The 55208-nt window shown below is 71.6% G+C and carries 55 protein-coding genes and 2 pseudogenes (1 of these 57 cut by a window edge); 28 read left to right on the forward strand and 29 right to left on the reverse strand.

The genetic code is table 11. The features are described from left to right. Positions 1 to 5: the 5' end (the start) of a hypothetical protein gene (locus IG05_RS0122550; RefSeq protein WP_030345220.1), read on the reverse strand. 442 nt of this gene lie to the left of the window's left edge; 5 of the gene's 447 nt are visible here — the first part of the coding sequence; its start codon is at positions 3 to 5; its stop codon lies off the left edge, out of view. A gap of 806 nt (positions 6 to 811) precedes the next feature. Between IG05_RS0122550 and IG05_RS0122560 the strand changes: the two genes are divergently transcribed. The 4 genes from IG05_RS0122560 (at position 812) to IG05_RS0122575 (ending at position 3299) form a co-directional block, all read left to right on the forward strand. After that, positions 812 to 1270, forward strand: coding sequence for a hypothetical protein (locus IG05_RS0122560; protein WP_030345224.1), 459 nt, complete (start codon positions 812 to 814; stop codon positions 1268 to 1270). A gap of 8 nt (positions 1271 to 1278) precedes the next feature. Continuing rightward, a complete protein-coding gene (locus IG05_RS0122565; protein ID WP_030345226.1) occupies positions 1279 to 1500 on the forward strand; it encodes a hypothetical protein in 222 nt (73 codons plus the stop codon). Between the two features lie 73 nt (positions 1501 to 1573). Next, positions 1574 to 2533: a D-2-hydroxyacid dehydrogenase family protein gene (locus tag IG05_RS0122570; protein ID WP_030345228.1), complete on the forward strand. Its 960-nt coding sequence runs from the start codon at positions 1574 to 1576 to the stop codon at positions 2531 to 2533. A 478-nt stretch (positions 2534 to 3011) separates the two neighbouring features. Next, positions 3012 to 3299 carry a chaplin gene (locus tag IG05_RS0122575; RefSeq protein ID WP_030345230.1) on the forward strand — a complete coding sequence of 96 codons (288 nt, stop codon included), beginning with the start codon at positions 3012 to 3014 and terminating at the stop codon, positions 3297 to 3299. 92 nt (positions 3300 to 3391) lie between these two features. On the opposite strand, the gene IG05_RS0122580 is transcribed toward IG05_RS0122575, so the two are convergent. The 6 genes from IG05_RS0122580 to IG05_RS0122605 all read right to left on the reverse strand — a co-directional run bounded on the left by IG05_RS0122580 (position 3392) and on the right by IG05_RS0122605 (position 6819). Then, a complete protein-coding gene (locus IG05_RS0122580) occupies positions 3392 to 4258 on the reverse strand; it encodes a tyrosinase family protein (protein WP_030345231.1) in 867 nt (288 codons plus the stop codon). Next, positions 4242 to 4745 (reverse strand): tyrosinase family oxidase copper chaperone, encoded by a 504-nt coding sequence (locus IG05_RS0122585; protein WP_030345233.1) that lies wholly within the window; start codon positions 4743 to 4745, stop codon positions 4242 to 4244. The genes IG05_RS0122580 and IG05_RS0122585 overlap by 17 nt, the downstream gene beginning before the upstream one ends. A 100-nt stretch (positions 4746 to 4845) precedes the next feature. Then, complete coding sequence (locus tag IG05_RS0122590) at positions 4846 to 5358, reverse strand: hypothetical protein (protein ID WP_030345235.1); 513 nt, start codon at positions 5356 to 5358, stop codon at positions 4846 to 4848. 142 nt (positions 5359 to 5500) lie between these two features. Beyond that, positions 5501 to 6004 (reverse strand): DUF5949 family protein, encoded by a 504-nt coding sequence (locus tag IG05_RS0122595; protein WP_030345236.1) that lies wholly within the window; start codon positions 6002 to 6004, stop codon positions 5501 to 5503. Between the two features lie 158 nt (positions 6005 to 6162). Beyond that, entirely contained in the window at positions 6163 to 6450 is a 288-nt protein-coding gene (locus IG05_RS0122600) for a hypothetical protein (RefSeq protein WP_030345238.1), read from the reverse strand. A gap of 150 nt (positions 6451 to 6600) precedes the next feature. Then, positions 6601 to 6819: a hypothetical protein gene (locus tag IG05_RS0122605; protein WP_234335961.1), complete on the reverse strand. Its 219-nt coding sequence runs from the start codon at positions 6817 to 6819 to the stop codon at positions 6601 to 6603. A 28-nt stretch (positions 6820 to 6847) separates the two neighbouring features. On the opposite strand from IG05_RS0122605, the gene IG05_RS0122610 reads away from it, so the two are divergent. After that, entirely contained in the window at positions 6848 to 7294 is a 447-nt protein-coding gene (locus IG05_RS0122610) for a hypothetical protein (protein WP_030345243.1), read from the forward strand. Between the two features lie 511 nt (positions 7295 to 7805). On the opposite strand, the gene IG05_RS0122620 is transcribed toward IG05_RS0122610, so the two are convergent. Further along, positions 7806 to 8045: a chaplin gene (locus IG05_RS0122620; protein ID WP_030345245.1), complete on the reverse strand. Its 240-nt coding sequence runs from the start codon at positions 8043 to 8045 to the stop codon at positions 7806 to 7808. Positions 8046 to 8259: 214 nt separating this feature from the next. On the opposite strand from IG05_RS0122620, the gene IG05_RS0122625 reads away from it, so the two are divergent. The 9 genes from IG05_RS0122625 (at position 8260) to IG05_RS0122665 (ending at position 19214) form a co-directional block, all read left to right on the forward strand. Further along, positions 8260 to 9357 (forward strand): hypothetical protein, encoded by a 1098-nt coding sequence (locus IG05_RS0122625; RefSeq protein WP_030345246.1) that lies wholly within the window; start codon positions 8260 to 8262, stop codon positions 9355 to 9357. Between the two features lie 55 nt (positions 9358 to 9412). Further along, positions 9413 to 10681, forward strand: coding sequence for a glycosyltransferase (locus tag IG05_RS0122630; RefSeq protein WP_030345247.1), 1269 nt, complete (start codon positions 9413 to 9415; stop codon positions 10679 to 10681). Beyond that, entirely contained in the window at positions 10678 to 12093 is a 1416-nt protein-coding gene (locus IG05_RS0122635; RefSeq protein WP_030345248.1) for an exopolysaccharide biosynthesis polyprenyl glycosylphosphotransferase, read from the forward strand. Before IG05_RS0122630 ends, IG05_RS0122635 begins: the two co-directional genes overlap by 4 nt. Positions 12094 to 12096: 3 nt before the next feature. Next, the gene (locus IG05_RS0122640) at positions 12097 to 13458 is read left to right on the forward strand and encodes an O-antigen ligase family protein (protein WP_030345250.1); all 1362 of its coding nucleotides are present in this window, start codon (positions 12097 to 12099) and stop codon (positions 13456 to 13458) included. A gap of 337 nt (positions 13459 to 13795) precedes the next feature. Beyond that, positions 13796 to 15535: a murein biosynthesis integral membrane protein MurJ gene (gene murJ / locus IG05_RS0122645; protein WP_051790129.1), complete on the forward strand. Its 1740-nt coding sequence runs from the start codon at positions 13796 to 13798 to the stop codon at positions 15533 to 15535. Continuing rightward, positions 15519 to 16280 carry a polysaccharide deacetylase family protein gene (locus tag IG05_RS0122650; RefSeq protein WP_030345254.1) on the forward strand — a complete coding sequence of 254 codons (762 nt, stop codon included), beginning with the start codon at positions 15519 to 15521 and terminating at the stop codon, positions 16278 to 16280. The genes murJ and IG05_RS0122650 overlap by 17 nt, the downstream gene beginning before the upstream one ends. Continuing rightward, the gene (locus tag IG05_RS0122655) at positions 16277 to 17434 is read left to right on the forward strand and encodes a glycosyltransferase (protein ID WP_030345256.1); all 1158 of its coding nucleotides are present in this window, start codon (positions 16277 to 16279) and stop codon (positions 17432 to 17434) included. Before IG05_RS0122650 ends, IG05_RS0122655 begins: the two co-directional genes overlap by 4 nt. Further along, positions 17431 to 18078, forward strand: coding sequence for a hypothetical protein (locus IG05_RS0122660; RefSeq protein ID WP_030345257.1), 648 nt, complete (start codon positions 17431 to 17433; stop codon positions 18076 to 18078). Before IG05_RS0122655 ends, IG05_RS0122660 begins: the two co-directional genes overlap by 4 nt. Then, the gene (locus IG05_RS0122665) at positions 18075 to 19214 is read left to right on the forward strand and encodes a GNAT family N-acetyltransferase (RefSeq protein WP_037814446.1); all 1140 of its coding nucleotides are present in this window, start codon (positions 18075 to 18077) and stop codon (positions 19212 to 19214) included. Before IG05_RS0122660 ends, IG05_RS0122665 begins: the two co-directional genes overlap by 4 nt. A gap of 76 nt (positions 19215 to 19290) precedes the next feature. Here IG05_RS0122665 and IG05_RS47035 read toward each other — a convergent pair whose 3' ends face one another. The 3 genes from IG05_RS47035 to IG05_RS0122680 all read right to left on the reverse strand — a co-directional run bounded on the left by IG05_RS47035 (position 19291) and on the right by IG05_RS0122680 (position 21744). Continuing rightward, positions 19291 to 20637 carry a glycoside hydrolase family 26 protein gene (locus IG05_RS47035; protein WP_030345261.1) on the reverse strand — a complete coding sequence of 449 codons (1347 nt, stop codon included), beginning with the start codon at positions 20635 to 20637 and terminating at the stop codon, positions 19291 to 19293. Positions 20638 to 20870: 233 nt separating this feature from the next. Further along, positions 20871 to 21110, reverse strand: a complete 240-nt coding sequence (locus IG05_RS0122675; protein WP_030345262.1) for a chaplin — start codon at positions 21108 to 21110, stop codon at positions 20871 to 20873. Positions 21111 to 21345: 235 nt separating this feature from the next. Further along, a complete protein-coding gene (locus IG05_RS0122680) occupies positions 21346 to 21744 on the reverse strand; it encodes a rodlin (protein WP_030345264.1) in 399 nt (132 codons plus the stop codon). Positions 21745 to 21991: 247 nt separating this feature from the next. Between IG05_RS0122680 and IG05_RS0122685 the strand changes: the two genes are divergently transcribed. Beyond that, positions 21992 to 22390, forward strand: coding sequence for a rodlin (locus IG05_RS0122685; protein ID WP_030345266.1), 399 nt, complete (start codon positions 21992 to 21994; stop codon positions 22388 to 22390). A gap of 51 nt (positions 22391 to 22441) precedes the next feature. Here the strand turns inward: IG05_RS0122685 and IG05_RS0122690 are convergent, their stop codons facing one another. From IG05_RS0122690 to IG05_RS0122700, 3 genes are all read right to left on the reverse strand, one after another. Then, positions 22442 to 23296: an ABC transporter permease gene (locus tag IG05_RS0122690; RefSeq protein ID WP_030345267.1), complete on the reverse strand. Its 855-nt coding sequence runs from the start codon at positions 23294 to 23296 to the stop codon at positions 22442 to 22444. Beyond that, the gene (locus IG05_RS0122695) at positions 23293 to 25941 is read right to left on the reverse strand and encodes an alpha/beta fold hydrolase (protein ID WP_030345269.1); all 2649 of its coding nucleotides are present in this window, start codon (positions 25939 to 25941) and stop codon (positions 23293 to 23295) included. Before IG05_RS0122695 ends, IG05_RS0122690 begins: the two co-directional genes overlap by 4 nt. An 89-nt stretch (positions 25942 to 26030) precedes the next feature. After that, positions 26031 to 27449 carry an APC family permease gene (locus IG05_RS0122700; RefSeq protein WP_030345271.1) on the reverse strand — a complete coding sequence of 473 codons (1419 nt, stop codon included), beginning with the start codon at positions 27447 to 27449 and terminating at the stop codon, positions 26031 to 26033. Between the two features lie 433 nt (positions 27450 to 27882). Between IG05_RS0122700 and IG05_RS0122705 the strand changes: the two genes are divergently transcribed. After that, positions 27883 to 28710: a hypothetical protein gene (locus tag IG05_RS0122705; RefSeq protein ID WP_030345272.1), complete on the forward strand. Its 828-nt coding sequence runs from the start codon at positions 27883 to 27885 to the stop codon at positions 28708 to 28710. 55 nt (positions 28711 to 28765) lie between these two features. Here the strand turns inward: IG05_RS0122705 and mmsA are convergent, their stop codons facing one another. From mmsA to iolC, 5 genes are all read right to left on the reverse strand, one after another. Further along, positions 28766 to 30268 carry a CoA-acylating methylmalonate-semialdehyde dehydrogenase gene (mmsA, locus tag IG05_RS0122710; protein ID WP_030345274.1) on the reverse strand — a complete coding sequence of 501 codons (1503 nt, stop codon included), beginning with the start codon at positions 30266 to 30268 and terminating at the stop codon, positions 28766 to 28768. A gap of 16 nt (positions 30269 to 30284) precedes the next feature. After that, the gene (gene iolD / locus IG05_RS0122715) at positions 30285 to 32162 is read right to left on the reverse strand and encodes a 3D-(3,5/4)-trihydroxycyclohexane-1,2-dione acylhydrolase (decyclizing) (RefSeq protein ID WP_030345276.1); all 1878 of its coding nucleotides are present in this window, start codon (positions 32160 to 32162) and stop codon (positions 30285 to 30287) included. After that, entirely contained in the window at positions 32159 to 32998 is an 840-nt protein-coding gene (gene iolB, locus IG05_RS0122720; RefSeq protein WP_030345278.1) for a 5-deoxy-glucuronate isomerase, read from the reverse strand. Before iolB ends, iolD begins: the two co-directional genes overlap by 4 nt. Positions 32999 to 33005: 7 nt before the next feature. Next, the gene (locus IG05_RS0122725; RefSeq protein WP_030345280.1) at positions 33006 to 33884 is read right to left on the reverse strand and encodes a Cgl0159 family (beta/alpha)8-fold protein; all 879 of its coding nucleotides are present in this window, start codon (positions 33882 to 33884) and stop codon (positions 33006 to 33008) included. Between the two features lie 128 nt (positions 33885 to 34012). Beyond that, positions 34013 to 34963, reverse strand: coding sequence for a 5-dehydro-2-deoxygluconokinase (iolC, locus tag IG05_RS0122730; protein WP_030345282.1), 951 nt, complete (start codon positions 34961 to 34963; stop codon positions 34013 to 34015). Positions 34964 to 35310: 347 nt separating this feature from the next. Here iolC and IG05_RS0122735 point away from each other — a divergent pair, with 347 nt between their 5' ends. Beyond that, on the forward strand, positions 35311 to 35511 hold the full coding sequence (locus IG05_RS0122735; protein ID WP_030345284.1) for a helix-turn-helix transcriptional regulator: 201 nt from the start codon (positions 35311 to 35313) through the stop codon (positions 35509 to 35511). A 46-nt stretch (positions 35512 to 35557) separates the two neighbouring features. Here IG05_RS0122735 and IG05_RS0122740 read toward each other — a convergent pair whose 3' ends face one another. Continuing rightward, on the reverse strand, positions 35558 to 36601 hold the full coding sequence (locus IG05_RS0122740) for a zinc-dependent alcohol dehydrogenase family protein (protein WP_030345286.1): 1044 nt from the start codon (positions 36599 to 36601) through the stop codon (positions 35558 to 35560). Positions 36602 to 36895: 294 nt separating this feature from the next. Between IG05_RS0122740 and IG05_RS0122745 the strand changes: the two genes are divergently transcribed. The 5 genes from IG05_RS0122745 to IG05_RS0122765 all read left to right on the forward strand — a co-directional run bounded on the left by IG05_RS0122745 (position 36896) and on the right by IG05_RS0122765 (position 40228). Continuing rightward, positions 36896 to 38308: a condensation domain-containing protein gene (locus IG05_RS0122745; RefSeq protein ID WP_030345287.1), complete on the forward strand. Its 1413-nt coding sequence runs from the start codon at positions 36896 to 36898 to the stop codon at positions 38306 to 38308. Positions 38309 to 38460: 152 nt separating this feature from the next. Continuing rightward, entirely contained in the window at positions 38461 to 38703 is a 243-nt protein-coding gene (locus IG05_RS0122750; protein WP_030345289.1) for a hypothetical protein, read from the forward strand. Between the two features lie 155 nt (positions 38704 to 38858). Next, on the forward strand, positions 38859 to 39200 hold the full coding sequence (locus IG05_RS0122755; RefSeq protein WP_037814451.1) for a hypothetical protein: 342 nt from the start codon (positions 38859 to 38861) through the stop codon (positions 39198 to 39200). A gap of 208 nt (positions 39201 to 39408) precedes the next feature. After that, the gene (locus IG05_RS0122760; protein ID WP_030345292.1) at positions 39409 to 39627 is read left to right on the forward strand and encodes a hypothetical protein; all 219 of its coding nucleotides are present in this window, start codon (positions 39409 to 39411) and stop codon (positions 39625 to 39627) included. 256 nt (positions 39628 to 39883) lie between these two features. Beyond that, positions 39884 to 40228, forward strand: coding sequence for a hypothetical protein (locus tag IG05_RS0122765; protein ID WP_030345295.1), 345 nt, complete (start codon positions 39884 to 39886; stop codon positions 40226 to 40228). 144 nt (positions 40229 to 40372) lie between these two features. Here IG05_RS0122765 and IG05_RS0122770 read toward each other — a convergent pair whose 3' ends face one another. The 3 genes from IG05_RS0122770 to IG05_RS0122780 all read right to left on the reverse strand — a co-directional run bounded on the left by IG05_RS0122770 (position 40373) and on the right by IG05_RS0122780 (position 41880). Beyond that, positions 40373 to 40663 (reverse strand): hypothetical protein, encoded by a 291-nt coding sequence (locus IG05_RS0122770; RefSeq protein ID WP_030345297.1) that lies wholly within the window; start codon positions 40661 to 40663, stop codon positions 40373 to 40375. Between the two features lie 224 nt (positions 40664 to 40887). After that, complete coding sequence (locus IG05_RS0122775; protein ID WP_030345299.1) at positions 40888 to 41178, reverse strand: hypothetical protein; 291 nt, start codon at positions 41176 to 41178, stop codon at positions 40888 to 40890. Between the two features lie 219 nt (positions 41179 to 41397). After that, positions 41398 to 41880: a hypothetical protein gene (locus IG05_RS0122780; RefSeq protein ID WP_030345300.1), complete on the reverse strand. Its 483-nt coding sequence runs from the start codon at positions 41878 to 41880 to the stop codon at positions 41398 to 41400. A gap of 1102 nt (positions 41881 to 42982) precedes the next feature. Here IG05_RS0122780 and IG05_RS49415 point away from each other — a divergent pair. Beyond that, the gene (locus IG05_RS49415; protein ID WP_078894384.1) at positions 42983 to 43201 is read left to right on the forward strand and encodes a hypothetical protein; all 219 of its coding nucleotides are present in this window, start codon (positions 42983 to 42985) and stop codon (positions 43199 to 43201) included. Between the two features lie 73 nt (positions 43202 to 43274). Beyond that, entirely contained in the window at positions 43275 to 43550 is a 276-nt protein-coding gene (locus IG05_RS0122790) for a hypothetical protein (protein ID WP_030345302.1), read from the forward strand. A gap of 488 nt (positions 43551 to 44038) precedes the next feature. Here IG05_RS0122790 and IG05_RS50300 read toward each other — a convergent pair whose 3' ends face one another. Further along, a complete protein-coding gene (locus IG05_RS50300) occupies positions 44039 to 44767 on the reverse strand; it encodes a chaplin (RefSeq protein WP_030345303.1) in 729 nt (242 codons plus the stop codon). Between the two features lie 259 nt (positions 44768 to 45026). On the opposite strand from IG05_RS50300, the gene IG05_RS0122805 reads away from it, so the two are divergent. Then, positions 45027 to 45266, forward strand: coding sequence for a heavy-metal-associated domain-containing protein (locus tag IG05_RS0122805; RefSeq protein WP_030345304.1), 240 nt, complete (start codon positions 45027 to 45029; stop codon positions 45264 to 45266). An 86-nt stretch (positions 45267 to 45352) separates the two neighbouring features. Beyond that, a complete protein-coding gene (locus IG05_RS0122810) occupies positions 45353 to 47605 on the forward strand; it encodes a heavy metal translocating P-type ATPase (protein WP_030345306.1) in 2253 nt (750 codons plus the stop codon). Positions 47606 to 48296: 691 nt separating this feature from the next. On the opposite strand, the gene IG05_RS0122815 is transcribed toward IG05_RS0122810, so the two are convergent. The 5 genes and pseudogenes from IG05_RS0122815 to IG05_RS42460 all read right to left on the reverse strand — a co-directional run bounded on the left by IG05_RS0122815 (position 48297) and on the right by IG05_RS42460 (position 54105). Next, positions 48297 to 49586, reverse strand: a complete 1290-nt coding sequence (locus tag IG05_RS0122815) for a citrate synthase (protein ID WP_030345307.1) — start codon at positions 49584 to 49586, stop codon at positions 48297 to 48299. A gap of 197 nt (positions 49587 to 49783) precedes the next feature. Then, complete coding sequence (locus IG05_RS0122820; protein WP_030345309.1) at positions 49784 to 52039, reverse strand: ATP-dependent RecD-like DNA helicase; 2256 nt, start codon at positions 52037 to 52039, stop codon at positions 49784 to 49786. Between the two features lie 56 nt (positions 52040 to 52095). Then, positions 52096 to 53040: an RICIN domain-containing protein gene (locus IG05_RS49420; protein ID WP_234335963.1), complete on the reverse strand. Its 945-nt coding sequence runs from the start codon at positions 53038 to 53040 to the stop codon at positions 52096 to 52098. Positions 53041 to 53133: 93 nt separating this feature from the next. Further along, positions 53134 to 53376 carry a DUF397 domain-containing protein gene (locus IG05_RS45560; RefSeq protein ID WP_078894394.1) on the reverse strand — a complete coding sequence of 81 codons (243 nt, stop codon included), beginning with the start codon at positions 53374 to 53376 and terminating at the stop codon, positions 53134 to 53136. 8 nt (positions 53377 to 53384) lie between these two features. Next, positions 53385 to 54105: pseudogene (locus tag IG05_RS42460) on the reverse strand (DUF5753 domain-containing protein). A 1-nt stretch (position 54106) separates the two neighbouring features. On the opposite strand from IG05_RS42460, the pseudogene IG05_RS0122840 reads away from it, so the two are divergent. Both IG05_RS0122840 and IG05_RS0122845 read left to right on the forward strand, forming a co-directional pair. Next, positions 54107 to 54451: pseudogene (locus IG05_RS0122840) on the forward strand (ATP-binding protein); the annotation flags it as partial. A gap of 32 nt (positions 54452 to 54483) precedes the next feature. Then, on the forward strand, positions 54484 to 55208 hold a 725-nt coding region (locus tag IG05_RS0122845), incomplete at its 3' end, for a hypothetical protein (protein WP_030345314.1).

Below are 55208 nucleotides of genomic sequence, written 5' to 3' on the forward strand. Positions count from 1 at the left end.
GCCATGGTGGCTCCTCCCCCGGAGACTGTGATGTCCCGAGATGTTCCCTGTCCGTGAGGTGCCGTGGAAGGCTGCGGTGCGCCCACGGCCGGGAAGTCACACCGGAGCGCTGCGTCCCGTCTAACGAGGGCTCACACAACGGGCTTAGCCGGTCCGACGGGAGGGGGAGCGCGGTGCGGCGCGACGGGGTCGCCGGAGAAAGCGCCGGACTCCCAGGGGGAACCGTGCGCGTTTGTCACACTTTAAGATTGTCTCCATGGTATCCCTGTCCGATCACGGGCGCTTGCCGGCTCGGGACCGGGTGCGTCTCGGGCGGGGCGCCTTTCCGTGCCGGCCGTCTCGGCCATCGTCGTCGGCGGCTTCCTCGCCACGTCGGTGCCCGCTCACGCCGCCACGCCGGCCGGCCGGAGCGCCGTTGCGGCCAAGGCCACCGTCACCTGCAACCAGAAGGAGATGCGCAAGGAGATCGCCCGCCTCAAGACCAAGGCGGCGGAGCTGAAGCGGCTGGGGGAGACCGCGGCGGCCAGGAAGGCGCTGAGCGACGCGGCGGCCCTCCAGAAACGGCTCGACCTGTGCATCAAGACCAGAACGAGCAGACCAAGCCGTTCCCCGGCCCCGCGCCTCCCGCGCCTCCCGCGCCTCCCGCGCCTCCCGCGCCACGATGTCACCCGGAACGTTTCCGCTGGTCAGCGCAGGCGTTGCATGATCCCTCACTTCGGTGAAGCGGACCGGTGTCCCGCAACGGGTGCGGGCGGGACGCGGTTGCTCTGGTGTCCATCCGGCGACCATCAGCAGGGGAACGACCTTGGCCATGCCGTGCCTCAAGCGCCTCGTTGCAGGCGTTGCCGCGACCGCGGCCTTCACTCTCACCGCGCCGACGACTGCACACGCCACCGCCGTCGGCTCGACGCCGGTGCGTACGTTCGAATACAGCGTGGGCGGTATGACGATGAAGGTGCCGACCGGCTGCATGTTCACGCACATCATCCGCGGCACCGGCAGGAAGATCACGTATCAGAACGCCGGTGTCGACTGTGCGTTCGTCGCCGCGCTCAGCAGCGGCTTCTGCAACTGGCGCATCGACTTCGCCTATGCCGACACCGACAACCGGACCTACCGGACTTCACGTGGCAGAACACACAGTGAGTGCAAGATCGACCCCATGCGGAACAACTCTCCCCAGAAGCTGCCTCGTTATGGCAGGGCGTGCGCTCGCCTCTACGTCAACGGAGTCCAGCGCGTGAGTCAGTGTCACCACATCACCAAGTGAGGTCGTCCATGACCGATCAGCAGGACCCGGAGCGCAGTCAGCGGTGGGCATCGCGGCGTCGGATCGGGGCTCTCGCGTTCGTCGGAGGGCTTGTCGGGACGTTGGGGTTCTTCGCCTTCTTTCCGGGGCTCCCCCATGTCATCGACTGGGGAGCGGTGCTCGTGGCGCTCGCCGTCGGGGCGGTCGTGCGGTGGGGGTGGCTGGCGTGGGTGAGGAGACACGCGAGGTGAAGGGGGCCTCGTGCACCTCGGCCGGGAGCCGGGATCACGAGGTCGCTACAGTCGCCCCCGGAAGGGAGACGACGTGCGACTTCGCTGTGCGGTGCTGGACGATTTCCAGGGCGTGGCAACCGACTTGGCCGACTGGTCGGTGCTCGAGGATCGGGTGGAGGTGGTCGCGCTGCGCGAGCACCTCGACGGAGAGGATGCTCTCGCCGACGCGCTCGCCCGCTACGACATCGTCGTCACCCTGCGCGAACGCGTCCCCTTCCCCGGCTCCCTGATCGCCCGCCTCCCCCGGCTGAAGCTGCTCGTCGCCTCCGGGATGCGCAACAGCGTCATCGACTACGCCGCCGCCGAGGCGCACGGAATCACCGTGTGCGGTACGGCGAGTTCCAGCACCCCGCCGGTCGAACTGACCTGGGCGCTGCTGCTCGGTCTCGCCCGGGGGATCGTCCAGGAGAACAACGCCCTGCGCGGCAACGGCCCCTGGCAGTCCACCGTCGGCGCCGACCTGCACGGGCGCCGACTGGGACTGCTCGGGCTGGGGAAGATCGGCAGCCGGGTCGCCCAGGTCGGGCTCGCGTTCGGCATGCACGTCAGCGCGTGGAGCCGGCACCTCACCAAGGAGCGCGCCGAGGAAGTGGGCGTCGAACCGGCGGGTTCCAAAGAGGAGTTGCTGCACGACAGCGACTTCGTGTCCGTCCATCTCGCCCTCGGCGACCGCACCCGTAACCTCCTCGGCGCCCCCGAACTCGCCCTGATGAAGCCGAGCGCCTATCTCGTCAACACCTCCCGCGCCGCGATCGTCGACCAGGACGCGCTGCTGGCCGCGCTGCACGAGGGGCGGATCGCCGGTGCGGGCATCGACGTCTTCGACATCGAGCCGCTGCCGGCCGACCACCCGATGCGCACCGCACCCCGCCTCCTGGCCACCCCCCACCTCGGCTACGTCTCCCACACCAACTACACGACGTACTACGGCCAGGCCATCGAGGACATCCAGGCCTATCTGGCCGGCTCGCCCGTACGACGGCTGCCCTGAGCGCGGAACAGCGGCCGACCTGCACGCGCGCCGGCCGGCTCGACCGTTCCGCCTGCGGCAGTGCGCTTACGCGATGCGCCGCAGCACCTGCCGCTCACCGGGTCACCGGGCCGGCAGCCGGCGCGGAAGACCGGCGCTGACGCGGCCGGTTCGCGCGGCCGGTTCGCGCGGCCGGTTCGCGCGGCCGGTTCGCGCGGCCGGTTCGCACAGGAGGTCGTGCCCGGCGCCACCTCCGCGCAGGCCCGCGGCCTGTCCCCCTGGTGAGCACCGGCCGGCTGCCCCGACCGCTCGCGTACGCCGGAAACGCGGTCGGGAACATCGTCGGTGGTGGCCGCGGCGGCCCCCACCCCGCTCACCCCGCCGTTAAAAGAGTGATCCACCGCTGATCACCGTGACCAGCCCGGTGCGCCGCCGTTGAACGAGAAGTGCGACGGCTGGTCCGCCGTCGCGCTTTTCCGAGCTACAGAAGGAGAACGTGATGTCTCGCATCGTGAAGGTGGCCGGTCTCGCTCTCGGCACCGGTGCCGTGCTGGTCAGCGGCGCCGGACTGGCCATGGCCGACGCGGACGCCGATGGTGCGGCCGTCAGCTCGCCCGGCGTGCTGTCCGGCAATGTGATCCAGGTTCCGGTGCACATCCCGGTCAACGTGTGCGGGAACACCGTGAACGTCATCGCGCTGCTGAACCCGGCGTTCGGCAACGCCTGCGCCAACGACGGCGACCACGGCAAGATCGGCAACCCCGGCCAGGACGGCTACGGCAACTGAGCCGTTCGGCATCCACAGGCAAGAGCCCCGGCACTCCGAATGCCGGGGCTCTGACCGTTCCGGCCCGGCACGCGGGCACCTGCGCCGGTTGCTCACGCGTACCGGTAGATCCGGCTCACGTCCTCCAGCTGGTCCGGCGTCTCGTTCCATGGCGGCAGCTTCTCGTGGCGGGCGACGACCCGCCGGTGCTGCGAGTCGGAGCCGCCGGGCGGCTCGGCCGGGAGGTAGCGGTGATTGCCGTGGGCCCGCTGCCAGCGGTACCACTGCAGGTCGAGGAAGGCGTGGTGCAGCCAGAAGACCGGGTCGTTGACGGACGCGCCGCCGAGCATCGCGCCGCCGACCCAGCGGTGCACCCGGTTGTGGTTCCTCCAGGAGCCGGTGCCGCTGCCCGTGCCCCAGCCCTCCAGCTTGTTGCGGAAGCCCTTGCGGACGGTGGAGTCCCAGGGCCGGGCGTCGTAGACGGGGTCGTTCAGCGCCCACCGCAGCTCGCTCCGGGTGGGCAGCTGGATGGGGGCGGCGGAGCGGCCGAGGTCCCGAGTGAGGAACCGGCCGTCCGTCACACCCTCCTTGATGGTCCAGTGACCCGCCGCGTAGGCGAACGGGCCGGTCATCACCTGCCGGTCGGAGCGCCGTCCGTTCCCGCCGAGCAGATCCTTCGTCCACGGCACGGACGTCGTCGTACGGTCCCGGGTCCAGTCCCAGTACGGCACTGTCACCGAGGAGTCGACGCGACGCAGCGCCCGCTCCAGTTCCAGCAGGAACCTGCGGTGCCAGGGCAGGAAGGACGGCGCCATGTGGGCGGTGCGCAGCCCGTGCTCGCCGTCGGCGGTGTAGAAGTCGATGTGCATGCGCACGAACTCGTCGTACTCGCCACGTCGTTTGAGCGCCAGCAGCGCGTTCACGAACCGCCGCCGCTCGCCCGCCGTGAGGGTGCTGACGTCCCTACGCACGTACGCCATGCCGGCCCCCCTGGTTCGGCTGTTCCCCGGTGCCTGCGCCGAAGTGTCGGCCGAACGGGTGCGGCGCCAGGTCGCGCAGCCGCCGGCCGGGTCCGATCTCGTCCACGGCCGCCCGGGTCGCCTCCAGGGGCGTCCGGTACGACGTGTAGTGGTCGACCATGCTCAGCCAGGTGCCGTCGGCCCGGCGCATCAGGTGCAGCGGACGGCCGTCGATGGTGATCTGCCACTCGCCGCCGGCGTCGGCGTGCCCCGCGGGGGGCACCAGGACACCGCGGATACGGCGGCCCCGGTAGGTCTCGCCGAAGGAGCTGCCGCCGGGGTCTTCGGCCGGCGGCGCGGGCCGGGAGGCGGCGACGAGCGGTGCCAGCGCCAGCGCGGTGGCGGAGGACAGCACCGCTCGCGCCATCTCCCGCCGGGACGGTCCGGCTCCCTTCGCTCTGGCCTGTCGCTCCGTACCGACCTCTGCTCCGCCCACGCCGACGACCATGCTCGCTCCTTGTCCGGTTCGGATGTACGTACCGGCTAACCGGCCGGGAGGGCGAGGGGTCACCGCCGAAGAGCCATACGGCGGGTACGGCCGTGCCCGGCTAGAGTCCCGGCCCCGTGCCGACGTTGCCGTCCGCGACGGTCCGCAGGACGGGGGCGACGACGGCGGCCTGCGGCATCTTGGCTTCCGGCAGACCGACGTTGCTGCCGTCGGGCGCGGTCAGGGGCGCGTCCACGGACAGCCCGGGGGTGAGGGCTCGCAGGCCGCCGGTGGGTGAGTCCACGTCGAGGTGGTCGAAGCCGTCGTCCAGGAGGTGCGGCAGCGGAGCCCTGGTGTGCAGACCGGGCAGACCGCTGCGCACCGGCAGCTGGGGCAGGACCCGGTCCGGGACGAGCCGGCCCGGGACGTACCGGGGCCCGTCGGGAACGCCGGGCTTCAGCAGCGGCACTTCGGCGCCGAGCGTGGGCACCTCCGCGCCGAGCGACCGGGAGACGCCGCCCAGGGGCACGGTGACGGGGACGGTGCCGGAGGCCGCGGCGGGCGCCGCGGCACCCACGGCGGCCGCGACGCTCGTGACGACGACGGCAAGGGTTCCTCGGGTGATCGGCTTCATGTCGGGTACGGTCCCTTCCAGGATGCGGGGGTTCGGGGTCCGTACCGCGTAACGAGCGGAAAACGCCTTCATTTCGCAATTCCCCCGGATGCCGCAATAGTCGGCTCGTCAGGAAGTCCCACCCCCTTCGCGTACCGGGGCGTCAGACGCGCAGACTGCGTGCAGGGAGGTAGACGTGCGCGGCGGAGTTCGTCGTCTCCGGGGAACCCACGAAAGCGGACAGCTCCGCGCCCACGGCCGGCTGGCGGGGGCCGGTGGTGGGGCAGACGCGCGTGGTGAACATGAAGTAGGTGTAACCGAGTTTCCCGACGGCCTTCAGCCACTCCGCCGGCGGAGTGACCTGAGTGGTGACGTTCGGCATCTGCAGGACGATCTGACCGGCGACGACCAGCATGCTGACCTTCAGGCTCGGCCGGGTCGTGCCGTCGACGGGATGGCCGCCCACCGGCAGGCCCATGTCGTCCAGAAGCCGCGTCACGGCGGCAGACGTGCCCTCCGGGCCGCCCGGTCCGTCGCCCAGGGAGCAGGCGAGCAAGCAGGGGGTCCTGCCATCCCCCTCCTCGTTCCTGGCCATCCAGGCGAGCAGGGCGAGCGTGCCGAGGCCGGCGGCGCGGAAGGGGCGGGTTTCGCTGGTTGCTGAGGTCACCGCGCGACCATATCGACGGGTCGTGGTGTGCTCTGGTGGTTCCTCACCCATCCGGAGCAGCGCCCGGAGCCGCTCCACACGATCGAGGGATCTGGTCCCGGCACACGCCGAGGGCCGGTTCCGCGTGGTTGCGGGACCGGCCCGGAAGGGCGGGGGCGTCAGGGCTTCAGGGGCAGGCCACCGAGCAGCGGCCGGTGGTTGACGGACGTGGTGACGTCCTTGACGCTGTTCAGCACGGAGCCCTTCTTCTCGGTGTCGAGCGCGTCGGACTGGTGCTGCAGCGGCATCAGATCCTTCACCGTGGGCGGCTTCCCCGCGAGCTCGGCGAGCGCGCCGTTGACGCTCATGGGCGGCACGTGGTGGGCGTCGGAGGCGAACGCGGGCACGGCGACGCCGGCAAGGGCCACGGAACCGGCGACCACGGCGGCGGCCTTCAGGGACTTCATCCTGTTCCTTTCTTCGGCAACTCACGTCACCGGGGACTTTTGACACCGTGCCTAACGATGTCCGGCCGGGCCGGAAACTCCGCTTCGAGAAGACATATGAGAATCCCGTGCGGCCGCCGGGAAGGACGGCGCTCACCTGGCCGGCCGGCTCTACTCCGTGGGGAGAGTGACCAGCGAGGGCAGGGATTCGACGCTGGAAGCGGTCATGTCCTTGCCGGTAAGGGACGCTCCCAGGAGGTCGACCAGGCCGGACACCACGTCGGCGGCGGACGACAGGAGCTGGTCGAGCTGCCCGGTGACCGCCTTCACCAGATTGTCGATCGCGGTCTGCAGGGAGGAGAGCACGTCACCGGCGACGTCACGGGACATGGGCGGGCCGACGAGGTCAGCCTGCCGCGTGGCCTCCGGCATCGTCAGGGCCGCAGGGACAGCGGAGGCGGCCGGGGACGCGGGAGTGGTCGGCGAGGCGGGGGCGGCGGGGGCCGTGGGCTCGGCGGAGGAGGACGTGGCGGGCGCCGTGGGCGTGTTGGCCGCGCTGGGCGTCGCGGGCTTGGCGGGAGCGGCCGGAGACACGGAAGCCGTCGGTGTCGCGGGCTTCGTGGACGCCGTCGAAGTCGCGGGCACCGAAGGCGCGGCGGGCTTCACGGACGACGCCGGAACCGCGGATGCGGTGGGCGTCGCCTCGGCCGCGGGCTTCACCGATGCCGTAGGAGCCGCGGACGCCGTCGGCGTCGCCGTTGCCGTGGGCTTGGACGGCGTGGCAGGAGTCGCCGCCGCGGATGTCACAAGAGCCGCAGGCTGCACGGACGTTACCGACTGCGTGGGCGCCGCAGGCTCGGAGTGAGCCGTCGGGGCAGTCGGCTCGAGGCCGGTGGCGGCTTCGACGACGGCCTGCTTCGCCGCCTCCCCCAGTCGTCTGGCCTCGTCTGCGGGGAGCCTGCCCTTCTCCAGCGCCTGGTCGAGCAGGTCGACGACCGGATCCAGGGCGGGATTCGCGGCGTCGAGGGCCCTGACCTGCCCGAGCAGTCTGCCCTTCTCCGTTGCCGGGACCGGCGCCCGGGAGGCGGCACGGTCGTGTTCCCGGGCCGCGTCGGCGGCGACCGCGGCCGGCCCGGTGATGCCGATCAGAACGGACGCGCACAGTGCTGTGGACGCGAGACGCCGTACAGGCAGATCACGCATGGATGTTCCTTTCGGTGAACAGTGGGACCTGTGACCACCGTCAGTTCACCGATAGCCCCGCGCAACCGCTCGCGTACGGTGTGTGATCCGTTCGGAGGAGCACAAAACCGGCCGCCCGCCCCGCGATGAGTGCGCGCGGGGCGGGCGGCCGGCCGAAGGGGTGCGTCCCGAGGTCAGTCGTTGACGCAGACGTTGCCGAACGCGGGGTTCAGCAGAGCGATGACGTCGACGGTGTTGCCGCACACATTGACCGGAACGTGGATCGGGACCTGGACGACGTTGCCCGACAGCACGCCCGGCGACTTGGCGGCGGCAGCGCCCGCACCGGCGTCGGCGGAGGCCGCACCGGCGCCGCCGGCGACGGCCGCGACGGCGGCGGAGGTCAGGACCAGGCCCTTCGCGATACGCGACATGGAGAGGTGCTCCTTGGGATCGACACAAACATCCGAGCGGACGCCCGGCGCAGTGTCAACGCGCGGCGCCACCGCGGGTTGTGCCGCCAATGGGGTGATGTGGAGGCGAGACACCTTCACCTTTCCAACACACTCGCCTGACTTGTCCCTATTGGTAGGAATATCGACTAGAGTCGCGGATCTCTCCCGTACGTGCGAAAGGGCACCGCCGGTCATGCGCAAGTTCCTCGGTCCGCTGTTGCGTACAACGGCGGGCGCCTTCGCCGCCACCGCCCTCGCCACCCTCCCGGTACCGGCGGCCCCGGCCGCGGCCCGCCCCGGCACACCGACCCCCGTCGGAGCGACGCGCCCGGTCTTCACCCCCCGGCACCACGCCGTGCAGCACGGCGGCTTCGTCCGCGCGGCCAACGCCTCCGTCAGCTGCCGCGCACCGGAGGCATCCGCATGCCAGGCGGCGCGAGCGGGGCGGACCGCGGTGAACGGCGACTTCGACATGTCCTACGTCGACGTGGACGGCGACCCCCGCACCTACAACTCCTCCCGGGCCGAGGTCCGCGTCCCCGAGGGCGGCCGAGTGACCTACGCCCGGCTGTACTGGGGCGGCAATTCGCGCGTCGGCGAGCAGAAGCCGCCGGGCGACAACGGGCGGGTTCTGCTCGCCGCCCCGGGCGGCACGTACCAGGAGATCCACGCCGACACCGTCGAAGGCCGCCGGGCGGCTGACGGCCCGAACGCCTTCCAGGCCTCGGCGGACGTCACCCGGCTGGTGCGGGCGAGCGGTTCCGGCCTGTACACCGTCGCGCAGATCAACATCGCCACGGGCAGGTCGGCAGCCGGGGCGTGGGGCGGCTGGACTCTGGTGGTGGCGTACGAGAACCCCGCGGAGCCGCTGCGCGAGCTGGCCCTCTGGGACGGCTTCGAGGCGCTGGACACTCCCGTCGACGTCCGGCTCACCGGAATGCGCGTGCCGACCGGGGCGGGTGGACGCGTCGGCCTGGTGGCGTACGACGGCGACCGGGGCAGCGTGGGCGAGACGCTCACGCTCTCCGTCGGTCCCCGGCGTACGCCCGTCGCCCTGCGCGACTCCGCCAATCCTGCGGACGACGTACTCAACTCCACGATCAGCGAACCGGGTGACGTACCCATCCGGCGGGTTCCGGCCTACGCCAACACGCTCGGCTACGACTCCGACGTGTTCGATCTCGGCCGGGCTCTGCGGCGCGGTGGTGACCAGCCGGGCTTTCGGCTCGTTTCCCACGCGGACGCGGCATGGGCCGGCGCGCTCTTCGCCGCCGTGGACGCCACCGAGTAAGAGGCGCGTTCACGACCGCAGTCCCGAGCGCCCCCGTGAGCGAGGTAATCCGCGAATGCACCAGTCAGCACCCGACCTTCGACCCCGGGTCCTGCACCTCGCACAACCCGTCGACGGCGGTGTCGCCCGGGTCGTGCTCGACCTTGCGCGGGCCCAGCTCGCGGCAGGCATGCCGGTCACGGTGGCCTGCCCGGGCGGCGCACTGGCCGCCGGCCTGCGGGAACTGGGCGTCGACGTCCGGGACTGGCGGGCGGCCAGGTCCCCGGGTCCCGGTCTGCCGGGCGAGGTACGGCGGCTCGCACGCCTGATCGACGATGTGCGGCCCGAACTGGTGCACGCGCACAGTGCCAAGGCCGGCCTGGCCGCGCGGCTCGCCGTCCGCGGGCGCGTCCCGACCGTGTTCCAGCCGCACGCCTGGTCCTTCGAGGCGGTCGGCGGCCTCACCGCTGCGCTCGCCCTGCGCTGGGAGCGGTGGGGGGCGCACTGGGCGGACCGAGTGGTGTGCGTCAGCGAGGCAGAGCGCGCGACAGGTCTGCGCGCCGGCGTGCGCGCCGCGTACGCGGTCATCCCGAACGGCATCGACACGACCCGTTTCGCACCGGCTCCGGACACCTGCACCGCACCCGGCCACACGACCGCACCCCCGTACGCATCGCGAACCACCGACGCCGAGAAGCCCCCACCGGGACCACCGGCACCCGGCGGCGAGAGCCGCCCTCTCGTCGTGTGCGTAGGCCGTCTCTGCCGCCAGAAGGGTCAGGACGTACTGCTGCGGGCCTGGGAGACAGTCCTCGACCTGCTGCCACGGGCGAGCCTCGTGCTCGTCGGTGACGGCCCCGACAGCGAGGCCTTACGGCGTCAGGCACCCTCCTCCGTGCACTTCGCCGGCGCCGTCCCCGACCCCGTGCCCTGGTACCGGGCCGCCGACCTGGTGGTGCTGCCCTCTCGCTGGGAGGGCATGGCGCTCGCCCCGCTGGAGGCACTGGGCTGCGCAACACCCGTCGTACTCACCGACGTCGACGGCGCCCGGGAGAGCCTGCCGCCGGCACTCGCCGAGCACTGCCTGGTGCCGCCGGAGGATCCCTCGGCACTGGCCGCAGCGGTCACCGGGCTGCTCAGCGATCCACCGCTGCGCGCGGCGCTCGGCGACCAGGGCCGTCGGCACGTCCTGACCTCGCATGACGTGCGGATGACCGCCGAACGGTTCGCGGCCCTCTACCGCTCCCTCCTCGGAACCGCCGACGCAGGCTGCGGCGCCCCGGCGGCGGCCAGCGGAACAGCCCACCTCGTGCCCTCCGAGTGCAGGGAGTCCACCCACTCGTGACTGCGGAAAGCACCGTCCCCTCCGGCGCGCAGCCATGGGACCACGGATTCTCGCCCGTCTCCGTCCTGCCGGCCCGCGCCGAAGGCGGATTCCGGTTCCCGCTGCGGCGCCCGCCCGCGCGGCCCGCCTCGCCGCTGCCCCTGCTCACCGCCGACCTGTTCGCCGCGCTGGTGGGCGGGGTCGCGCTGGACGAGGCCGCCCGGCCGCTGCCGGTCGCCCTTCTGGTGTCCGGCGCGCTGCTGCTGCGGCCGCCCTCCGCACGACCGGTGCCGGGCGTGCTCGACGAACTGCCCGCGGTGTGCGGACGGATCGCGGTGGTCTGGCTGGTCCTGGCCGCGCTGCTCGCCGCGTACGATCCGGGGCGCGTCCTCACCGCCTCCACCCTGCTGCTGGGCTGCGCGCTGCACGCCGCTGCGGCCGGCGCGGGCCGGGGCGTGGTGCACTGGCGGCGCCGGGTCGTGCTGCGCCGCCACCCGCGTCCCGCCCTGGTGATCGGGCCCGTGGTGACCGCGCGGCGGGTCGCCGCCGCGCTGCTCCGACAACCGGGGTGCGGGGTGCGCCCGGTGGGTGTCGTCGCGGAACACCCGGACGGTGCCGGCGGACTGCCCGTGCTCACCACCGGCGAGGAGGTGGAGCGGGCGCTCATCCAGAACGGAGTGCGGGTCGCCCTCACCGTGCACCCGGCCGTGCGCACCGAGAAGGGATCGCTGCTGCGGGCGCTGGTCGAGTCCGGTTGCGTGCTGTGGGAGGTGGACGCGGACACGCCGGCGTACGAGATGCGCGAGCAGCTCGCGGGGTTCGCCGTGCGCCGCCTGGACCTGGGCGTGCGACGGCGGGCGAGCGTGGTCAAGCGGCTGTTGGACATCGCGGTGGCCGGCGCGCTGCTGGTGCTGGTCAGCCCGGTGCTGCTGGTGTGCGCGGTGGTGCTGCGGCTCACCGACGGGCCCGGGGTGGTGTTCCGGCAGGAGCGCATCGGCAAGGACGGCCGGCCCTTCACGCTGCTGAAGTTCCGCACCCACCGTCCGGCCGACGAGCACGAGGCGGCCACCCGGTGGAGCGTGGCCGGTGAGCGGAAGATGACCCCTTTCTGCCGGTTCCTGCGGCAGACCTCGTTGGACGAGCTGCTCCAGCTGTGGAACGTCGTGCGGGGTGACATGAGCCTGGTCGGCCCGCGCCCGGAACGGCCGTATTTCGTGGCCCAGTTCAGCCAGGCCTACCCGGGCTACGCGGCCCGCCACCGCATGCAGACCGGAATCACCGGACTCTCCCAGGTCAACGGGCTGCGCGGCGACACCTCGATCGAGGACCGGGCCCGTTTCGACAACGCCTACATCGACAACTGGTCGCTGTGGCAGGACGTCTGCATCCTGCTGCGCACCGCCGCCGCGCTCGTACGGTCCACGGGGAGCTGACCGATGGCCCTCGCCCTGTCGTTCCACCGCTCGGCACGACCGTCCCCGGTGCTGCCGGTGCTGGCCGTGGTCGCACTGCTCGCGCTGCCGGTCGCCCCCGGCGGCGAGGGCGGTGCGGGTCCCGCCGACGCGCTGTCCGCGCTGGTCGTCCTCTTCTGCGCGGTACGGCTGCTCCGCGCACGCCACCGCCCGCTCACCCGCACCGCCGCACTGATCCTCGGGCTGCCGGTGGCCGGTCTCGCGCTGGCCGCCCTGCACGCGGTCTCGCCGGGCGCCGGAATCACCGGCCTCGGCCGTTACCTCCAGATCTTCGTCCTCGTTCCGGCCGCCGTCGTGCTCCTCGTCCGCGGCCGGTCCGACTTCCGGTTGCTGGCCTGGTCGGTGGTGGCCCTCGCCGGGTGGCAGGGGGCGATCGGCGTGCACCAGTACGCCACCGGCACCGGTGCCTCCTACCAGGGCCAGGACATCCGCGCGGTCGGCACCTTCGGGGCGACGGACGTGATGGGCATGGCGACGGTGGTGTCCTTCGGGCTGGTGTGCGCGGTGGGCCTGGCGGCCGGCCGGTCCACGGGGCGGGGGCGTGCGCTCGCCGCCTGCTGCGCGCTCGCGCTCGCGGTTCCGCTCACCCTGTCCTTCAGCCGGGGCGCCTGGATCGCGACCGCGGTCACCGTCACCGTCCAGCTGGTCCTGGCCGGGTTGCGCCGGGCACTGAAGGCGGGAGCGGCCGTGGTCGCCGCTGGTGTGGTCCTGGTGGGCGGGTTCGGGGTGGGTACGGCGATGCTCCAGGAACGGTTCGACAGCATCACCCAGGTCACCGACGCACCCGACCAGTCGGTCATCGACCGGTACACGATGTGGGCCGCGGCCACCGACATGTGGCGCGACCGCCCGCTGACCGGTGTCGGTCTGAAGGGCTTCCCCGAGTACCGCGACGGGCACGCCTCGCTCGCGCTGTCCTCGGGCAGCGACACCGCGGGCGCGGGTGCCGCCTACCGCCGGCAGCCGCTGCTCTCACCGCACAACATGTACCTGCTGGTCCTGTGCGAACAGGGCCTGATCGGGCTGCTCTGCCTCGCGGGCGGCTGGCTGGCCCTGCTGGTGTGCGCGCTGCTCGGTCTGTGGCGGGCCCGCACGGCCGGCGGCCGGGGCCTGGACTGCGCGCTGGTCGCCTGCGGGCTGCTGGTCTGGCAGCTCGTCGACTTCGTCTACGCCGACATCGGCGGCCCGACGACCGTACTGACGGCGGTGTGCTTCGGTCTGGTCGCCTGGTGGGCGCTGGCCGGCGCCGACCGGACCGTTTCCGGTGACAGCACCGCCGTACCCGCCGCACGGGACAGGGTGACCGGGGAGGCGGTCCTGCGATGACGGTCACCCGACCGGGCCGCGACCGGCACCCCACACCCCACCGGACACCCCCGCTGCGACGCCGGAAGCGGAGGCCGACCAGATGACACGGCCCGGAGCGCCGGGCGCACCGGTGCCGCGGTCCGGTACGGCATACGGGCCGACGGGAGAGGCACGGCCCCAGCCCGGTACGGCACACCGGCCGACGGTGGACGCACGGCCCGAGGCCGGTGGGGCCGCCGTGCCGGGGGCCCGGTCGGCCGAGCCCTCCCTCGTCGGACCCACCACCAGCGCGGCGGGCCGGCCCCGCCCCCCGGCACCCCCCGCCACCACCGAGACGACTCTCGCCGCGAGCCCCATGCCACCGCTCCCCGATCCCACCCCCACGCAGCCCCCGGCCGACACTCCCGTACCCATCCCACCGCCGCCCGGCCCTGCCCCGGCCCAGCCACCTCTCACCCACGCCTCCACCTCGCCTCACCGCACACCCCCCACCCCTGCGGCCCCCTCGCTCCCGGCTACCGAGAACGCCCCGCCCACTGGGCGCTTCCTCGCCCACGCCACCCTCGTCACCGCCTCCCTCTCCATCGCGGCGGCGCTGCTCGGGCTGGTTCGGGACCAGTCGCTGGCCCGGCTGTTCGGGGCCGGGCGGGACACGGATGCCTTCCTGGTCGCCTGGACGGTGCCGGAGTTCGCGGCCACGTTGCTGATCGAGGACGGGCTGGCCTTCGCGCTGATCCCGGCGTTCAGCGGAGCCCTCGCCCGCCGTGCGCGGGGCGAGCCGGGGGATCCGGTGCGGTCGCTGGTGGCCGGCACCCTGCCCCGGCTGACCCTGGCGTTCACGGCGGTCGGGGCGCTGCTCGCGGTGGCCGCGCCGCAGTTCGTCGCCGCGCTCGCGCCGGGCCTGCCCGACCCGGCCCTCGCCGTGGACTGCACCCGGCTCACCGCGACCTGCGTGCTGAGCTTCGGCCTCGCCGGGTACTCCAGCGCGGTCCTCAGGGCCCACCGCCGCTTCCTGGCACCGGCCGCGATCTACGTCGCGTACAACGTCGGCATCATCGCGGCGATGTACGCACTCGGCGGCCGATGGGGCGTGCGGTCCGCCGCGTTGGGTGTGGCGGCGGGCGGCTGTCTGATGGTGCTGGTCCAGCTCCCGTCCGTGGTACGGCAGTTGCGCCGCCGCCGGATCAGCGGGACGCAGGCCGGGGCCGCCGCCGCGGCGCAGCCGCTGAACGTGCCGCTCCTGGCCACCGTGCTGCTTTTCGCCCTGTGCCGGCAGTCGCAGGTGCTGATCGAGCGGTTCCTCGCCTCGGAGCTGCCGGCCGGGGCCATCTCGCACCTGAACTACGCGCAGAAGGTCGCACAGATCCCCATGACGCTGTCGATGATGCTGTGCACGGTCACCTTCCCGGTGGTGGCGCGGGCGCTGGCCGACGGTGACACCGAGCGGGCCCGGACCCGGGTGGAGCAGGATCTGGCGCTGGCCGGCGCTCTGGTGCTGCTCGGTACGGCCGCGGTCGTGGCCTGCGCCCCGCAGCTGATCGGGCTGCTGTTCCAGCGGGGCGCGTTCACGGCGCAGGACACCGCCGCGACCGCCGGTGTGATGCGGGTCTACGCGCTCGGTCTGCTCGGCCAGACCCTGACCGGCGTTCTCGTGCGCTCCTACTTCTCGGCGGGCCGCCCCGCCTGGTACCCGGTGGCGGCGATGACCGCGGGCATCGTGGCGACCTCCTGGATCGGCGCCTGGACGCTCGGTTCCTGGGGGGTCACCGGGATCGCCGCCGCCAACGCCACCGGCATCACCCTCACCGCCGTCCTGCTGCTCGCCGGGATGCGGCTCCGCAGCGTGCCCATCCGGACCGGGTCGGTGCTGCGCGAGCTGAGCCGGCCGCTGCGGGCGGCGGTGGTGGCCACCGTGGCCGGCGGGTTCGTGGCAGGTCTGCCGTCGGCCCCGCTCGCGGGGCTGGCCGCCGGAGCCGCCACGGTGACCGTCGTGTTCGTCCTCCTCGGCTGGGCCCTGGGTGCCCAGGGCTTCGCACCCGCACTCCGTTCCGTACGCTCCCTCACCCGAAAGCTCGCCCATGCCGTCCTCCGCTGAGTCCCCGGCCCTCACCCGGCGCCCCGCCCCGGGCCCGGTCCCGTGGATCGCCATGTACCACTCGGTCGGCGACTGCTCCGACGACCCGTACCACGTCACGGTCACCCCGGACCGGCTGGAGCGGCAGCTGCGCTGGCTGCGCAGGCGGGGGCTGCGCGGGGTGTCGGTCACCGAGCTGCTCACCGCCCGGGCCCGGGGAGCGGGCCGGGACCTGGTGGCGCTCACCTTCGACGACGGGTACGCCGACTTCCTGGACAACGCCCTTCCCGTGCTGGCCCGTTGGGAGTGCACGGCCACCCTGTTCGTGCTGCCGGGCCGGCTCGGCGGCGACAACGCGTGGGATCCCCTCGGCCCGCGCAAGCCGCTGCTGACGGGCGACGGCATCCGCCGGGCCGCCGCCGCGAGTATCGAGATCGGCTCGCACGGCCTCACCCACGTGGACCTCACCCGGGCCGACGACAGCCTGCTGAAGGCCGAGACCGCCGAGAGCCGGGCGGCGCTGGAGGAACTGACCGGTACCCCGGTCACCGGCTTCTGCTATCCGTACGGCACGGTCGACCGCCGGGCCGTCGAGGCCGTACGGGAGGCCGGTTACGCCTACGCCTGCGCCATCGACCCCGGTGAGCTGACCGGCCCGCACGTCCTGCCGCGCGTGTACGTCGGGCAGAACGACACCGCCGTACGCCTGTTCCTGAAACACCGGCTGCACCGGCTGCGCCGGCGGCCCGTCGAGGGGCTGCGGTGAAGGCCCTGCACGTCATCACCGGGCTCGGCGTGGGCGGCGCGGAGCAGCAACTGCGGCTGCTGTTGCGGCACCTGCCGGTCGCGTGCGAGGTCGTGACGCTGACCAACCCCGGACCGGTGGCCGACGGGCTGGCGGCGGACGGGGTACGGGTGACCCACCTCGGCATGTCCGGGAACCGCGACCTGGCCGCGCTGCCCCGGCTGGCCCGGCACATCCGGCGCGGCCGGTACGACCTCGTGCACACCCACCTGTACCGGGCCTGCCTGTACGGCCGGATCGCCGCCCGGCTGGCCGGGGTCCGCGCGGTCGTCGCCACCGAACACTCCCTCGGCGACTCGCAGATGGAGGGCCGTCCGCTCACGGCGGGGGTGCGCGCGCTGTATCTGCTGGGCGAGCGGCTGGGCCGGTCCACCGTCGCCGTCTCCCCCGCGGTCGCCGCCCGTCTCGCCCGCTGGGGGGTGCCCGAGCCGCGCATCGCGGTGGTGCCCAACGGCATCGACCTGACGCGGTTCGCCTTCGACCCGGACGCCCGTCGGCGCACCCGCGACCGGCTCGGGCTGCCCGCCGGCACGTTCGTCATCGGCGGCATCGGCCGGCTCGTCCCCGGCAAACGCTTCGACGTCCTGATCCAGGCCCTCGCCCGCCTGCCCGCCGACTGCAGACTGCTGCTGGTCGGCGGCGGTCCGCAGGAGCCCGCGCTGCGGCGGGCCACGCACGTGGCCGGGGTCGCCGGGCGGGTGCTGTTCGCCGGGGAGCGGCCGTATCTGCCGGACGGCTCGTCCGGACCCAGCCTGCCCGCGCTGGCCTGCGCGATGGACGTGCTGGCCGCACCCTCGCCCGAGGAGGCGTTCGGCCTCGCGGTCGTGGAGGCGCTGGCGGCCGGGCTACCGGTGCGCTACGCCTCCTGCCCCGCCCTGGAGGACCTGCCGCCCGGGGCCGCCCCGGGCGCGATGCGGGTCCCCTGCGACGCCGGCGCCTTCGCCCGCGCGCTCGCCGAGGTCCGCGCCGCCGGGCCCGGCCCGCGCACCGCCCCCGAGGCGGCCCGCCACTACTGCATCACCCGCAGCGCCGCCCGGCTCATGGACGTCTACGCGGCGGCGTTCACCCGCACGGTCCCCCTGTCCCGATCCCCCGAGGGAGTCAGCCCGTCATGACCGAGAACCTCGTCCCACACCGCCGAACCTCCCGTCTGCGCGCCCTCCCGCCCTGGTCGCTGGTGGCGGCCGGTCTCCTCGCGGGCGGGCTGCTGGGCGGCGGATACGGCGTGACGAAGTCTCCGGAGTACACGGCGACCAGCTACGTCGTCGCCGTCCCCGGCGAACGGACCGACACCGCCACCGCGCTCGGCTTCGCGCAGGCCTACGGCCGGGTCGCCACCCAGGTGGCGGTGCTCGGCGACGCGCAGGTGTGGGCCGGGGTTCCGGCGCGCACCCTGCGCGACAGCGTGCGTACCGCGACCTCGCCGGATGCCCCCATGATCGCCGTCTCCGCCACCTCGGTCCGCCCGGGGCAGGCCGCCGACATGGCCAACGCCGTCGCCCGCGCGCTCATCCGCCACGCCGACGCCGCCAAGGCCGACACCCATGTCGGCCTCCTGCAGTTCTCCCGCGCGGCGAAGCCCGGCGCGCCCGCATCGCCGTCCGCCACGGTGACCGGACTGGTCGGCGCGAGCGCGGGCGGGCTGCTCGGCGCGCTCGCGCTGCTGGCGCGGCCGAAGCGGCGTGCGGAGGAGGAGGTCACGCGGTCGGCCTCGTTGCCCGGTCCGGCCGTGGCCGCCGACGTGCACGACAAGCTGTGATCGCCACCTACCCGGCGGGCACCGCGCGGCCCGCGCGCGCCACGGGACTGATCAGCGAACTCGTCACCAATGCGGAGAGGTTCGCGGCGCTGGCCCCCGCCTGGGGGCGGCTCTTCGCGCGATGCGGCACCGCGACTCCGTTCCAGAACCACGCTTGGCTGCATTCGTGGTGGCTGTCGTACGGCCTGCCCGGACGGCTCCGGCTGCTCGTGGTGCACGCGGGCCGGGACATGGTGGCCGCCGCGCCGCTGATGCTGGTGCGCCGGCCGCTGCCCGCGCTGGTGCCGCTCGGCGGGACGATCTCCGACTACGCCGACGTGCTGCTGGACGACGGCGACAACGGGCGGGCGGCCGGTGCGCTCACCGAGGTGCTCACGGAAGCGGCCGGCACGGCGCTGATCGACTTCCGCGAGGTGCGGCCGGGCGGTGCGGTGGAGCGGGTGTACGACCTCTGGCGCGGGCCTCGCCGCGCGGTGAGCGACTCGTTGTGCCTGGAACTGCCCGCCGCACCCATGGACGAGCTGATCACCCGGCTGTCGTCGGGCAAGTCCGCCCAGCGGGTGCGGGCGAAACTGCGCAGGCTGACCTCACTGGGTGTGCAGCGGCGGGCGGTGGGCCCGGAGGAGGTGGACGCGGCGATCGGCCGGCTGCTGGAGCTGCACCGGCTGCAATGGCAGGACCGGAAGGTGACGAGCGAGCATCTGCGGCCCCGGTTCCGCGAGCATCTGGTGCGCGCGTTGGGGCCGATGGTGCGCTCGGGGAACGCGGTGGTCACCGAGTTCCGGCTCGGGGACGAGGTGGTCGCCGTCGACCTGACTCTGCTCTCGGGCAGCCTGGCGGGTGGCTACCTCTACGGCGCCCATCCGGGCCTGCGCCAGCGGAAGGTGGACGTGGCGGTGATGCTGCTGGACGCCTGCGCCGAGTACACCGGCGGCAGCGAGCCCCGCACGCTGAGCCTGCTGCGCGGCGACGAACCGTACAAGCACCACTGGCGACCCGAACGTGTCGTCAACCGGCGGCTGCTCATGGCGCGTCGGCGCACCGCCCCGTTGCTGACGGCCGCGCTGTGCGACGCGACCGCCCGGCAGCGGGGCAGGGAGGCGCTGCTCCGGTGGCGGGAGCGGGGCCAGGGCTAGGGCCTTTCGTCCGGATCAGGCCGGCTTCGGCTGACGGTGCCTTCCGGCCGGCGCCGGCCGGATCCGAAGGGAGTCCCTAGTTCTCCGACCACCAGTCGAAGGGGATGCAGAGCTTCCCGCCGAGCCAGTAGTCGAACCAGTCCTCCAGGTCCGGCTGCGGGCAGTCGGCCGGGGACATCTGGGCCGGCACCGGCTCGGGTGTCGGCGTGGGTGAGGGTGTCGCGGCCGGCTGCTCGGTGCGCGCGTACAGGGCGGCCCGGTAGATACGCGCGGAAAGGGGATTGGCCGAGCACTGCCACACGCCGTGCGGACAGTAGTCGGTCAGCGTGTTGTACAGCGGTTCGTGCTCGTCGATCCACGCGAGCATACGCCGCATGTACTCGGTGTTGTCACCGTTGCGGAACAACCCCCATTCCGGGTAGGAGATGGGCTTGCCGTGGGAACGCGCGAAGTCCACGTGCTGCTGGAGGCCGAAAGGTTCCTTCACCTGCTCGTCGAACGACATTCCGCTCGGCTGGTCGTAGGAGTCCATGCCGATGATGTCGACCACGTCGTCCCCGGGGTAGCACTCGGTCCACGGCACCGCATCCAGGCCGCGGCTCGGCGTGAAGTCGAAGCGGAAGCTCTGGCCCGGCACCGAGCGCATGGTGGTGACGATCCGCTTCCAGTACGTCTTCCATGCCTGCGGGTCCGGTGCGCAGCGATGGGTGTAGGTGGTGCCGTTCATCTCCCAGCCGAGCACGATCACCGTGTCCGGCACCTTCAGCTCCACCAGCCGCTCGGCCAGGGCTCTGAAGTGGTGGTCGAACGCGCCGGCCGCGGCCTGTCCCAGCAGCAACCTCACCTCGCTGTCGGGCACGTCCTCCTCGTTGCGCTCCTGCATCGGCACGTTCAGGACGAGCGTCCGGTCAGCCTGCCGGCGCCGCCAGTCCGCCCACGCGTCCAGGAAGCCGGGCGGACCCTCGATGTCGCTCCAGCGCTCCCCGGGCAGATAGGTGTGGGCGACCTTGAGTTCGGTGCCGCCGAGCCAGTGGCTCAGATCGGCCATGCGCGCGACTCCGCGGGATCCGGAGTCGAGAAACGCTCCGAAGGGCGGAAAGCCGCGGCCGGACGGGGAAGGCGTCAGGGTCTGCGACGGTGTCGCGGGCAGCGGGACCGGCGGGACGGCGGCGGTCGGCCGGACCGCCGGAATCGTCGGGGAGGGTGCAGCCGAAGGGGCCTCGGAGGCTTCCGGTGCCGCTGAGGTCGCCGGGGTGGTGGGGGTCGTCCCGGCGGTCGGGACCGGAGCGTGCGGGGCGGCGGCCCGCGCCGCCCCCGGGCTCACGGTGAGGCCGGGGCCGATCGCGAGGGCGAGCGCGGCGATGGCCGCCGCTGCGATGACGGCTGACGGCCCGGGCCGGGCCTTGCGCAGGTGCGGAGCCATGCCCGCTCCCTTCTCCACTCGCCGTTCGATGTTCCGGCCGTTGCCGGTTACCGACACTCAGTCACAGGAACAGGGCGAGCGCCACTGCGCGTACTTCTTTGGAGTCTGCCGGCCCCCGCACGGACGAATGCGGGCGGGAAACGCTGGAAAGCCGGCCCCGGACACCGGATCGACGGATCGACAGGTTCGGGGCCGGCCAGGCTCAGCCGGGGGCTGGTGCGGGGTGCGCGCCGCTACTTCTTGATGTCGCCGTTGATGCAGGTGTTGCCGGCCGCCGGGTTCAGCGCAGCGACGATGTTGATCGTGTTGCCGCAGAGGTTGATCGGAATGTGGATCGGGATCTGGACGACGTTGCCGGACAGCACACCGGGGGACCCGACAGCGGCGCCGTCGGCACTGGCGTCGGCGAAGGCGGGTCCGGCAAGGCCCAGGGCCAGGATGGCGCCCGTAACGACAGCAACGCTCTTCTTCATGAATGTTCCCTTCTCTGGGGTCCTGCCCCAATGACGGCCAGAACCGTGTGAGCACGACGTGAACGACCGCGGCACGGAACGAGAGATAGACACATCGAGGGATCGCGGAACACGGAGAGCGGGACAATCACTCGATCGCTCCGCTTCCTCACACATTCCCCACCCGAATGTCGCGGAAAAAAAGCCCGGACGGTCCGCAGACGGTGCAGCGGACGGCCCGGGCCGACAGCTCGGCTCAGCTTTCACCGTTGGCCGAAAGGACCGACAGGTCCTCCAGGACATGGGAGAGCCCGCCGTCACGCTTGGCGTTCGTGGAATTGTCGGAGCACTGCTGCTGCAGGTGGTCCGAGAGAACCGGGATGTCCTGGACCGTAGCGCCGATGGCCGCGTCGACGGCGACGTCGACGTCCTGAACACCCAGGCAGGGCTTGTTGAGCGAGCCCTGTACCAGGGAGAGCTGCGGGCTCATGTTGCCCTTCGTCGCCGAATTGCCGAACGACGAGACGGCGCCGTTGCCGTTCGCGACGGTCGGTCCGTCGTCGTTGCCGATGGCAAGCGCCTGCGGCGCGGCCGCCACCGCCATTCCCACGACAGAAGCGGCGGTCGCGGCGGCGACCATTGCCTTCTTGAGCACTTCGCGTTCCTTTCCTCGTAGCGACGCATGCCCTACGGCCTCATCAACCCGGCCCATCGGGAATGGTTCCGCTGGTTCACCCGGTTGGAGCGCGGGTCCCCGGGAGCTGACGAAAAGTAATCCATCCGAAAAGCACACCACCAGCCCACCGCCTCGGCCGACGGGGTGAACGGGAGAAACCAGGAAGGCTCCGCGGAGTTGTCCAGTGCGCTCCGGTGGACGGGGTTTCCTCAGAAAGGACTGGCCAGTGATCAGGAAGATTGTTGCCACTGCGGCCGTCGCCGCTTCCGCCGTGGGCGCCTCCGCCGCCGCGGCGCCGCAGGCGCTGGCGATCGGAAATGACAGCGGCCCGACCGTCGCGAACGGCAACGCGGGATGGCAGACCTACGGCAACTCGGCCACGTACGGGAACATGAGCCCTCAGATCGCCCTGATCCAGGGTTCCTTCAACAAGCCGTGCATCGCGGTGAACGACCTTCCGGTCGGTGTCGGCGCCCTCGTCGGTGTCAACGTCCAGGACATTCCGATCCTGTCGGACCACATGCAGCAGCAGTGCACGGAGAACTCCTCGAACGTCAAGCGCGACGGTGCGCTGGCGCACCTGCTGGAGGACGTGTCGGTCCTCTCCCAGAACAGCGAGAAGTGATCTTCTGACCGGAGCGGGTCGCCGAGTGGTCCGGTGGCCCGCTCCGGCGTGTCAGGAGACGACGTCCTTGCGGGCGAAACCCCGGAAGGCCAGGGCGAACAGCACCAGCGCGTAGGTGACGGAGATCGCCGTGCCCTGGATCATGCCGGACCACTCGGGGCGGGGCTGGACGGCGTCGGCCCAGGCGAACTGCCAGTGCGCGGGCAGGAAGTCGCGCCAGTGGCCGAGGGCGGTGACGGCGTCCAGGACATTGCCGACGATGGTCAGGCCGACGGCGCCGCCGACCGCGCCGAGCGGGGCGTCCGTCCTGGTCGACAGCCAGAACGCCAGCCCGGCGGTGACCAGCTGGGACACGAAGATGTACGCCACGGCCACCAGGAGCCGCTCCGCCGCCGTGCCGGTGTCCAGCGCGCCGCCGGTCGGTATCTCCAGCGGGCCCCAGCCGTAGGCGGCCGTGCCGACGGCGAGCGCCACCAGCGGCAGCAGCACCATCGCGGCGAGGCTCGTCCCGAGCGCCACGACGAGCTTGGACCACAGCAGCCGGGCCCGGGGCACCGGCGCGGCCAGCAGGTAGCGCAGCGACGACCAGCCGGCTTCCGAGGCGACCGTGTCCCCGCAGAACAGGGCGACCGGGATGACCAGCAGGAAGCCCGCCGAGACGAACAGGTTCACGGCGGCGAAGTTGGCGCCGGAGGCCGTGGCCGTGTCCATCAGGGTGATCCGGTCGTTCCGGCCGCCCGGGTCGCCGCCGACCGCGAAGGCGATCAGCAGCACGAACGGCAGCAGGGCCAGGATCGCGCCCATGACGAGGGTGCGGCGCCGCTTGAGCTGGCGGGCCAGCTCGACCCGCAGCGGCAGGGTGTGCCCCGCCCGGTAGCCGGAGGCGACCTCGGTGAGCGTGCTCATGCGGAACCTCCGATCAGGGTGAGGAAGGCGTCTTCCAGGCGGCGGTGCGGGCCGACCGAGGCGACCGGCACCTCCAGCCGCACCAGCTCCACGACCAGCCGTTCGGCCGTGCCGCCCGGTTCCAGCCGGACCAGCAGTCCGTCGTCGGTGCGCGCCGCGGAGGCGACGCCGGGCAGCGCGGCCACTTTCTCCGCCATCGGCTCCCCCACGGGTACGGCGGTGCCGACGAGCAGGGTGTCGCCGGAACCGACGATCTCCCGGACCGGGCCGGCCTGCACCAGCCGGCCGCGGTCCATCACCACCAGGTGGGTGCAGGACTGCTCGACCTCGGCCAGCAGGTGGCTGGAGACGATCACCGTGCGGCCGCCGGCCGCGTAGCGGATCATCACCTCGCGCATCTCGCGGATCTGGGGCGGGTCCAGGCCGTTGGTGGGCTCGTCCAGGATGAGCAGGTCGGGCAGGCCGAGCATGGCCTGGGCGATGGCCAGGCGCTGGCGCATGCCCTGGGAGTAGGTGCGCACCGCGCGGGCGAGCGCGTCGCCGAGGCCGGCGATCTCCAGGGCCTCGTCCAGGTGGGCGTCCTGCGGCGGGCGGCCGGTGGCCCGCCAGTACAGCTCCAGGTTCTCCCGGCCGGACAGGTGCGGCAGGAAGCCCGCGCCCTCCACGAAGGCGCCGACCCGGGAGAGCACCGACGCGCCCGGCCGGATCGCGTGGCCGAAGACGCGGATCTCGCCCTCGTCCGGCCGGATCAGGCCCATCAGCATGCGCAGGGTGGTGGTCTTGCCCGCGCCGTTCGGGCCGAGCAGACCGAGCACCTGGCCCTTCTCCACCCGGAAGGAGAGCTCCCGGACGGCGTACCGGTCGGTGGACCGGGCGTAGCGCTTGCTCAGGCCCTCGATCACCAGCGGGACCTCGGCCAGCTCCGGGTCGGGTGCCGGGGCGGCCGTGCGGCGGCGGGCGGTGAGCAGCAGGGCGAGGGCGGCGACCGCGCCGGCCGCGGGCAGCCACCAGACCCAGGCGGGCAGGGGCGCGGCGGCGGTGCGGACGGCGGGGGCGGTCGGCACGCTCAGGTCTCCCTTCAGGGAGAGGGTGTAGGTGGCGGGGGCGGCCGGTGAGGCGTAACCGAGGTCGGTGGAGGCGAGGACCAGGCGGAGCCGGTGGCCCCGCTGCACCTCGTGGTCGATCGCCGGGAGCGTGACGGTGACGTCCTTGCCCGCCTTGGCGCCGGTCACCCGGAAGGGGGCGACGAGCTGGGCGGGCAGCACCTGCCGGGTGCCGTCGGGGCCGACGTCGTAGACCTTGCCGAACAGGACGGCGTCGTCGCGGGTGGAGGCGATGCGCACGGTGGCGGTCGGGGCGCCGGTGATCCGCAGGTCGCGGGTGAGCGGCGCCGAGTCGAACCGCGCGTACTGGCCGGGGAAGTCCAGGGAGAGACCGACGCCGAGCGCGGACAGCTGGGAGAGGCCGCCGGATCCGCCGAGGCCCGGCAGGGCGGAGACGCCGGGCGGGCTGGCGCCGGCCGGGTTGGCGATGTGCTGGGTGCCGCCGGTGAGCGGGACGGCGCGCCGGTGGTCGTGCAGGCCCGGGTAGGCGGTGGCGCTCGCGCCGCGCAGCCGGACGGTGCCGTCGGTGGAGTCGACCCCTCCGGTGCGGGTGATCCGGAACGCCGGGCCGGTGTCGGTGGCCTTGTCGCCCTTGAGGTACCGGTCGAACCAGGCGCGCACGCGTCCTTCGACCCGGCTGGCCTCCATGTCGCCGCCGTCGTGTCCGCCGGCGATCCAGTCGACGTCCACGGGGGCGCCGTTCGCACGGATCGCCTTGGCGGCCGCGTCGGCCTGGCCGAGGGGGAAGAGGGAGTCCGTCTGCCCCTGCACCAGCAGGGTGGGCACCTCGATGCGGTCGCCGACGGCGGACGGCGAGCGCTCCTCCAGCAGCGTCCGGGCGGCCGGGTCCGGGGTGCCGGACTCGGCGACCCGGTCGTACATCCGGCACAGCGCGGGCTCGAAGCGGGCGCAGCCACCGCCGGTGTTGACGAAGATGCCGGCCCACAGCTTCTTGAACACGCCGTCCGGGAACAGGGCGTCCGCGAGGTTCCAGTAGGTGATGGCGGGGGCGATGGCGTCGACCCGGTGGTCGTACCCGGCGGTGAGCAGGGAGATCGCGCCGCCGTAGGAACCGCCGGCCATGCCCACGCGCGGGTCGCCCGGTTTGTCGAGCCGGACCTCGGGCCGCTTCGCCAGCCAGTCGATGAGCCGGGAGACGTCGGCGACCTCGGCCTTCGGGTCGTTCAGGCCGATCTTCCCGGTGGACCGGCCGAAGCCGCGCGCGGACCAGGTCAGGACCGCGTACCCGTCCCGGGCGAGGTCCTCGGCCTGCCGGCGCATGTCCTGCTTGCTGCCGCCGAAGCCGTGCGCGAGCAGGACGGCGGGGTGGCGGCCGGTGCCGGCCGGGGTGACGTACGTGGTGTCCAGGCGCACCCCGTCGACCGCCATGACCTGGTCGCTGACGCGGACGGCCCGTGTGTCGCCGGAGGCGACGGCCGCCGTCCACGTGCCGGCCCCGGCGAGCACGACGGCGGCGGCCACGGCGGCCAGGAGCCGAGGGGGCCGCCGCATGCTCCGCAGGGCGGGCGGTCGAAGATCCATGTCTCAACGGTACGGGGCGCCGCCGACAACCGCGGCCGACCCCGGGGTGAGGGGGTGGCCCTACTCCGGGCGTACGGGCCGGGTGCGGTCTACCGCGGTCGCGGTACGGCCGGCACCGGCACCTGCGCGTCCTCGGGGATCGACACCAGCCAGTGGGTGTCCTTGCGCGGGCGCAGGTACAGGGCCCAGTAGAGGGTCGCCACCGCGGTGATGCCGCCGGTCCACAGGAGGTAGGTGGTCTCCTGCTGGGTCAGGATGTAGGCCAGGACGGCGATGAGCAGGACCGGCATCGCGGGCCAGAGCGGCATGCGCCAGGCGGGGGTGTGCCGGTGGGAGCCGCGGCGGGCGAGCAGGGCGGCGATCGCGACCAGCAGGTACATGGCGGTCACCGAGACGCCGGTGACTCCGTACAGGGTGTCCAGGTTGACGAAGCAGAGGATCGCGCCGGGGACGCCGACCGCGAGGGTGGCGACCCAGGGGGAGCCGAAGCGGCCGAGCTTGGAGAAGACGGTGTTGACCGGTCCCGGCCAGGCCTTGTCGCGGGCGGAGGCGAACAGGACGCGGGAGTTCTGGATGACCATGACGATGCCCGCGTTGATGATCGCGAGGGCCACGCAGAGGCTGACGAAGGTGCCGACCGCGGAGTTGGACCAGGCGGTGACCATGGAGCTGATGTCGCCGCCGGTCAGTTCCTTCAGGTCGGAGGCGCCCATGGTGATCGCGGTGACCGGCACCAGGATGACCACGGTGGAGATGGCGAGGGTGGCGAGGACCGTGCGGGCGACGTTGCGGCGCGGGTTCTCCAGTTCCTCGGAGAGATAGACGGCGGTGGAGAAGCCCTGGGTGACGAAGAGGGCGATGGCGAGGCCGGAGACCACCAGCATGGCCGTCACGGTGTCCGTGTGGCCGTGCGCGCCGGCCACCTGCATCGACACCAGGCTGCCCATCCCGCGGTGGCTGTGCGAGAAGCCCAGCAGGGCGACGACGCCGGCGGCGACGACCTCCAGGACCAGGAAGATGCCGGTGATCCAGGCGTTGGCGCGCAGGTCGAGCAGGCCGGCGAGGGTGGCCAGCAGCATCACGCCGGCGCCGGTCAGGGACGGGTCGAGGTGGACGAGGGGGGCGAGGTAGTCCGCCGTGCCCATCGCGATCACCGGGGGCACGATCATCACGACCAGCAGGGAGAGCACGAAGACCAGCCAGCCCGCGAGCCGTCCGGCCATCGTGGAGACCATGGCGTACTCGCCGCCCGCGCTGGGGATGAGGGTGCCCAGCTCGGAGTAGCAGAACGCCACGGCGATACAGAGGAGGGAGCCGATGGCGATCGTCAGGGCGGTGGCGGTGCCGAGGGAACCGAACAGGTCGGGGACGACCACGAAGAGCGTGGAGGCGGGGGTGACGCAGGACAGCGTCAGCAGCGTGCCGCCGACGACGCCGATGGAGCGCTTCAGCCCCGGCGCGGGGGCTTGAGCGGCGTCTGCCACGGACTTCTGGAGCGTGTCGGTCATACGGCGGTTCCGATCGACTCGTGCGACTGGGAGTGGGGGCCCGGGAGCGCTATCGCCTCCGGCGGATCGTCGTACGTCGTCTGGTCCGCTCCCGGCGGTGCATAGCGAACCCCGACGAAAACCGCTACGTCAATGGCCGTTTACCTTCGGAATCCGCACTTCGAAGAAACGGGACGGGGCATCACTTTCGCAGGCCGTGACGCCTTGTAAGTGCATCCATCAAGCTGGTGTCAGATGTGACCTTGCTTTCCAAGGTCATTCGTTGACAACTCCTTCGCCACCCGTTTCGTCCCGGCAGAACGGGAACCGCAGCCGCCGCTTCAAAAAAATGTCAGCCGTCCGCTATCCGGACGGGTAATCCAGTCGCGTCCATGTCAGTGGTGGCCGATAGAGTGCGCCCCGCACAGCAGACGGACAGCTTTGGGGTGGGGACATGAGGATGCGGCACACCGGTACCTGGGTGGCGTGCGCGACGGCGGCGCTGATGGCGGCCTCCGGCTGCGGCACGGAGAGCGCGAAGACGGCCGTCAAGGCGCTCGACCACGCCGACAAGGCGATGGCGGCGCTGGCCCGGGCCACGGACCGGACGCAGGCGCTCGGCTCGGCCGAGGTGCGGATGACCACCGACACCGGCACCAGCGGCCCGGTCGCCATGAACGGCACGTACTCCTGGGGCCACGGATACGCCTTCGACGTGCAGATGGACACCAGGGCCGCGAACATGCAGGCCGTGAACCACTCCCCCACGACGCACGTGCTGTTCGTCGACGGCGTCTACTACTACGACGTGGACCGCTTCCCCTCCGGCCCGTACCAGGGCAAGGACTGGATCAAGGTCGACGGTTCGGCCATCTTCGGCAAGAAGGGCGCCCAGGCCCTGAGCGGCGACAACGGCAGCCCCTCCGCCTCCATGAAGAGCCTGAAGTACGCCAGGGACGTCAAGAACCTCGGCACGCAGACCGTGAACGGGCGGCGCACCACGCACTACCGCGGGGTGATCGACAGCGCGCACATGGGCAAGCTCAAGGACGTCTACGGCGAGGGCAGCCCCATGAGCGCGGTGACCGGCACCACGTCGATCGTCATGGACGTGTGGGTCGGCTCCGACGACCTGCCGGTGCGGCTGAAGGAGAAGTTCGGCGTCATGACCGTCGGCATGGACTTCGACAAGTTCGGCAAGGCGGCCTCCGTCCAGGCCCCGCCGGCCGCGCGGACCGCCGACCTCACCGACGTGGTCGCAAAGCAGCAGCGGCAGCGGTGAACGCGCCGGTGCCCCGCCCCCTCGCGTGAAGGGGCGGGGCACCGTGCCGTCCGGCTCAGTGGTTGCGCGGGAAGCCCAGGTCCACGCCCGCCGGGGCGTCGGCCGGGTCGGGCCAGCGCGTGGTGACGACCTTGCCGCGGGTGTAGAAGTGCGTGCCGTCGTTGCCGTAGATGTGGTGGTCGCCGAAGAGCGAGTCCTTCCAGCCGCCGAAGGAGTGGTAGCCCACCGGCACCGGGATCGGCACGTTCACGCCGACCATGCCGGCCTCGATCTCCAGCTGGAAGCGGCGGGCCGCGCCGCCGTCCCGGGTGAAGATCGCGGTGCCGTTGCCGAACGGCGAGGCGTTGATGAGTGCCACGCCCTCCTCGTAGGTGTCGGCGCGCAGCACGCACAGCACCGGGCCGAAGATCTCGTCCTGGTACGCCTTGGCGCCGGTCGGCACCTTGTCCAGCAGCGAGATGCCGATCCAGTGACCGTCCTCGAAGCCCTCGACCGTGTAGCCGGTGCCGTCCAGCACCACCTCGGCGCCCTCGTCGGCCGCACCGGAGACATAGGACGCCACCTTGTCCCGGTGCGCCTTGGTGATCAGCGGGCCCATCTCGGACGCCGGGTCGTTGCCCGGACCGATCTTGATCTTCTCGGCGCGCTCACGGATCTTCTCCACCAGCGTGTCCCCGATGGCACCCACCGCCACGACGGCCGAGATGGCCATGCAGCGCTCGCCCGCGGAGCCGTAGGCCGCGCTCACCGCCGCGTCGGCCGCCGCGTCCAGGTCCGCGTCCGGCAGCACCAGCATGTGGTTCTTGGCGCCACCGAGGGCCTGGACCCGCTTGCCGTTGGCGGAGGCGGTGGTGTGGATGTAGCGGGCGATCGGGGTCGAGCCGACGAAGGAGACGGCCTTGACGTCCGGGTGCTCCAGCAGGCGGTCGACGGCCACCTTGTCGCCGTGCACGACGTTGAAGACACCGTCGGGCAGGCCGGCCTCGGCGAGCAGCTCGGCGATCCTGACGGAGGCCGACGGGTCCTTCTCGCTCGGCTTCAGCACGAAGGTGTTGCCGCAGGCGATGGCGATCGGGAACATCCACATCGGGACCATCGCCGGGAAGTTGAACGGCGTGATGCCGGCGACCACGCCGAGCGGCTGGCGGATGGAGGAGACGTCCACGCGGCTCGCGACCTGCATGGACAGCTCGCCCTTCAGCTGGACGTTGATCCCGCAGGCCAGGTCCACGATCTCCAGGCCGCGCGCGACCTCGCCGAGCGCGTCCGAGTGCACCTTGCCGTGCTCGGCGGTGATCAGCTCGGCGATCTCGTCGCGGTGCGCGTCGAGCAGCGCCCGGAACGTGAACAGGATGGACGTGCGCTGCGCCAGCGAGGACTGGCCCCAGGTCAGGTAGGCGTCCTTGGCCGCCGCGACGGCCGCGTCCACCTCCTCGACCGACGCGAAGGCGACCTTCGTGGTGACCGCGCCGGTCGCCGGGTCGGTGACCGGCCCGTACGTACCCGACGCGCCGTCGACGGACTTCCCGCCGATCCAGTGGTTGACGATCTTCGTCATGCCCTGAGACTCCTTCTCACAGATGGCGGCGTCGGGTCGAGACGTGCCGTTCGTACAGCTCTCGTGCCTTGACCGCGGACGAGCGGGTCGCGGTCTCGGCCACAGGAACATCCCACCAGGCCTGTGCCGCAGGCGCGCCCGACACAGTGTCGGACGTTTCGGTCTCCACGTAGACACATGTGGGAGTGTCGGCCGCCCGCGCGTCGGCGAGCGCCGCGCGCAGCTCCCCCACGGTCCTCGCGCGCAGCACCCGCATGCCGAGGCTGGCCGCGTTGGCGGCGAGGTCGACGGGCAGCGGCGCGCCGGTGAAGGTGCCGTCCTCGGCGGTGAAGCGGTAGGCCGTGCCGAACCGCTCGCCGCCCACCGACTCCGACAGCCCGCCGATCGAGGCGTACCCGTGGTTCTGCACCAGCAGGATCTTGATCGCGATGCCCTCCTGGACTGCCGTCACGATCTCCGTCGGCATCATCAGGTACGTGCCGTCGCCGACCAGCGCCCATACGTTCCGCTCGGGCGCGGCGAGCTTCACCCCGAGGGCGGCGGGGATCTCGTAGCCCATGCAGGAGTAGCCGTACTCCAGGTGGTACTGGTCCGCCGACCGCGCCCGCCACAGCTTGTGCAGGTCGCCGGGGAGCGAGCCGGCCGCGTTGACGATGATGTCCGACTCGTCCACCAGCGCGTCCAGGGCGCCGATGACCTGCGGCTGGCTCGGCCGGGCGTCGATCTCGCCGGCCGCGAAGCAGGCGTCGACGCGCTGCTCCCAGCGTTCCTTGTCCTCGGTGTACTCGGTGACGTAGGAGGCGCTGACCCGGTGGCCGTGCATCCGCAGCCGCTCGGTCAGCTCCTCCAGGCCGCTGCGGGCGTCGGCGACCAGCGGGAGTCCGGCCAGCTTGTGGCCGTCGAAGGGCGCGATGTTCAGGTTGAGGAAGCGGACCTCCGGGTTTTCGAAGAGGGTGCCGGAGGCGGTGGTGAAGTCCGTGTACCGGGTGCCGACGCCGATCACCAGGTCCGCGGTGCGGGCCAGCTCGTCGGCGGTCGCGGTGCCGGTGTGGCCGATCCCCCCGACGTCCTGCGGGTGGTCGTACCGGAGCGAGCCCTTGCCGGCCTGCGTGGCGGCGACCGGGATGCCGGTGACCGCCGCGAACTCCGCGAGGGCCTCCTCGGCGCGGCTGTGGTGGACCCCGCCGCCGGCGACGACGAGGGGCCGGCGCGCCTCGCGGAGCGCCCGGACGGCCTCGGCCAGCTCGGCCGGGTCCGCGCCCGGCCGCCGTACCGTCCACACCCGCGCCGAGAAGAACTCCTCCGGCCAGTCGTACGCCTCCGCCTGCACGTCCTGCGGCAGGGCGAGGGTGACCGCGCCGGTCTCCACCGGGTCGGTGAGGACCCGCGCTGCCTGGAGCGCGGCCGGGATCAGGGCCTCCGGGCGGGTGATGCGGTCGAAGTACCTGGACACCGGGCGCAGGGTGTCGTTGACCGACACGTCACCCGCGTACGGCACCTCCAGCTGCTGCAGGACCGGGTCGGCGGGTCGGGTGGCGAAGACGTCGCCGGGCAGGAGCAGCACCGGGAGGTGGTTGATGGTCGCGAGGGCGGCGCCGGTGACGAGGTTGGTCGCGCCGGGGCCGATCGACGTCGTCACCGCGTGCGTGGACAGCCGGTTCGACTGGCGGGCGTAGCCGACCGCCGCGTGCACCATGGACTGCTCGTTGCGGCCCTGGTGGTACGGCATGACGTCGGCGTACTCGACCAGTGCCTGGCCGAGGCCGGCGACGTTGCCGTGCCCGAAGATGCCCCACGTGGCGCCGATCAGCCGCTGCCGCTCGCCGTCGCGTTCGGTGTACTGGGCGGCGAGGAAGCGGACCAGTGCCTGGGCGACGGTCAGCTGGATCGTCATCGGTAGCCCCCTGTGGTGTCGGTGTGGTCGGGGTGGAAGCAGATCCGCCACTCCCGGGTCCGGCCGGGGCCCGCCATGACGTTCAGGTAGTACATGTCATGTCCGGGCTGGGCGATGGACGGGCCGTGCCAGCCGTCGGGAACGAGGACGGCGTCACCGGAGCGGACCTCGGCGAGGACGTCCGAGCCGCCCTCGCGCGAGGGGAACACACGCTGGTAGCCGAGACCGTTCGGGCCGTCGATCTCGAAGTAGTAGATCTCCTCCAGCTCGGACTCCTCGCCCGGCCGGTGCTCGTCGTGCTTGTGCGGCGGGTACGAGGACCAGTTGCCGCCGGAGGTGATCACCTCCACGGCGATCAGCTTGTCGCAGTCGAAGGAGTCCGCGGCGGCGAAGTTGCGCACCCGGCGGGCGCAGGTGCCGCTGCCGCGCTCCTCGACGGGTACCTCCGGCGCGGGGCCGTAGCGGGCGGGGAGTCGTCGCTCGCACTTCGCTCCTGCCAGGGCGAAGCGGCCTCCCGCGCCGGAGGCGATCAGGACCCGGGCGTCCCGGGGCGCGTAAGCGAAGTCGGAGACTCCGCTGAACACGCTCTCCCGGCCCAGGAGTTGGAACTCGTACTGCGCGGCTGACGCAGTCTCAATTTGTACGGTACATCCGCCTTCCAGGGGAAGCACGATCCACTCACAGTCGCCGGTGGTGAACGTATGGCTGCCCCCCGGTGACACCTCCACGACCCGCAGGCTGCTGTGTGTCCAGCCGGCCGCCTCGGGGCCGATGTCGACGGCGTACCGGGCGTTCGCGGTGGCGCCCCTGGGCAGATGCAGATCGGTGCTGGTCATGCGGCCCTCACAGCAGTCCTACGGCGGTGTCCACGGCGGCGGCCACGTCGCCGTCCGCCGGGTACAGCAGCGAGCGGCCGACCACCAGGCCGCGCACGGTGGGGAGTCGGAGCGCGCCGCGCCACTTCTCGTAGGCGGCGGCCTGGTCCTCGGGCGAGTCGCCGATGTCCCCGCCGAGGAGGACGGCGGGCAGCGTGGAGGTCTCCATGACCCGGGCCATGTCGTCGGGGTTCTCGGTGACGGGCACCTTCAGCCAGGTGTAGGCGGAGGAGCCGCCGAGGCCGGAGGCGATGGCGATGGACCGGGTGACCGCCTCGGCGGACAGGTCGTTCGCCAGCTTCCCCTCGGGGGTGCGGCGGCTGATGAACGGCTCCACGAACACCGGCAGCCGGCGCGCGGCCATGGCGTCGATGGCACGAGCGGTGGACTCCAGGGTGGCCAGGGAGCCCGGGTCGGCGTAGTCGACGCGCAGCAGCAGCTTGCCCGCGTCGAAGCCGAGGCGGTCGATGTCCTCGGGGCGGTGGCCGGTGAACCGGTCGTCCAGCTCGAAGCTGGCGCCCTGGAGCCCGCCGCGGTTCATGGAGCCCATGACGACCTTGTGCTCCAGGGCGCCGAGCAGGAGCAGGTCGTCCAGGATGTCGGCGGTGGCGAGGACGCCGTCGACACCGGGCCGGGACAGCGCGAGGCAGAGGCGTTCGAGCAGGTCGGCACGGTTGGCCATGGCCAGCTTGCGGTCCCCGACGCCGAGCGCGCCCCGGGCCGGGTGATCGGCGGCGACGATCATCAGCCGGCCGCTCTCGTCCAACAGCGGCCGACGGGCCCGGCTAGCGGCGGCCTCGGCGATCGCCTCGGGGTGCCGGGTACGGATCCGGACGAGTTCCCCCACGTCGACACGGGTGCCTGCGGCGCTTCGGCGGGGGGCGGCGGTGGCGGCGCCTTGCCGGGGCGCGTCCGGGCCGGAGGCCGTGGTGCCGGAACCGCCCTCGGGGCGGGTGCCCGTGACCCGGCCGGCCCTCACAGCACCGCTCCGGCGTCGAGCGCGGCGGTGACCTCGTCCGGGGTCGGCATCGCGGAGGAGCACTCCAGGCGGGAGGCGACGATGGCGCCGGCCGCGTTGGCGTGCCGCATGATCGTCTCCAGGTCCCAGCCGGCCAGCAGGCCGTGGCAGAGGGAGCCGCCGAAGGCGTCGCCGGCGCCGAGTCCGTTGAGGACGGTGACGGGCAGCGGCGGGACCTCTGCGGACTCGCCGTCCCGGTCGACGGCGAGGACGCCCTTGGGTCCCTGCTTGACCACGGCCAGTTCGACTCCGGCGTCCAGCAGGGCGCGGGCGGCGGCATGCGGTTCGCGTACGCCGGTGGCGACCTCGACCTCGTCCAGGTTGCCGACGGCGACGGTGGTGTGGCGCAGGGCCTCCGCGTAGAAGGGGCGGGCGGCGCCGGGGTCCGACCAGAACATGGGGCGCCAGTCGAGGTCGAAGACGGTCGTACCGGCCTTGGCCCGGTGGGCGAGGGCCGCCAGGGTCGCCGTGCGGCTGGGCTCCTCGCTCAGGCCGGTGCCGGTGACCCAGAAGATCCGGGCCTCCCGGATGGCGTCGAGGTCCAGCTCGTGCGCGTCGATCTCCAGGTCGGGGGCCTTGGGCCGCCGGTAGAAGTAGAGCGGGAAGTCGTCCGGGGGGAAGACCTCGCAGAAGGTGACCGGGGTGGGCAGGCCGGGGACGGGGGTGACCCAGCGGTCGTCGACGCCGAAGCCGCGCAGCGCCTCGTGCAGATAGGTGCCGAACGGGTCGTCGCCGGTGCGGGTGATGACGGCGGTGTGCCGGCCGAGCCGGGCCGCGGCGACCGCCACGTTCGTCGCCGACCCGCCGAGGAACTTGCCGAAGGACGACACCTGGGCGAGCGGGACACCGGTCTGCAGCGGGTAGAGGTCCACTCCGATCCGCCCCATGGTGATCAGGTCGTAGGCCATCGGCTTCCCTTCGTCACGGCTCTCCCCGGCTTTCTAGCCCCGCACGCCGAGCGCTGTCAATATTTTGTCCGGACATTCGGACGAGTCTCGCCCGAGGGAGGCGACGGGGCATCCGCCCGGTGCCCCGCATAGGCGCACCGTGTAGCCACCGCGTAACAAATACCCCCATCCCGTCACACATGTCGTGTTTACGCGCGCCTCGCGTCACACCTGGTCAACAGGCGTTCCCCGCTGGTCACTCCGCGTCGTTCAACCGGGCACAGGCTTGATGATCGCCAGCGCAGCGCCCGGTCCCCCCGGCGGCCCTTCCCGGTCGCCGCCGCGGCGCGCGCGGGGAGGTGCAGCGCATGACCGACCGAAGGCTCTGGTCGTACAAGGAGATCGCGGCGCACATCCGGGTGCAGCCGGACACCGTACGGTCCTACCGCAAGCACGGGCTGCTGCCCCCGCCCGACCACGTCGAGGGGGGCAAGCCCTACTGGTACGCCGACACGGTCCGCGCGTGGGTCGCCTCCCGCCCCCGCAACCGCGGCCGCGCGGACGACTGACCCCCCGGCACCGGAGCCGGCGGCCGGCCGGGGGGGGGGAAGGCCGTCAGCTCCGGGGTTCGATGACCGTGACGCCCGCGCCCGGCGCCGTGTCCATCGCGGCGAGGGCCGCCGGGGCCGCGTCGAGCGGGATCGTACGGGTCACCAGCAGGTCCGGGCGCAGGACGCCGGAGCGGACCAGCCCGAGCATGCCGGGGTAGGTGTGCGCGGCCATGCCGTGACTGCCGAGCAGCTCCAGCTCCAGGGCGATCGCGCGGGCCAGCGGGACCGGCGTGGTGCCGTCGGACGAGGGCAGCAGGCCGACCTGGACGTGCCGGCCGCGGCGCCGCAGGCCGTTCACCGACGCCGCGCAGGTGGCGGGCGAACCGAGGGCGTCGAGGGAGAGGTGCGCGCCGCCACCGGTCAGCTCACGTACGGCGGCGGCCGGGTCGGACACGCCGGACGCGTCCAGGCACGCGGCGGCACCGAACGTCCGCGCCAGCTCCAGCGCCCGGGGTGACACGTCGACCGCGACCACCCGGGCCCCCGAGGCCGCCGCGATCATCACCGCCGACAGGCCGACCCCGCCGCAGCCGTGCACCGCGACCCACTCCCCGGCCGCGACCCGGCCCTGCTGCACCACGGCACGGAAGGCGGTCGCGAACCGGCAGCCGAGCGCGGCGGCGGTGCCGTACGCCATGTCGTCGGGGAGCGCGACGAGATTGACGTCGGCGTGGTCGAGCGCGACGTATTCGGCGAAGGAGCCCCAGTGGTGGAAGCCGGGCTGGGTCTGCCGCTCGCACACCTGCTGGTCGCCCGCCATGCAGGACGGACAGGTCCCGCAGGCGCAGACGAACGGCACGGTGACCCGGTCGCCGGGCCGCCAGCCGGTCACCCGGGCACCCACCGCCTCCACCACCCCGGCCAGTTCGTGCCCCGGTACGTGCGGCAGCGTGATGTCCGGGTCGTGCCCCATCCAGCCGTGCCAGTCGCTGCGGCAGAGGCCGGTGGCCTCCACGCGGACGACCACGCCGTGCTCCGCGGGCTCCGGGTCGGGTACGTCCCGTATCCGGGCCGGCTTTCCGTACTCCTCGAACACCACCGCGCGCATGCATGCTCCTTCCGGGATCCTGCGCGAAGGCTAGGGCCTTCCTTCCGGATCCTGCTGACCCGAGGCGACGGTGCACGGTCGCCGAAGGCCGGAGGACGACGACGAATACCGCGGTCGTACGATGCTTTCAACGGCGAACACCCCTGCCAGGCCGCCCGATTGCCGCCGGAAGACGGGTCGCTTCGCCGTTCGAGGCGTCACACATCCCGATGAAAAGCCGACGACACAGCGACCACCGCTCGCGCACGGCTCTCCGTTGATCAAGCTGGTGTCTTGTGCGAAGGAGACGCCACTGTGCGAATTTCTGACATTCAGCGCTGCGAGGTCCGGCCCGGGCGGCTCGTCGAGTGGAGGTTCAGCCCGGCGACCATCGCGGCGGCGTCAGCGCTGCCGGCAGACCCGCGGCCGCCGGCGTACATCCAGGAGTCACACGTCAGAACCGCACGTTCGGTACGTGCAGACGGATTGTTCGTACCGACCTGGCTGGGCACGGCGTTCGACCTGCCGGGCCGGGCCGACCTCGACGCGCTGGAGCGTGCGTTGCGCAGCTGGACGGTGCGGCACGAGACGCTGCGCAGCGGCTTCCGCTGGGCCGGCGACGAGTTGCACCGGTTCACGCTCGCCGAGCACGACGTGTCACTGCACCGTGAGGTGATCGGCGACTTCACCGACGCCGAAGCACTGGTCCGGTATCTGCAGGCGCGGTTCGATGTGGCGGCGGATGCGCTCGGCTGGCCGAACCTCATCTACGCGGCCGTCGTCCGCGACGACTCCACCAGCGTCTACGCGGTGTTCGACCACACCAACGTCGACGCCTACTCCCTCCACCGGATCCCGGAAGAGATCCACGATCTGTACACCGCGGGCGTCACGGGCCAACCCATCATCCGTGCGCGGGTGGGAAGTTACGTGGACTTCTGCGAACAGGAGCGGGCGGACGCGGACGGGATCGACGACACGCACGCGATCGTCGCGCGCTGGCGGGAGTTCATCGGCAGGTGCGACGGAAGGCTCCCGGAGTTCCCCGTCGACCTCGGTCTGCAACCCGGCAGCGCGCTGCCCGTCCAGAAGCTGATGCGTGAGCCGCTCCTCGACGCGGACGCGGCCGCCGCCTTCGAGGAGCGCTGCCGGCCCTACGGCGGCAGCCTGGTGGGCCTCCTTGCCGCGACCGCTGTGATCGTCCACGAACTCGGCGGACACCCGTACTACCGTACGGTCGTCCCGTTCCATACCCGGCTCAAGACCGCGTGGTCGGACTCCGTGGGCTGGTACGTCGGTGGCGCGCCGATCGAGGTGCCCGCGACCCGGAACTTCGACGACGCGCTCACCGCCGTCCGAGCCGAGCTGCGGGCGAACCGCTCACTGGCCCGCATCCCGCTGGCCCGTGTACTGCGGCTGCTCGGCGCCGACTTCCGCCCGAGGTCACCCGACATGTACTCGATCGTGTCGTACGTGGATGCCCGCCCCCTCCCCGGCTCGGCCCACTGGACCGAGCAGAAGGCGTACGGACTGATCCGGGTGTCACACGGCGACCAGGTGTGCGTATGGGTCAACCGGCTGCACGAAGGACTGTGGCTCGCCTGCCGTTACCCGGACACCGGCGTCGCCCGCACGAACGTACGGCGCTATGTCGAAGGGCTGCGTGACCTGATCACCTCCGTATCGGCGCGCGATGGCCTCCGCGCCGCGGAGCCGGTGTTCTCCTGACACAACCGTCGCGCGTTTTCGCCGAGTTGCCGCTCGCGCATCACTTCGTGACACGGACGTCCAGCGCCGAACGACCCCATTGTCACTGCTAGTATCTGCGCGGTAACAATGGGCAATCAGCCTCAACGGACCAGCAAAGAACCGAGGGTTCCATGCGCAAGTTTCAGCAGGTCGTGATCGCAGCAGTGGCGGCCGGCGGCCTGTCGGCCATCGGCGCCGGCACCGCCATCGCCGCCACCTCCGACGGAGGGCCGCAGGTCAACGACCTCTACCGCCCCTACCAGGAGTGCAGCCCGCAGACGGTGTCCGAGAACGACATCCCGGTCGCCGTCCTGGGTCTCGCCGACACCATGGACACCACCTGCGGCCAGTACAACAACGCCTTCACCGGCTGAGCTTGACGGCACCATCACGCGCGGCGCTCGGCGGAACCCTGCGAGGTGAGCCCACCCCTAAAGGGTCCCCGTCCTCCGGCCGCCGCCCGAGCGTCGAAGACAGAGCCCCGGCGCGGCCGGCGTCCGGGCACCCTTACCGAGGGAAATCACATCCCATGTTCGACACGAAGAAAATCGTGGCCGTATCGGGGCTGCTCGGCAGCCTCGCTCTGACCTGCGTCGGCGCCGCCCAGGCATACGCCGCAAGCGGTCCGGGGACCTGCACCAGAGATCTCCTGGGCACCCTCACCTGCACGCAGCGGATCACGGGCGAGATCCCCGAAGACGGCGTCATCCCCCACCAGGAGAACTGCCAGAAGGTAGAGCCGCTGACCCTGCCCGCCGCCCTGGGCAACGGCCAGATGCGACTCGGCCCCGAGGTCACCTGCGACCCCGCGACAAGGGGAGTGCCCGAAAAGGCCGACAACCGGCCGGAGTCGCCCGGCCCGTGGGGCTGACCCCGCAGGCCGAGGCCATCCGGTTGACGCTCCACGACGCCGGTACGGCACACGAGGGACGCTCGCGACATGTGGAGTGCAGATCCTGAATAACTACTCAGCGTGCGTATAAGCTCACTTCGAGTAGTCAAGCCGGGCATCGCGTCCGGGTCAGAAAGGGTCAAACATGCGCAAGTTTCAGCGTGCTGCAATCGTAGCGGCGGCGGTCATGGGGCTGTCCACCCTCGGCGCCGGGGTCGGTTTCGCCTACGGCGGCGACGACGCGGGTCCGGGCGTCACCGCCGTGGCCAACTCGTCGGCGAACGCCGTGGCCGTCGGTGGCGGTTACTACGTGCAGCCGCAGGACAAGCACGAGGGCCAGCCGGAGGAGCAGGGCTACGCCGGACCCGAGCAGGAGCAGGGTTACGGCGAGCACGAGGGCGAGTGACGACGTAACGGGGCCCATCCCATCGGCACCACGGTCGCGCGATCCGTTCGACGGTGTGCCGAGTGAGACCCCATGACCAAGTCAGCCCGGACGCGCGGCAAACCAACGGCCCGCGTCCGGGCTGGCGCCATCCCGCCCCTGCGCTCGGCTCGCGACGCGCCCCGGTGCGGGATGACCTGTTCCGACCTCTCGGGCCCGGGCGCACGCCGATCAATGGCACAGGCGCCCGGGCCTCCGTCGTAAAGAAAGGCAACACATGTTCAACCTGCAGAAAATCGCCACCGTCTCGGGGCTCGTCGGCGGTTTGGCCCTGATGTGTGTCGGCGCCGGACACGCCTACGCGGACGCGAATCCGGGTGACTGCAAGACCACCGCACAGGGGGGCACCGTCTGCGTTCACCAGAGCGAGACCCGGATCGACAAGGACGACACCCACACGCTCAGGCAGCAGCAGGACTGCTCGACGGCCGACCGGCCGCGCGTGGTGTTCCCGGAGGACCGGCTGACGGACCGTGGGTCCGCCAGCGTCGGAGAGGTTGTGGACTGCTCCAACAGGGCGGAGCTGCCCAAGGGCTTCAAGAAGCCGCACATCGAGTTCTGAGCAGTGCCGGCGAATGCCGGTCCGGGATGGTTCCCGGACCGGCATTTCCGTTTCGGGGAATCAGTTCGGGAAAGCAGGCCCGCCGGCCAAAAACAAATTCCCGGTACCGTGGCCGTGGCCGCGGTACCGGGAATCGATTACGCTCTACCGGCCGCCGAAGCTGTTGTTGCAGCCCATGGTCGAGCCGAGGTGCGTGGCCTGGGCCCCCGGGTTGCCCTCGCCGTTCAGCAGGTTGCCGCCCAGGCCGTTGGCGATACCGACTTCACCGAGGATGTCGAGGTTCAGGTCGTGCGATGTACAGGTGCTGCGCTGCTTGACGTCGAAGCTGTCGCCGCCCTTGCCCCAGCCCTGGTCGGCGTGGGCAGCGCCGGCGCCCAGGAGCCCGACGCTCCCGAATGCGGCGACGAGGACGGCAGCCATGCGGATTTTGTGCATGTCATCTCCCGTGATGTGAGGGTGGATCCGATCTGTGAACGATCGGCTTGGGTGCGTTTCATGCGGACTGGTACGTCATGCCCCGAGCCGGCGGCGCGCCGAGGTCCCACCATTGCGGCCGCCCGCTGGGCCTGTCGCGGTGCGCAAATGGTCCCGGCACCCTGCCTGATGCTCGGTTGCCGGGACCATTGGTCGTCCTGCGCCTGTCGCGCCGGACAGGACTCTTAGAAGGCGCTGTTGTTGCAGCCCATCGTCGAGCCGATGTTGGTGGCCTGGGCCCCCGGGTTGCCCTCGCCGTTGAGGCCGTTGCCCAGCAGGCCGTTGAGCAGGCCCACCTCGCCGAGGACGTCGAGGTTCAGGTCGTGCGACTTGCACTGCGAGCTCTGCGTGATGCTGAACTTGTCGCCGTGGTCACCGCCCTTGCCGCCACCCTGGCCCGCGTGGGCCGTGCCGCTCACGAGTCCAATGGTGCCGAGCGCGGCGACCAGGACGGCAACGTTGCGAAGCTTGCGCATGTCATCTCCGATGGGATTGGTTGAGTGCGATCCGTGATCGATCGACCCGTCTCAGTTACGGAAGACTAATACGAAGTATCCCAAAACGGACAGCGGCGCGCCGATTTCCCGAGCCGGCGAAAGAATGACCCGGAAAGCCGAATCGGATGCGCCAAGTCCCGACGATCACTGCTCCCCGAAGGTCCGTACCGGGGTCGGGATGCCGGCCGTCCGGAAGGGCTACTGGCGCATGGCGGTCGCGCTGGCGAGGGAGTTCGCCTGACTGTTGGCCTGGGTGCAATCGACGCCGCGCGTCTCGGACGCCGCGAGCAGAGCGACCGGGATGTTCGCGTCGAGCAACGTCTGCGGGCTGCACTCCTGGTAGGGCCGGAACAAGTTGTTCTGGTGTACCGGGGCGCCCTGTTGCGACTGCGGGGCCGGCGGGGAGACCTGCGGGCTGATCTGCGGGTTCAACTGCGGGTTGATCTGCGGGGCGATTTCGGTCCCCCGCTGCGGGGCCGCCTGCCGCGGGGCCGGTGAGCCGTACGTCTGCGCGGTCGCCTGCGACGAGGTGGCCGCGGCCGCCTGGGCGTCCGGCTGGGAAACGGGAGGCGGCGCAGCCCCGTTGTAGGCGGCGGGGGTTGCGGAGCTGGGGCCGGCGCCGACGGCGGAGAGACCACCGGCCGCTGCGACGACGAGCGCGACTTGGTGAAGCTTGCGCATGGAATCCTCGGCCCTTCATTGACCTGTGCACGGAACCTGATGAAATGCTGATGCGGCAGCGAGTTGTCACTGTTCTTGCTGCCTTCTGCCGCGGCGACGATGCATCGCGCTCGGCTCCTGAAGGAACGAAGCGGGAGCGGACTCAGATACGGGCGCCCCGCGGGGGGTCACCCATTTGACCCAAAGGCGCGTGGGACCCCGAGCCACTCGCCGCGGGGCAATCGGGTGACGGCTCTCCAGGACCGTGACCACAGCGAGAAGCCGTCGTTCCAACGGGGAGAGGGGCAGCGGCCGTTCCCCCGAAGAGGGCGAGCAGATTCGCTGTCGGCTCCGACGCGAAGTCCGCGTGCTGCTCAGCATTACCGCTGCTGACCTTTTGGTGCGAGTACCACACACGCCGCACGCGTGACCGCGCTGAATGCAATGTTTCAGGTATCGAAGGGCCGAGGGTTTTATGCGCAAGCTTCACAAGGCCGCGCTCGTTGTAGCGGCGGCCGGCGGTCTGTCCGCCATCGGCGTCGGCGTCGGCCATGCCGACACGCTCGGCGGGCCTGGCAGTCCCACTCCGGCGCCGGCTCCCGAGTATCCAGCTCCCCAGTACGCGCAGCCGGCACCCGCCCCTCAACAGGCCCCGCCACCCCAGTACGCACAGCAAGCACCGCCGCCCCAGTACGCACAGCAGGCACCACCTCCGCAGTACGCACAGTCGGCACCGGCCCCCCAGTACGCGCAGCAGGCACCCGCCCCACAGCAGGCCCCGCCACCCCAGTACACACAGCAAGCCCCGCCACCCCAGTACACACAGCAAGCACCGCCGCCCCAGTACACACAGCAGGCACCACCTCCGCAGTACGCACAGCCGGCACCGGCCCCCCAGTACGCGCAGCCGGCACCGGCCCCTCAGCAAGCCCCGCCGCCCCAGTACGTACAAGCGGCACCGGCGCCACAGCAGCAGACCGGCTATGCCGCAGCCTCGGCCACATCGCAGGGAACGGCACAGGCCTCCGCCACGCCGTACCCGCAGCAGGTCGCTCCCCCGCAGCCGGTCCAGGCCGCTCCCCCGCAGCCGGCGCAGGTGGTTCCGCAGGTCACGCCCCAGGTCATGCCGCAGGTCGCCCCGCAGGTGGCGGTGCCCCAGGCGTTCGGCCCGGAGCCCCCGGCCTACGTCACCCCGCAGGTGAACCCCCAGGTGAACCCGCAGATCAACCCGCTCCTCAATCCGCAGATCACGCCGGGGAGCGTCCCGGAACTGGCCCCGGTCGGTCTCGGGCAGGTCGCGGCGCCACCCGTCGGCCAGCTGGGGCTTCCCCGGCTCGGCTGACGCCTGACTGACTTCATCCGAAAACCCGACTCGATCTGAGGCAGATCGCGTTCCCTCAACCAACGGAGAACCAATGGGCAAGTTCCACAAGGCAGTCCTCGTGGGCGCCATCCTCGGCAGTGTCGGCTCCTTCGGCGCGAACACCGCCTTCGCGCACGGTGAGCCGGGCCACGACTTCGACGTCACGCAGGGCATCGAGTGCCGCTCGCACGACATGAACATCGAGGTGATCGGAAGCATCGGCGCCATCACCGGTCTGGCGGGCAACCTGCTGAACGGTGAAGGCAACCCCGGCGCGCAGCAGAGCCACCTCGGTTCGGACATGGGCTGCAACAGCCAGGCGTTCTGAGGGCCTCGCCGCCCTCGGCTCGGGCACGCACAGATCGTTCCGTCGAGACCACGTCTCATGCCATCGCGTGTGGCGTGGCCTCGTGGTCTGTGCGTGCCCTTCACGCGACGCGTTGTGGCCGGCCGACGCCTCGGCAACCACAACGCGTCGCCGCGTGGGCCGATCCGTGCGGTGGAACGTGTCAGGGCCCCGGGAGGTCTGTACGAGACTCCCGGGGCCCTGGCCGAAGGGAACGCACCCCTACAACGACACCGCACGCCTGAAGTCACGCCCGTTCTCAGGGTCCGGCACCTCGCCTCGCCCGGTGACCGGTCGGCCCAGGGGACGGCAGACGCTCCGTGAGGGCCGCGTGAGCGCACGCGGCCCTCGGTTCCTACTGCCGGGCCGGCGTACTGTCGCCTGTCCGGCACCGCGGGCCCGGGAAGGCGCACAGTGGGCCCGCGGCACGTGTCCGGACCGGGGCACGACCCGGGGAGCAGGGAACCGCTTCAGCGGGCGTGGCCCCCGCCGAAGCGGCGGTACAGGATTCCGCCCGTGATGATGAGCGCGGCGCTGCCCGCAAGGGCGGGGGCCGTGAGGTCCGCCCCGGTGTGGGCCAGCGAGGACGCCACGGGGCGCGGGGCGGGGTGGGACCGGACGGGAACCGGAGGCGTGGCAGCCCGGGGCCTCGGGACCGGGGCGTGCCGGACCGGGGAGTGCGGGGGCTGGATCGGGTGGTCGCCGGATTCGTTGGCCGAGTGGTTGCCGAAGACCGGGTTGCCCACGCCGACCACGTTGACGCTGTTCCCGGAGAAGTTCACCGGCACGTCGACCGGCAGCTGGAGGTCGTTGCCCGACAGCAGCCCGGGCGAGTCCGCGGTGCCGCCGTGCGCCGACGCCCCGCCCGACGCGGCCGATCCGCCGCCGACGGCCTTCGCCGCGCCGCTGGTCCCGGCACCATGGACCTTCGCCGTACCGCTCTTCCCGCCACCGGCGGCCTTCGTCGCGCCACCGTTCACACAGGTGTTGCCCGCGGCCGGATTGAGCAGTCCCACCACGTCAGCGGTGTTGCCGCAGATGTTCACCGGCACGTGCACCGGGACCTGGACGGTGTTACCGGAGAGCACCCCGGGCGAGCCGGCCGCCACTGCGTCGGCACCGGCCCCGTCGGCCGCGAAGGCGGCGGACACCGGGAACGCCACGACCATCGCGCCGGACGCGGCTGCGACGGCGAACACACCGTTTCGGGTAGTCCGTCTCATTGGTTTCCTGCCTTCCTGACATCATCGCGGGCACTTACCCGCACCCCCATAAAACGGACGGGCCCCGTGTGGAGTTATGGCGTGCCGCCCTCCAGTTGCTCCCGGGGCGGGAAATCGCCCTCCCCCCGCAAGCGGATCGCGCGTTGCTCGATACCCCCTAGGGGTATAGTCTGGGAGAGCGTGGACATCCCCAGGAACAACACCGACCCCGAACACCTCGACGAGGAGTAACGACATGACCGCCCACACCGACACCCCGGGCTCCGTCACCACCGTCTACAAGGTGACCGGCATGAGCTGTGGCCACTGCGAGGGCGCCGTCTCCGGCGAGATCTCCCAGCTCCCGGGCGTCAGCTCGGTCAAGGCCGTGGCGTCGACCGGCGAGGTGACCGTCGTCTCCGCGGCCCCGCTGGACGAGGAGGCCGTGCGCGCCGCCGTCGACGAAGCCGGCTTCGGGCTGGCCGGCCAGGCCTGAGGAAAACCCTCCGTTTCCCCGACCGGGCCGCACCGACCAGCTCATACTGGCTCCGTACGGCCCGGTCCGATGTCTGGAGTCCGGACATGACCAGCACCACCGCAGAGACAGCCGCCGCCACCGGCGCGACCGCCGAGGTCGAGCTGCTCATCGGGGGCATGACCTGCGCCTCCTGCGCCGCCCGGGTCGAGAAGAAGCTCAACCGGATGGACGGCGTCAGCGCCACCGTCAACTACGCCACCGAGAAGGCCAGGGTCACCTACGCCCCGAGCGTCCAGGTCGCCGACCTGATCGCCACCGTGGAGAAGACCGGCTACACCGCCGAGCAGCCCCCGCCGCCGGAGCCCGAGACCGAGACCGCGCCGGCCGCCCCCGAACGGGACGCCGAAGCCGGCGCCCTCCGGCACCGCCTGCTCGTCTCCGCGCTGCTCGCCGCGCCCGTCGTCCTGCTCGCCATGATCCCGGCGCTCCAGTTCGACAACTGGCAGTGGCTCTCGCTCACCCTCGCCGCGCCGGTCGTCGTCTGGGGCGGCTGGCCCTTCCACCGGGCCGCCTGGACCAACCTGCGGCACGGCGCCGCCACCATGGACACCCTCGTCTCGGTCGGCACGCTCGCCGCGTTCGGCTGGTCGCTGTGGGCGCTGTTCCTCGGCGACGCCGGCATGCCCGGCATGCACGACGAGTTCCGCCTCACCGTCTCCCGCATGGACGGCGCCTCCACCATCTACCTGGAGGTGGCCGCCGGGGTCGTCGCGCTGATCCTGCTCGGCCGCTACCTGGAGGCCCGCTCCAAGCGCCGTGCGGGCGCCGCCCTGCGGTCCCTGATGGAGCTGGGCGCCAAGGACGTGGCGGTGCTGCGGGAGGGCCGCGAGGTACGGGTCCCGGTGGCGTCCCTGGCCGTCGGCGACCGGTTCGTCGTACGGCCCGGCGAGAAGATCGCCACCGACGGCACGGTCGTGGAGGGCCTCTCCGCCGTGGACGCGTCCATGCTGACCGGCGAGTCGGTGCCGGTGGACGTCGGTCCCGGCGACCGGGTCACCGGCGCCACCGTGAACGCGGGCGGCCGGCTGGTCGTCGAGGCCGCCCGGGTCGGCGCGGACACCCAGCTCGCCCGGATGGCGAAGCTCGTGGAGGACGCGCAGAACGGCAAAGCCGAGGTGCAGCGGCTCGCCGACCGGATCTCCGCCGTCTTCGTGCCCGTCGTCGTCCTCGTCGCGCTCGGCACCTTCGGCGTCTGGCTCGGCGTCACCGGCGACACGGCCGCCGCGTTCACGGCCGCCGTCGCCGTGCTGATCATCGCCTGCCCGTGCGCGCTGGGCCTCGCCACGCCGACCGCGCTGATGGTCGGCACCGGCCGCGGCGCCCAGCTCGGCATCCTGATCAAGGGCCCCGAGGTGCTGGAGTCCACGCGCCGCGTGGACACGGTCGTCCTCGACAAGACCGGCACGGTCACCACCGGCCGGATGACCCTGCAGGCGGTGTACGCCGCCGAGGGCGAGGACGAGAAGGAGCTGCTGCGGCTCGCGGGGGCCCTGGAGCACGCCTCCGAGCACCCCGTGGCCCGCGCGATCGCCGCCGGGGCCGAGGAACGCGCCGGGACGCTGCCGGCCGTCGAGCACTTCGAGAACGTGCCCGGGCGGGGCGTACGCGGGCGCGTGGACGGCCGTGAGGTGGCCGTGGGCCGCCTGTACGGCGAGCTGCCGCAGGAGGTGGCGCGCGCGGCCCGCGAGGCCGAGCAGGAGGGCCGTACGGCCGTCGTGGCCGGCTGGGACGGGCGGGCCCGCGGGGTCCTCGCCGTCGCCGACGCGGTCACGGAGACCAGCGCCGAGGCGGTCCGCGAACTGCGCGCGCTGGGGCTCACGCCGGTGCTGCTCACCGGGGACAACCGGACCGTCGCCGAGGCCGTGGCCCGGCAGGTCGGCATCGACGCGGCGCAGGTGTACGCCGAGGTGCTGCCCGAGGACAAGGTGGACGTCGTACGACGGCTGCAGCGTGCGGGGCGGTCGGTGGCGATGGTCGGCGACGGCGTGAACGACGCCGCCGCGCTCGCCACCGCGGACCTGGGCCTGGCCATGGGCACGGGCACGGACGCGGCGATCGAGGCCGGCGATCTGACGCTGGTGCGCGGGGACCTGCGGGTGGCCGCGGACGCGATCCGGCTGTCCCGGCGGACGCTGGCCACCATCAAGGGCAACCTGGTGTGGGCCTTCGGCTACAACGTCGCGGCATTGCCGCTGGCCGCCGCGGGGCTGCTCAACCCGATGATCGCGGGGGCGGCCATGGCCTTCTCCTCGGTGTTCGTGGTGACCAACAGCCTGCGGCTGCGGGCCTTCCGGTGAATCGGCAACCGCGGTGACCGATCTCCCGGTCCCCCTGGAGTCCGGCGCGCGCCTCACATAAGCTCTTCACAAGGCTCGCGCATCATCCTTACGCTTGGGTCCCGATCGGCGTATCGGGGCTCTTGCGCACCTAAAGGACATATGCAAGAGACGCAGATCACAGTGATGCGAACGTAACCATCGAAGGGGTTCGAAGGTCTAAGTTGGCGATGTCAGACCAGCGTCTTGGGGGGCGCTGACTGGCATCTGGGGATGTCTTGGGGGACTTCCTCAGAGATGCGTTGCCGGGGCACGTACACCGGGAAGCTTTGAGCGGCCCTCCCAGCGTGCTTGTCCCGGCAGATCGCACCGCATCACTGGAGTACGGCGAGTTTTGCTCGTTGTGCTCAATCGACAGCGATTCAGGCGCTGTCCTCTCCGAGCGCCCGGCCGGATCCCGTGGGGGGAATCCGCACCGGGACATGGGAAGGCGCCCTGGACGTCGGCCCGTGGGGGGACCGGCGTCTCAGGGCGCCTTCCGCTTTTTCCGTCGTCACGGCCGGCCGAGGGGCGCGGGGAACCGCGCGACCGGCCACCAGCCGACCCGCAGCCGCCCGCACCCGTCAGCGGCCCGCTCCCGGGCGCGCACCCGACCGGGAGCACCTGCTCCGGTGTGGGGCGCCGCCGAGTGCGGCCCCCTCACCGGCAGGTGTCAGCGCTCCTCGACCGGAACGAAGTCGCGCAGCTCCACGCCCGTGTAGATCTGGCGGGGGCGGCCGATACGGGAACCGGGCTCCTTGATCATCTCGGTCCACTGGGCGATCCAGCCGGGGAGCCGGCCGAGGGCGAACAGGACCGTGAACATCTCGGTCGGGAAGCCCATGGCGCGGTAGATCAGGCCGGTGTAGAAGTCGACGTTCGGGTACAGCTTGCGCTCGACGAAGTAGTCGTCGGAGAGCGCGTGCTCCTCCAGCTTCAGGGCGATGTCGAGGAGCTCGTCCGACTTGCCCAGCGCGGAGAGCACATCGTGCGCGGCGGCCTTGATGATCTTGGCGCGCGGGTCGAAGTTCTTGTAGACCCGGTGGCCGAAGCCCATCAGCCGGACGCCGTCCTCCTTGTTCTTCACCTTGCGGATGAAGGTGTCGACGTCGGAACCGGAGTCGCGGATGCCTTCGAGCATCTCCAGCACGGACTGGTTGGCACCGCCGTGCAGCGGGCCCCACAGCGCGTTGATGCCGGCCGAGATGGAGGCGAACATGTTGGCCTGCGAGGAACCGACCAGGCGGACCGTGGAGGTCGAACAGTTCTGCTCGTGGTCGGCGTGCAGGATCAGCAGCTTGTCCAGCGCGGCGACGACGACCGGGTCCAGCTCGAACTCGTCGGCCGGCACCGAGAAGGTCATGCGCAGGAAGTTCTCGACGTAACCGAGGTCGTTGCGCGGGTAGACGAACGGGTGACCGATCGACTTCTTGTACGCGTACGCGGCGATCGTCGGAAGCTTCGCGAGCAGCCGGATCGTGGAGAGGTCGCGCTGCTTCTCGTCGAACGGGTTGTGGCTGTCCTGGTAGAAGGTCGACAGCGCCGAGACGACCGAGGACAGCATCGCCATCGGGTGGGCGTCACGCGGGAAGCCCTTGTAGAAGTTCTTGACGTCCTCGTGCAGCAGGGTGTGCCGCGTGATGTCGTTCTTGAACGTCGAGAGCTCGTCGACGGTCGGCAGCTCGCCGTTGATCAGCAGGTACGCCACCTCAAGGAAGGTGGAGCGCTCGGCCAGCTGCTCGATGGGGTAGCCGCGGTAGCGGAGGATGCCCGCCTCGCCGTCGAGGTAGGTGACCGCGGATTTATAGGCGGCCGTGTTGCCGTACCCGCTGTCCAGGGTCACCAGACCGGTCTGGGCGCGGAGCTTCCCGATGTCGAAGCCCTTGTCGCCGACGGTGCTGTCGACCACCGGGTAGGTGTACTCGCCGTCGCCGTACCGCAGTACTACAGAGTTGTCGCTCACGTCTTCCCTCACCGACGTAGTGCCTCATCTTCGAGGTGCCCTGACTGTCTCTACCATCCCCCATTTGGCTCAGGAGAGTGCACTCGGGGTCGACCATTGGGCCTATCGACGGCACTCAGTGCCGCCAACCTGCTCATCCTGCCCCCTCCGAGGGGCATCTGGAAGTGCTCTGTGACCTTCATGACTCATTTGATCGATCATTTTTCGTACAGCCTGAAGTCGAGGGCCGTACAGCGCCGTCCGGCCGACACCGTGCGCACCGCCTGCCCGATCGCCCTGCGGGAACCGACGAGGACGACCAGCCGGCGGGCCCGGGTCACCGCCGTGTACAGCAGGTTCCGCTGGAGCATCATCCATGCTCCCGTGGTGACGGGGATCACCACCGCGGGATATTCACTGCCCTGCGAGCGGTGAATGGTCACCGCGTAGGCGTGCGCCAGTTCGTCCAGTTCGTCGAATTCATACGGAACCTCCTCGTCCTCGTCCGTCAGCACGGTCAGGCGCTGGTCGACCGGATCGAGCGAGGTGACGACGCCCACGGTGCCGTTGAAGACACCGTTCTTCCCTTTCTCGTAATTGTTACGGATCTGGGTGACCTTGTCGCCGACGCGGAAGACCCGGCCGCCGAACCGCTTCTCCGGTACGTCGGGCCGCCCGGGCGTGATGGCCTGCTGGAGCAGCCCGTTGAGCGCGCCCGCCCCGGCCGGCCCCCGGTGCATCGGCGCCAGCACCTGCACGTCCCGGCGCGGGTCCAGCCCGAACTTGGCCGGGATCCGCCGCGCGGCCACGTCCACGGTGAGCCGGCCGGCCGCCTCAGTGTCGTCCTCGACGAAGAGGAAGAAGTCCTTCAGCCCCTCGGTGAGCGGATGCTGTCCCGCGTTGATCCGGTGCGCGTTGGTGACGACACCGGACTGCTGGGCCTGCCGGAAGACCCGGGTGAGCCGGACGGCCGGAACGGGACTGCCGGCGGCGAGGAGGTCCCGCAGGACCTCACCGGCACCGACGCTCGGCAACTGGTCCACGTCCCCGACGAAGAGCAGGTGTGCCCCCGGTGGCACGGCCTTCACCAGCTTGTTGGCGAGCAGCAGGTCCAGCATCGACGCCTCGTCCACGACCACCAGGTCGGCGTCCAGCGGCCGGTCCCGGTCATAGGCCGCGTCGCCGCCCGGCCTGAGCTCCAGCAGCCGGTGCACGGTGGAGGCCTCCGCGCCGGTCAGCTCCGCCAGCCGCTTGGCCGCCCGGCCGGTCGGAGCGGCCAGCACCACCTTGGCCCGCCGGGCCCGGGCCAGCTCCACGATCGAACGCACGGTGAACGACTTGCCGCACCCCGGCCCACCGGTGAGGACGGCGACCTTCTCGGTCAGCGCGAGCCGCACGGCCGCCTCCTGCTCGGGCGCGAGGTCGACCCCGGTGCGCGACTTCAGCCAGCCGAGCGCCTTGCCCCAGTCCACGTCCCGGAAGCCCGGCATCCGGTCCTGGTCCGTGCGCAGCAGCCTCAGCAGCTGGGCGGACAGGGACAGTTCGGCCCGGTGGAAGGGCACGAGGAAGACGGCGCTGACGGGCTCCTCCCCGCCGTCCGGCCCGGGCACCTTCTCCCGTACGACCCCCGGGTCGGCGCCCTCCTCCGGCGCCCGGCCCAGTTCGGCGAGGCACTCGATGACCAGCCCGGTGTCGACCTGGAGCAGCTTGACCGCATCGGCGATCAGCCGCTCCTCCGGGAGATAGCAGTGCCCCTGGTCGGCGGACTGCGACAGCGCGTACTGCAGGCCGGCCTTCACCCGCTCCGGACTGTCGTGCGGGATGCCGACCGACTGGGCGATCTTGTCGGCGGTCAGGAAGCCGATGCCCCAGACGTCGGCGGCCAGCCGGTACGGCTGCTCCTTGACGACCGAGATCGACTCGTCGCCGTACTTCTTGTAGATCCGCACGGCGATGGACGTGGACACCTCGACGGTCTGCAGGAAGAGCATGACCTCCTTGATCGCCTTCTGCTCCTCCCAGGCGTCGGCGATCTTCTTCGTCCGCTTCGGTCCGAGCCCCGGCACCTCGATCAGCCGCTTCGGCTCCTCCTCGATGATCCGCAGCGTGTCCAGCCCGAAGTGCTGCGTGATCCGGTCGGCGAAGACCGGCCCGATCCCCTTGACCAGCCCGGAGCCCAGATAGCGCCGGATGCCCTGGACGGTGGCCGGCAGCACGGTCGTGTAGTTCTCGACGTGGAACTGCTTGCCGTACTGCGGGTGCGAGCCCCAGCGGCCCTCCATCCGCAGGGACTCCCCCACCTGCGCACCGAGCAGCGCGCCGACCACGGTGAGCAGGTCGCCGGCGCCTCTCCCGGTGTCGACCCGGGCCACCGTGTAGCCGTTCTCCTCGTTGACGTACGTGACCCGCTCCAGCACACCTTCGACCACGGCAAGCCGCCGCTCACCGGTCTGGGTCCCCGCCTCTTGAGCCATGATCCGACGGTACCGGTGGGGTGTGACACCGGGACGGGACGGTCGGGCCACGAGCCTCAGTTGACGACGCTCCAGGCCTGGTTCTTACCGCCGACGCAGTCCCACTGCTGGACGATCACCCCGTGCTCCGGCTCCTGCAGGGACGGCTGGTCGGCGTCCAGGCACTTGTCGCTGAACAGGGAGCGGATCTGCCAGCGGTTGTCGGGGCGCCGCTCCAGGTACCACTTCTGGTTCGCGCCGCCGTGGCAGGACCACTGGATGATCCTGGCGCCGTTGTTCCTGTCCCACCCGGAGACGTCCAGGCACTTTCCGCTGTGCGTGGCCACGAGCTCGAAGACGTTCTGGTAGGCGAGGCCATCGCCGGCGCGCCGGAAGTAGAAGCGCTGGTTGGCGCCGCCCCAGTAGTCCCAGACCACGGTGCCGGTGCCGTCCTGGGTGCTGCCCTGCCACACGTCCACGTACAGCACCTGCTTGCCGTTGCGCGCCGTCGTGTACGAGCTGCGGATCTTGTACTCGTGGCCGGCGTCCGTGAACGGGAAGGGAACGTAGCCGTCCGGGTACACCCGGTCCCAGGTGGCCTCCCAGTGCATCGCGGCCTGCTCGTCGGCCTTGCGGGCGGCGTCCCGCGCGGCCTCGGTCACGCACACCTCGTCACCCGGTACGGCCTTCCGCGCGACGAGGCCGAACCGGCACCGGCCGTTGTCGTCGGTGTTCCCGGAGTTCGCCCGGTTCTCGTTCCAGGTCTGGGTGCGGACGTCCGGGGTCACACAGACGTGGTCCTCCGGGTGCGACTCCCGCCAGACATAACCCTGCTTGCAGGTGTCGGGGCCGAACGGGCCGGCCTTCGCGACTGACGCCGGGGGCGACTCCGGGGCCGGGGCCGCGCTCGCCGGGACGGCGCCCGGTGCGGTGCCCGCGAGGACTCCGGCCAGCAGGAGGGCGAATCCGGTGACCGGGCGCGGGCGTTTGAACGTTCGACTTCTTCCAGATGTTTCTGACATGGGGGTGTCCCCTGCGACGAATGGGCTGCGACATTTTGAAGCACCCCGAGCCCCCTCCTTCATCGTGCACCCGGGGGGCCGTGCCTCGCACGGTCAGGGGCGGCAATGTCGCGTCTTCAGGGCTTCGAGGAAGCCGGCGAAGGCGGGGGCGGGGAAGGTGACGGCGATGCGGTCGGGGGCTTTTGAGCCGCGGACGGCTGTGTGGGTGGGGGAGGTGGCGACTGTGTGGGTGGGGGAGGTGGCGACTGTGGGGGTGGGGGAGGTGGCGACTTCTGCGCATTCGTTGCCGTCGCCTGCACTGGAGTAGGACGATTTCCGCCGGTCGAGGTGGCCCATGGGCTGCCTCACAGCTCCTTCGCCAGCGTGTGGATGAAATCGGGCGACCGATCGGGCTCAAGCGATACGGCCTCCACCTTACGGAAGCGCGTTCATGTTGAGCTGGGCCTCCGAGTCGATGAAGACAGAACCGTGAGGCGCGTCCCGTGCCACGGTGTCCAGCTTGGGCAGGGGGCCGCCGACATACGTCATGGTGCTGGAAGCCCTGGCGAAGCCGTCCCGGTCGCAGGGGATGACGCGCACGGTGATGTGGTCTGCTTAGGAAAGCTCGACGAGCCGGATGAGCTGGGCGCTTGAGGCGGCGCGGTCACTGACCCTGATGCGGAGTGCCGCCTCATGGATCACCGCTTCGTACGGGATGGTGAACTCCTGGCGTGCCTTGCGGCGCCGGATGCGCAACTCAAGCTCCTCGGGCGTCGGTTCCGGCAGCCTGGACGAGAACACGGCGCGAGCGTAATCCTCGGTTCTGCAACAGACCGGCACGTACAGGATGGCCACGTGCCGGAGAAACCGCGCGTGGCACTCCAGCTCGGAGAGGTCCAGGAAGGGTGTCGGCAGCAGGCCTCGATACTCCTCCCACCAGCCGCGCGTTCTGTCCGTGGCCATTTCGACCAACGCGTTGACGAACTCCCCGTCGGTACAGGCGTAATGGGATGCGAGCCGGCGCCGCCGACCCTCGCTCACCCCGATGAGCCCCGATTCGATGTGACTGATCCGGGCCCTGTTCACCACCCTGCGCGTGATCCTGACCCTGCACGGGCCGGCGGGCTTGGTGGAGACGGCGGAACTCCTCGCGACCGAGCTGGTGTCGAACGCCGTACGGCACACCAAGGGGCCGGCCGCACTGCGGGTGCGGCGCTCCCGGGAGGGGGTGGTGTGGATCGGGGCGTGGGACACGGACCCCGCGTCGCCGGAGCCGCCGGAGCCGCCGGTGCCGTTGGGGCAGGTGCTGGAGTCGGAGGACGGGCGGGGGCTCGGCCTGGTGACGGCTTGCGCGCAGGACTGGGGCCGGCAGCCCTCGGCGTGGTTCGGGGACCGGGAAAAGTACGTGTGGTGCGAACTTGCGGCGGCGTAGCTCGTTGATCACGGTGATGGGAAGGAGAGCTGATGGTCGGTTCGTCGCATGAGGCGTTGCACCGGATCTTCCAGAAGGATCCGACGCTGCTGACGAAGGCGTTACAGAAGGTGTTGCACGTGCCGTTTCCTGAGCCGAGGGAGATCGCGGCGCTGAACGTGGACCTCACGGAGATCGAGCCGGTCGAGCGTCGGGTGGACACGTTGTTGCGGGCGGAGACGGACGAGGGTACGTATCTGCTGGTGGTGGAGTCGCAGGGCAAGGTGGACGACCGCAAGCGGGGCAGCTGGCCGTACTACCTGTCGTACCTGTACGAGAAGTACCGGTGGGAGCCGGTGCTGATCGTGATCACGCAGAGCAGTGCCACGGCGACGTGGGCCTCGCGTCCGATCCGGCTCGGTTTCCCGGGGTGGGAGTCGCTGACGGTGCGTCCGCTGGTGCTGGGGCCGGACAACGTGCCGGTGATCGCGGACGAGCGGCAGGCCGAGCGGGACGTCCCCCTTGCGGTGCTGTCGGCGATGACACACGGGCGTGGGCCGCAGGCTCCGGCCATACTGGAATCCCTGGCCGCCGCGTTGCGGACCATCGACCCCGACAGTGCCGCAGTCTTCGTGCAGTTCGTCGACTCCTGCCTGGCCGACCCCCAGGCGAAGCAGACGTGGAGGGAATTGATGACGGCGATCCAGTACTTCTGGCGACACCCGCTGGCCGAGCAGGTACGGGAAGAAGGGCGGGAGCAGGGCTTGGAGCAGGGTCT

This window comes from Streptomyces sp. NRRL S-1022 (assembly GCF_000720135.1).
Taxonomy (GTDB): domain Bacteria; phylum Actinomycetota; class Actinomycetes; order Streptomycetales; family Streptomycetaceae; genus Streptomyces.

Coding starts and splice junctions, on each gene's coding strand:
- IG05_RS0122560 (WP_030345224.1), top strand. CDS start 812: ATGCCGTGCCTCAAGCGCCTCGTTGCAGGCGTTGCCGCGACCGCGGCC.
- IG05_RS0122565 (WP_030345226.1), top strand. CDS start 1,279: ATGACCGATCAGCAGGACCCGGAGCGCAGTCAGCGGTGGGCATCGCGG.
- IG05_RS0122575 (WP_030345230.1), top strand. CDS start 3,012: ATGTCTCGCATCGTGAAGGTGGCCGGTCTCGCTCTCGGCACCGGTGCC.
- IG05_RS0122580 (WP_030345231.1), bottom strand. CDS start 4,258: ATGGCGTACGTGCGTAGGGACGTCAGCACCCTCACGGCGGGCGAGCGG.
- IG05_RS0122585 (WP_030345233.1), bottom strand. CDS start 4,745: ATGGTCGTCGGCGTGGGCGGAGCAGAGGTCGGTACGGAGCGACAGGCC.
- IG05_RS0122590 (WP_030345235.1), bottom strand. CDS start 5,358: ATGAAGCCGATCACCCGAGGAACCCTTGCCGTCGTCGTCACGAGCGTC.
- IG05_RS0122600 (WP_030345238.1), bottom strand. CDS start 6,450: ATGAAGTCCCTGAAGGCCGCCGCCGTGGTCGCCGGTTCCGTGGCCCTT.
- IG05_RS0122605 (WP_234335961.1), bottom strand. CDS start 6,819: ATGTCCCGTGACGTCGCCGGTGACGTGCTCTCCTCCCTGCAGACCGCG.
- IG05_RS0122620 (WP_030345245.1), bottom strand. CDS start 8,045: ATGTCGCGTATCGCGAAGGGCCTGGTCCTGACCTCCGCCGCCGTCGCG.
- IG05_RS0122625 (WP_030345246.1), top strand. CDS start 8,260: ATGCGCAAGTTCCTCGGTCCGCTGTTGCGTACAACGGCGGGCGCCTTC.
- IG05_RS0122630 (WP_030345247.1), top strand. CDS start 9,413: ATGCACCAGTCAGCACCCGACCTTCGACCCCGGGTCCTGCACCTCGCA.
- IG05_RS0122640 (WP_030345250.1), top strand. CDS start 12,097: ATGGCCCTCGCCCTGTCGTTCCACCGCTCGGCACGACCGTCCCCGGTG.
- murJ (WP_051790129.1), top strand. CDS start 13,796: ATGCCACCGCTCCCCGATCCCACCCCCACGCAGCCCCCGGCCGACACT.
- IG05_RS0122650 (WP_030345254.1), top strand. CDS start 15,519: ATGCCGTCCTCCGCTGAGTCCCCGGCCCTCACCCGGCGCCCCGCCCCG.
- IG05_RS0122660 (WP_030345257.1), top strand. CDS start 17,431: ATGACCGAGAACCTCGTCCCACACCGCCGAACCTCCCGTCTGCGCGCC.
- IG05_RS47035 (WP_030345261.1), bottom strand. CDS start 20,637: ATGGCTCCGCACCTGCGCAAGGCCCGGCCCGGGCCGTCAGCCGTCATC.
- IG05_RS0122675 (WP_030345262.1), bottom strand. CDS start 21,110: ATGAAGAAGAGCGTTGCTGTCGTTACGGGCGCCATCCTGGCCCTGGGC.
- IG05_RS0122690 (WP_030345267.1), bottom strand. CDS start 23,296: ATGAGCACGCTCACCGAGGTCGCCTCCGGCTACCGGGCGGGGCACACC.
- IG05_RS0122695 (WP_030345269.1), bottom strand. CDS start 25,941: ATGGATCTTCGACCGCCCGCCCTGCGGAGCATGCGGCGGCCCCCTCGG.
- IG05_RS0122700 (WP_030345271.1), bottom strand. CDS start 27,449: ATGACCGACACGCTCCAGAAGTCCGTGGCAGACGCCGCTCAAGCCCCC.
- IG05_RS0122705 (WP_030345272.1), top strand. CDS start 27,883: ATGAGGATGCGGCACACCGGTACCTGGGTGGCGTGCGCGACGGCGGCG.
- mmsA (WP_030345274.1), bottom strand. CDS start 30,268: ATGACGAAGATCGTCAACCACTGGATCGGCGGGAAGTCCGTCGACGGC.
- iolD (WP_030345276.1), bottom strand. CDS start 32,162: ATGACGATCCAGCTGACCGTCGCCCAGGCACTGGTCCGCTTCCTCGCC.
- iolB (WP_030345278.1), bottom strand. CDS start 32,998: ATGACCAGCACCGATCTGCATCTGCCCAGGGGCGCCACCGCGAACGCC.
- iolC (WP_030345282.1), bottom strand. CDS start 34,963: ATGGCCTACGACCTGATCACCATGGGGCGGATCGGAGTGGACCTCTAC.
- IG05_RS0122735 (WP_030345284.1), top strand. CDS start 35,311: ATGACCGACCGAAGGCTCTGGTCGTACAAGGAGATCGCGGCGCACATC.
- IG05_RS0122740 (WP_030345286.1), bottom strand. CDS start 36,601: ATGCGCGCGGTGGTGTTCGAGGAGTACGGAAAGCCGGCCCGGATACGG.
- IG05_RS0122750 (WP_030345289.1), top strand. CDS start 38,461: ATGCGCAAGTTTCAGCAGGTCGTGATCGCAGCAGTGGCGGCCGGCGGC.
- IG05_RS0122755 (WP_037814451.1), top strand. CDS start 38,859: ATGTTCGACACGAAGAAAATCGTGGCCGTATCGGGGCTGCTCGGCAGC.
- IG05_RS0122760 (WP_030345292.1), top strand. CDS start 39,409: ATGGGGCTGTCCACCCTCGGCGCCGGGGTCGGTTTCGCCTACGGCGGC.
- IG05_RS0122765 (WP_030345295.1), top strand. CDS start 39,884: ATGTTCAACCTGCAGAAAATCGCCACCGTCTCGGGGCTCGTCGGCGGT.
- IG05_RS0122770 (WP_030345297.1), bottom strand. CDS start 40,663: ATGCACAAAATCCGCATGGCTGCCGTCCTCGTCGCCGCATTCGGGAGC.
- IG05_RS0122775 (WP_030345299.1), bottom strand. CDS start 41,178: ATGCGCAAGCTTCGCAACGTTGCCGTCCTGGTCGCCGCGCTCGGCACC.
- IG05_RS0122780 (WP_030345300.1), bottom strand. CDS start 41,880: ATGCGCAAGCTTCACCAAGTCGCGCTCGTCGTCGCAGCGGCCGGTGGT.
- IG05_RS49415 (WP_078894384.1), top strand. CDS start 42,983: ATGCCGCAGGTCGCCCCGCAGGTGGCGGTGCCCCAGGCGTTCGGCCCG.
- IG05_RS0122790 (WP_030345302.1), top strand. CDS start 43,275: ATGGGCAAGTTCCACAAGGCAGTCCTCGTGGGCGCCATCCTCGGCAGT.
- IG05_RS0122805 (WP_030345304.1), top strand. CDS start 45,027: ATGACCGCCCACACCGACACCCCGGGCTCCGTCACCACCGTCTACAAG.
- IG05_RS0122810 (WP_030345306.1), top strand. CDS start 45,353: ATGACCAGCACCACCGCAGAGACAGCCGCCGCCACCGGCGCGACCGCC.
- IG05_RS0122820 (WP_030345309.1), bottom strand. CDS start 52,039: ATGGCTCAAGAGGCGGGGACCCAGACCGGTGAGCGGCGGCTTGCCGTG.
- IG05_RS49420 (WP_234335963.1), bottom strand. CDS start 53,040: ATGTCAGAAACATCTGGAAGAAGTCGAACGTTCAAACGCCCGCGCCCG.
- IG05_RS45560 (WP_078894394.1), bottom strand. CDS start 53,376: ATGGGCCACCTCGACCGGCGGAAATCGTCCTACTCCAGTGCAGGCGAC.